At 44.9% G+C, this 46,914-nt stretch carries 36 protein-coding genes and 4 tRNA genes; 17 read left to right on the forward strand and 23 right to left on the reverse strand.

Going from position 1 to position 46,914, the window contains the following annotated elements:
- Positions 1-122: 122 nt before the first annotated feature.
- The 4 genes from ACTXGE_RS11755 to hflX form a co-directional block, all read right to left on the reverse strand.
- Positions 123-923 (reverse strand): lytic transglycosylase domain-containing protein, encoded by an 801-nt coding sequence (locus ACTXGE_RS11755; RefSeq protein ID WP_317200150.1) that lies wholly within the window; start codon positions 921-923, stop codon positions 123-125.
- Between the two features lie 164 nt (positions 924-1,087).
- Positions 1,088-1,777, reverse strand: a complete 690-nt coding sequence (locus tag ACTXGE_RS11760; protein WP_317200149.1) for an LrgB family protein — start codon at positions 1,775-1,777, stop codon at positions 1,088-1,090.
- Positions 1,778-1,843: 66 nt separating this feature from the next.
- Positions 1,844-2,275, reverse strand: coding sequence for a CidA/LrgA family protein (locus ACTXGE_RS11765; RefSeq protein ID WP_443543603.1), 432 nt, complete (start codon positions 2,273-2,275; stop codon positions 1,844-1,846).
- A gap of 303 nt (positions 2,276-2,578) precedes the next feature.
- Positions 2,579-4,054, reverse strand: a complete 1,476-nt coding sequence (gene hflX / locus ACTXGE_RS11770) for a ribosome rescue GTPase HflX (RefSeq protein ID WP_435950272.1) — start codon at positions 4,052-4,054, stop codon at positions 2,579-2,581.
- A gap of 263 nt (positions 4,055-4,317) precedes the next feature.
- On the opposite strand from hflX, the gene ACTXGE_RS11775 reads away from it, so the two are divergent.
- A complete protein-coding gene (locus tag ACTXGE_RS11775; protein ID WP_435950273.1) occupies positions 4,318-5,112 on the forward strand; it encodes a lysophospholipid acyltransferase family protein in 795 nt (264 codons plus the stop codon).
- Positions 5,113-5,201: 89 nt separating this feature from the next.
- Here ACTXGE_RS11775 and ACTXGE_RS11780 read toward each other — a convergent pair whose 3' ends face one another.
- Together ACTXGE_RS11780 and ACTXGE_RS11785 are read right to left on the reverse strand one after the other, a co-directional pair.
- Positions 5,202-6,242, reverse strand: coding sequence for an aldo/keto reductase (locus ACTXGE_RS11780; RefSeq protein ID WP_443543600.1), 1,041 nt, complete (start codon positions 6,240-6,242; stop codon positions 5,202-5,204).
- Positions 6,243-6,263: 21 nt separating this feature from the next.
- Complete coding sequence (locus tag ACTXGE_RS11785) at positions 6,264-6,761, reverse strand: FKBP-type peptidyl-prolyl cis-trans isomerase (RefSeq protein WP_317200144.1); 498 nt, start codon at positions 6,759-6,761, stop codon at positions 6,264-6,266.
- A gap of 166 nt (positions 6,762-6,927) precedes the next feature.
- On the opposite strand from ACTXGE_RS11785, the gene ACTXGE_RS11790 reads away from it, so the two are divergent.
- Positions 6,928-7,593 carry a DUF1294 domain-containing protein gene (locus tag ACTXGE_RS11790; RefSeq protein WP_443543597.1) on the forward strand — a complete coding sequence of 222 codons (666 nt, stop codon included), beginning with the start codon at positions 6,928-6,930 and terminating at the stop codon, positions 7,591-7,593.
- Positions 7,594-7,696: 103 nt separating this feature from the next.
- Here the strand turns inward: ACTXGE_RS11790 and ACTXGE_RS11795 are convergent, their stop codons facing one another.
- The 4 genes from ACTXGE_RS11795 to ACTXGE_RS11810 all read right to left on the reverse strand — a co-directional run bounded on the left by ACTXGE_RS11795 (position 7,697) and on the right by ACTXGE_RS11810 (position 12,677).
- Positions 7,697-8,287, reverse strand: a complete 591-nt coding sequence (locus ACTXGE_RS11795) for a hypothetical protein (protein WP_443543595.1) — start codon at positions 8,285-8,287, stop codon at positions 7,697-7,699.
- Between the two features lie 22 nt (positions 8,288-8,309).
- A complete protein-coding gene (gene lspA / locus ACTXGE_RS11800; protein ID WP_443543593.1) occupies positions 8,310-8,933 on the reverse strand; it encodes a signal peptidase II in 624 nt (207 codons plus the stop codon).
- Positions 8,926-11,778 (reverse strand): isoleucine--tRNA ligase, encoded by a 2,853-nt coding sequence (gene ileS, locus ACTXGE_RS11805; protein WP_443543592.1) that lies wholly within the window; start codon positions 11,776-11,778, stop codon positions 8,926-8,928. Before ileS ends, lspA begins: the two co-directional genes overlap by 8 nt.
- Before the next feature lie 164 nt (positions 11,779-11,942).
- Complete coding sequence (locus ACTXGE_RS11810) at positions 11,943-12,677, reverse strand: GntR family transcriptional regulator (RefSeq protein WP_443560315.1); 735 nt, start codon at positions 12,675-12,677, stop codon at positions 11,943-11,945.
- Positions 12,678-12,816: 139 nt separating this feature from the next.
- Here ACTXGE_RS11810 and ACTXGE_RS11815 point away from each other — a divergent pair, with 139 nt between their 5' ends.
- The 3 genes from ACTXGE_RS11815 to ald all read left to right on the forward strand — a co-directional run bounded on the left by ACTXGE_RS11815 (position 12,817) and on the right by ald (position 16,291).
- Entirely contained in the window at positions 12,817-13,515 is a 699-nt protein-coding gene (locus ACTXGE_RS11815; protein WP_443543588.1) for an aspartate/glutamate racemase family protein, read from the forward strand.
- A 32-nt stretch (positions 13,516-13,547) separates the two neighbouring features.
- On the forward strand, positions 13,548-14,906 hold the full coding sequence (locus ACTXGE_RS11820) for an NCS1 family transporter (RefSeq protein ID WP_443543586.1): 1,359 nt from the start codon (positions 13,548-13,550) through the stop codon (positions 14,904-14,906).
- 269 nt (positions 14,907-15,175) lie between these two features.
- Complete coding sequence (ald, locus tag ACTXGE_RS11825) at positions 15,176-16,291, forward strand: alanine dehydrogenase (RefSeq protein WP_435950283.1); 1,116 nt, start codon at positions 15,176-15,178, stop codon at positions 16,289-16,291.
- A 76-nt stretch (positions 16,292-16,367) separates the two neighbouring features.
- On the opposite strand, the gene ACTXGE_RS11830 is transcribed toward ald, so the two are convergent.
- Both ACTXGE_RS11830 and ACTXGE_RS11835 read right to left on the reverse strand, forming a co-directional pair.
- Positions 16,368-16,913 (reverse strand): protein disulfide oxidoreductase, encoded by a 546-nt coding sequence (locus tag ACTXGE_RS11830; RefSeq protein WP_443543584.1) that lies wholly within the window; start codon positions 16,911-16,913, stop codon positions 16,368-16,370.
- A gap of 253 nt (positions 16,914-17,166) precedes the next feature.
- The gene (locus ACTXGE_RS11835; RefSeq protein WP_443543582.1) at positions 17,167-18,804 is read right to left on the reverse strand and encodes a carbon-nitrogen hydrolase family protein; all 1,638 of its coding nucleotides are present in this window, start codon (positions 18,802-18,804) and stop codon (positions 17,167-17,169) included.
- Positions 18,805-19,265: 461 nt separating this feature from the next.
- Between ACTXGE_RS11835 and ACTXGE_RS11840 the strand changes: the two genes are divergently transcribed.
- On the forward strand, positions 19,266-19,901 hold the full coding sequence (locus tag ACTXGE_RS11840) for a BLUF domain-containing protein (RefSeq protein WP_443543580.1): 636 nt from the start codon (positions 19,266-19,268) through the stop codon (positions 19,899-19,901).
- Positions 19,902-19,987: 86 nt separating this feature from the next.
- On the opposite strand, the gene ACTXGE_RS11845 is transcribed toward ACTXGE_RS11840, so the two are convergent.
- A complete protein-coding gene (locus ACTXGE_RS11845; RefSeq protein WP_443543578.1) occupies positions 19,988-21,490 on the reverse strand; it encodes an FAD-binding oxidoreductase in 1,503 nt (500 codons plus the stop codon).
- 279 nt (positions 21,491-21,769) lie between these two features.
- On the opposite strand from ACTXGE_RS11845, the gene serA reads away from it, so the two are divergent.
- Positions 21,770-22,996, forward strand: a complete 1,227-nt coding sequence (serA, locus tag ACTXGE_RS11850; protein WP_443543576.1) for a phosphoglycerate dehydrogenase — start codon at positions 21,770-21,772, stop codon at positions 22,994-22,996.
- A gap of 97 nt (positions 22,997-23,093) precedes the next feature.
- Here serA and trhO read toward each other — a convergent pair whose 3' ends face one another.
- Complete coding sequence (gene trhO, locus ACTXGE_RS11855; protein WP_443543574.1) at positions 23,094-24,140, reverse strand: oxygen-dependent tRNA uridine(34) hydroxylase TrhO; 1,047 nt, start codon at positions 24,138-24,140, stop codon at positions 23,094-23,096.
- A gap of 253 nt (positions 24,141-24,393) precedes the next feature.
- Here trhO and ACTXGE_RS11860 point away from each other — a divergent pair, with 253 nt between their 5' ends.
- The gene (locus ACTXGE_RS11860; protein ID WP_443543572.1) at positions 24,394-27,582 is read left to right on the forward strand and encodes an Eco57I restriction-modification methylase domain-containing protein; all 3,189 of its coding nucleotides are present in this window, start codon (positions 24,394-24,396) and stop codon (positions 27,580-27,582) included.
- Between the two features lie 90 nt (positions 27,583-27,672).
- Positions 27,673-28,281: a peroxidase-related enzyme gene (locus tag ACTXGE_RS11865; protein WP_443543570.1), complete on the forward strand. Its 609-nt coding sequence runs from the start codon at positions 27,673-27,675 to the stop codon at positions 28,279-28,281.
- A gap of 88 nt (positions 28,282-28,369) precedes the next feature.
- Here the strand turns inward: ACTXGE_RS11865 and ACTXGE_RS11870 are convergent, their stop codons facing one another.
- The 3 genes from ACTXGE_RS11870 to metX all read right to left on the reverse strand — a co-directional run bounded on the left by ACTXGE_RS11870 (position 28,370) and on the right by metX (position 31,357).
- The gene (locus tag ACTXGE_RS11870; RefSeq protein ID WP_443543568.1) at positions 28,370-28,951 is read right to left on the reverse strand and encodes a tetratricopeptide repeat protein; all 582 of its coding nucleotides are present in this window, start codon (positions 28,949-28,951) and stop codon (positions 28,370-28,372) included.
- A gap of 499 nt (positions 28,952-29,450) precedes the next feature.
- Positions 29,451-30,071 (reverse strand): methionine biosynthesis protein MetW, encoded by a 621-nt coding sequence (gene metW / locus ACTXGE_RS11875; protein ID WP_443543566.1) that lies wholly within the window; start codon positions 30,069-30,071, stop codon positions 29,451-29,453.
- Positions 30,068-31,357, reverse strand: a complete 1,290-nt coding sequence (gene metX / locus ACTXGE_RS11880; RefSeq protein ID WP_443543606.1) for a homoserine O-acetyltransferase MetX — start codon at positions 31,355-31,357, stop codon at positions 30,068-30,070. The genes metW and metX overlap by 4 nt, the downstream gene beginning before the upstream one ends.
- A gap of 340 nt (positions 31,358-31,697) precedes the next feature.
- On the opposite strand from metX, the gene hemH reads away from it, so the two are divergent.
- Positions 31,698-32,717 (forward strand): ferrochelatase, encoded by a 1,020-nt coding sequence (gene hemH, locus ACTXGE_RS11885; RefSeq protein ID WP_317200126.1) that lies wholly within the window; start codon positions 31,698-31,700, stop codon positions 32,715-32,717.
- A gap of 85 nt (positions 32,718-32,802) precedes the next feature.
- Here hemH and ACTXGE_RS11890 read toward each other — a convergent pair whose 3' ends face one another.
- The 6 genes from ACTXGE_RS11890 to ACTXGE_RS11915 form a co-directional block, all read right to left on the reverse strand.
- Positions 32,803-33,141: a hypothetical protein gene (locus ACTXGE_RS11890; RefSeq protein ID WP_443543564.1), complete on the reverse strand. Its 339-nt coding sequence runs from the start codon at positions 33,139-33,141 to the stop codon at positions 32,803-32,805.
- Between the two features lie 220 nt (positions 33,142-33,361).
- Positions 33,362-34,150 carry an SDR family NAD(P)-dependent oxidoreductase gene (locus ACTXGE_RS11895; protein WP_443543562.1) on the reverse strand — a complete coding sequence of 263 codons (789 nt, stop codon included), beginning with the start codon at positions 34,148-34,150 and terminating at the stop codon, positions 33,362-33,364.
- Between the two features lie 176 nt (positions 34,151-34,326).
- The gene (locus tag ACTXGE_RS11900; protein WP_443543560.1) at positions 34,327-34,791 is read right to left on the reverse strand and encodes a hypothetical protein; all 465 of its coding nucleotides are present in this window, start codon (positions 34,789-34,791) and stop codon (positions 34,327-34,329) included.
- Positions 34,792-35,273: 482 nt separating this feature from the next.
- Positions 35,274-38,228: a DNA polymerase I gene (gene polA, locus ACTXGE_RS11905; RefSeq protein ID WP_443543558.1), complete on the reverse strand. Its 2,955-nt coding sequence runs from the start codon at positions 38,226-38,228 to the stop codon at positions 35,274-35,276.
- Between the two features lie 196 nt (positions 38,229-38,424).
- Complete coding sequence (locus tag ACTXGE_RS11910) at positions 38,425-38,838, reverse strand: Ohr family peroxiredoxin (protein ID WP_317200122.1); 414 nt, start codon at positions 38,836-38,838, stop codon at positions 38,425-38,427.
- A gap of 187 nt (positions 38,839-39,025) precedes the next feature.
- Positions 39,026-40,384, reverse strand: a complete 1,359-nt coding sequence (locus ACTXGE_RS11915) for an MBL fold metallo-hydrolase (RefSeq protein ID WP_443543556.1) — start codon at positions 40,382-40,384, stop codon at positions 39,026-39,028.
- Positions 40,385-40,670: 286 nt separating this feature from the next.
- Here ACTXGE_RS11915 and ACTXGE_RS11920 point away from each other — a divergent pair, with 286 nt between their 5' ends.
- The 7 genes from ACTXGE_RS11920 to ACTXGE_RS11950 all read left to right on the forward strand — a co-directional run bounded on the left by ACTXGE_RS11920 (position 40,671) and on the right by ACTXGE_RS11950 (position 46,496).
- The gene (locus ACTXGE_RS11920; protein ID WP_443543554.1) at positions 40,671-42,293 is read left to right on the forward strand and encodes a peptide chain release factor 3; all 1,623 of its coding nucleotides are present in this window, start codon (positions 40,671-40,673) and stop codon (positions 42,291-42,293) included.
- 171 nt (positions 42,294-42,464) lie between these two features.
- Entirely contained in the window at positions 42,465-43,922 is a 1,458-nt protein-coding gene (locus tag ACTXGE_RS11925; protein WP_443543552.1) for an FHA domain-containing protein, read from the forward strand.
- Between the two features lie 277 nt (positions 43,923-44,199).
- Positions 44,200-45,696: an anthranilate synthase component I gene (trpE, locus tag ACTXGE_RS11930; protein ID WP_443543551.1), complete on the forward strand. Its 1,497-nt coding sequence runs from the start codon at positions 44,200-44,202 to the stop codon at positions 45,694-45,696.
- Positions 45,697-45,869: 173 nt separating this feature from the next.
- Positions 45,870-45,945 (forward strand) — tRNA-Thr (locus ACTXGE_RS11935).
- Between the two features lie 88 nt (positions 45,946-46,033).
- A tRNA-Tyr gene (locus ACTXGE_RS11940) sits at positions 46,034-46,117 on the forward strand.
- Between the two features lie 104 nt (positions 46,118-46,221).
- Positions 46,222-46,295 (forward strand) — tRNA-Gly (locus ACTXGE_RS11945).
- A 126-nt stretch (positions 46,296-46,421) separates the two neighbouring features.
- Positions 46,422-46,496, forward strand: a tRNA-Thr gene (locus ACTXGE_RS11950).
- Positions 46,497-46,914: the final 418 nt, after the last annotated feature.

The raw sequence follows: 46,914 nt of genomic DNA on the forward strand, positions 1-46,914 counted from the left end.
CCAAGCTCATAAAAATATAAGAAGTGATATTCCAAAAAAAAGCCAGATACTTGCAGTATCTGACTCCTTATAAACCCCCAACCTATTTTAGGACGGGACATGCAGTATATAAAATAGTAAGTTTAACGTAGCGCGGCGTAAGCGGAATTGGCGTAGCTTGCACTATTACTGCTCGTACCAAAGCTGACATTTTGCATTGAGCTGTTATCGCTGATGCCATTAGCGTTGTTATAGTTATTTGTACTAGTCGATAGCCCAGAGTCGTTTTTGTACAGGCTATGATAACGGCTCATCACCTTTTTGACGTAGTTGCGGGTTTCCTTAAATGGTGGGATACCACCATACTTATCGACGTTACCTTCGCCTGCGTTGTAGCCTGCAATAGCAAATTCGATATTGTTATCAAATCGGCGCATCAGCCAAGCGATATATTTGGCCGAACCTTCAATATTATCCGCAGGATCCCAAGCATTACTCACCTTAAATCGTCTGGCAGTAGCAGGCATCAGCTGCATCAAGCCTTGTGCGCCGACAGGCGAGCGGGCATTAGGATTAAAAGCGGACTCGGTATGCATCATTGCTTTCATAAGCCCAGGATCAACGCCATGACGAGCAGCTGAAGCACGGATATAAGCGTCATAAGCATTACGGCTACCGCTATTGCTAGCAGGGCTAGTACCGTAGTTATTGGTACTGGCATTATTATCGTAATTGCTACTGTCTTTGTAATAAGTGACTTTTACTTTTTTGGTGAATTTTTCAAAATTACCGCTAGGGCTGACGTTGGTTAGAAGAACCTGACCGCCTTTGTCTTTATAGATATACATATTGCCAGCATGCGCGCTTGTAGAAATAGCGGATAGAGCAAAAGAGGTCAATAATATCGGTGACAGGCAACGACTTAGGGTTTGAATGTTTATCATAAAGGCATCACTTTTTATCGAAGACGATCAGATTACTTGGTGTATGAACGCGCTCAAGAATCAGCTGATTTAAAATAGATAGAATTTACTATAACACAACTATAACATAAATCCTCATTTGGACTTATGTCGAATATGTCATATCCATAAAATAAAGAATGAGCTTATGCTGACAGCGCACCGATAAATATGGGTACCCATACGGCAGTCAATAGCCCGTTAACCGCTAAGCCAAAGGCTGCATAACGTCCAGCAGTTGAGCTGATCTGCCACGCTTCAACTGTACCAAAAGCATGCGCCGCCAGTCCCAGTGCCAAACCCTTTGCACGGTCATCATCAATACTGCGAAACAAGGAACGTGCCAGAGCGCCGCCAAGCAAGCCTGAAACAATAATGATCAGGTTTGCCATCGCTAAAGGTGCGCCAATCAAGTCCGCTACGCTAAGACCGATAGGCGTGGTTACAGAGCGAGTGGCAAAGGCTAATATGGTCTCTTGGCTAAGCGAAAACAGATAGGCAAGTGACATGGGTAATAAAGCCCCGACAATACTAGCAATCAGCACAATAATAGAGAGGCGCTTGACCGGTAAACCCTTAAAGTTCATTGCTGCCAGCGGTACAGCAAGTAGTACTGTCACGTAACCCAACAGGTGATCAAAGACAGGTTTGGCCACGCCATAGTAGTTATCATAGTCCCATTGCAAAATGAATAAGAACACAATAACTAAGACTAGTGCGGTAATGACCATAGGCAGCCAAGTGAGCTTTTTGGCAAGGACGCGGGCGCTCACGTGCGCCACTAACGTCAATAGTATCGCCGCCCCAGTCGCTACGGCTATGCTGTCAAAATACATGGCTACCTCTAGCAAAATACATAAAAACCCCTAGCAAGATGCATAACTCTCTCATAAAACATACGGCTACTCTTGACGCTCAGTAGATTTGCTTGACGTATCAAGAGTATCGCTACTGTTTAGCCAGCGATTAGCCAAGATGCCAAGACCCCATAGCGGTATGAGAGTACTGATAATCATCGTGATCATGACGCCCCATAACTCATCACCAAGCTCAAATAACAAGATGCCAGCGCCGGCAGATACAGGTAAAAAGGCAAAACCGCTATCGACAAGCAAAGTATTGCTCGCTTGAGTGAGCCAGTGCGGTAGACCTTTTATCAAACGCCAAGTCATAAGTATCAAGAACATCGCAACCAAACCGACAATATTGGCAGCCTTTTCGATACCAGCCCAGCTGCAGATAACGACCGCAAGCTCACGAACCACAACGACCATAACGAGGGTTAAAATAATAGCCATCCATAAAGGTAGCTTTGAGTGCGAAGAGAGGGTCATAAGTGACTCATGATAAGTTAAAAATAAACATAACGTGCTAGAGGTTTGACTAATGGTAAGTACTAGTAAAACATGACACACCATTAAAAAACACTTGTCGATGATAGGAGCGCCAATTATATACACAGTCGCCACATTAATAAAGCTAGGTTCCCTAAGGCAGAATCAATAAGCGCCAAACTATCAAAAAACAAGCGATACCTATCTTATAAGATAAGTACCGCTTGTATTAGGTGAGGTTTTTTTAAATAGTAACTTAAATAGTACTAAAGACCGCGTTTAATAAATAGCTAGACTGATTAATCAGGCCTCTGGCGTTGTATCAGACAAGGCTAAATCAACTTCGGACTCATCGTCTAAATGATGGCTTAAAGTCTCAGCTGAGTCATCAGAATCTACCGATTTACTGTCAAGATCACCTGCATTTGTCGCAGTTTTTTCTTGGCTTGACTCTTCAAAAGGTTCAAGAACAGGCATCAAAAGCGTTGCTTGTGCTAAGGGCAGTACGTCTAAAGGAGACAGGTTAGCCTGACCGAGCAGTTGCTTGAGCCTATCGCTTGGCAGACGTATGGTCAGGCACTCATGACCCGTATCATCATAGCTTTCCTCGAGTATGACGCCAAGCTCGTACAAGGTGTTTTTGAATTGACCTGCATTATATGGCAGCGTCAAATCAAAGGTGGTAAGCGTGCCCGTCAATAGCTGCTGTACGGCAAGAGAGAGCTCCTCCATACCTAGGTTTTCTCGTGAGGAGACATAAACACGATTGGGTTTCCCCTCGCTTGCATACCCAATACGAGCAGGCTCATCAGTGAGATCAATCTTGTTATAGACATTGAGCACAGGTACGTCATTGTCAATCTCAGCCAGCACTGCTTTGACCGCTTGAATCTGCTCATGCATATCCTCACTTGAGGAATCGATAACATGAAGCAAAAGATCAGCCTCTAACGTCTCCTCAAGCGTAGCATGAAAAGACTCAACCAACTCATGGGGCAAGTGACGCACAAAGCCTACGGTATCGACCAGTACTACGCGTCCAACGCCTTGCCAGTCTAAGCGGCGCAGTGTCGGGTCAAGGGTCGCAAACAGTTTGTCCGCAGCATAGATGTTTTCATCCACCAAACGATTGAATAAAGTGGACTTGCCTGCGTTGGTATAACCGACGAGCGAGACAGTGGGTACATCAGATTTTTGCCGACGGGCACGGCCTTGCGCGCGCGTTTGCCGTACCTTTTCAAGCTTACTCTTAAGCTGATTAACTCGCGTCTGCAATAAGCGGCGATCGGTCTCAAGCTGGGTTTCACCAGGGCCACGCAGACCAATACCCCCTTTTTGACGCTCCAAATGCGTCCAACCGCGAACGAGGCGCGTAGATAGATGGTTAAGCTGCGCCAGCTCGACTTGCAACTTACCTTCATAAGTACGAGCGCGCTGAGCAAAGATATCTAAGATTAAACCGGTGCGGTCAAGGACGCGGCACTGGGCTATAGTCTCAAGGTTACGCTCTTGTGATGGCGACAAATTGTGGTTAAAAAGAACGATGTCAGCGTCATGCTCGCGTACCAGTTCGGCAATCTCTTCAGCCTTGCCGCTCCCTACAAAGTATTTGGCATCAGGCTTTAGGCGTGAACCTGTCACTAGTGCCAATCGATCCGCACCTGCTGAGTCCGCCAAGAGTTCAAACTCGCCAAGATCATCAGGATCTTGAATTTGGCGGATGTCTAGATGAACGATAATAGCGCGCTCGCCGCCGGTATGTCTGTCGAAATATTCCAAAAATAGTCACCTATTATTAATTTATTAAAGGGTTATAACCTTCTATATGCGGCCACCCCAACGATATTAAAGCGTGTCAGATAATTTTATGTTAACTTTGAACCTGATCCAAGAGGTCTGAGTGAACAAATCGTCACTGAATCAAGAGAAGTTTGTTATACTTATCTGCCTTTTATTACACTCTATTTTTATAATTTATCTTTTACATAACCGCGCGTAGCTTATATACAATAACGCACTATATACATCCATGAGGGACAAAGATGAGTCAATCTAAGTCAAAGTTTTCAGTCAAAAAACAGTTGGGCCGTGGCAAGCAAATCGCTGGCATGACCACAACTATGGTCGGCGGACTACGCGCCGCCCAGCGCATCGGCGCATTTCGGGAGCCACCAAGAGAAAAGCTACCACGCTATATTCAAGCCTTTTGTCGCAAGATGGCAGGCTCGTTCGGTGTCAAGGTCGTAGAGGTCGAGCCAGTACCGCAGCATCACGGTCTGTGGGTATCAAACCACGTGTCATGGATGGATATTCCAGTTGTAGGTACCGTGAGTCCCGCGTTCTTTTTGTCAAAGGCTGAGATTGGCGAGTGGCCTGTATTTGGTAAGCTGGCTCATGCTGCGGGCACGGTATTTATCCAGCGCGGGTCAGGAGATGCCGGATCAGTAGCCACGCAAATTGCAGACTTTTTAAAAGAAGGCTTTTCGGTTGTCTTTTTCCCAGAGGCCACCACGACAGATGGTAAAAAAATCAAGCGTATTCATGGTACGCTTTTGCAAGCAGCGATAGATGCAAAGGTACCCGTACAGCCTATGGTACTCGCTTATGTTAATAAGGACGGTACCTTAAGTGACGCACTGCCTTATTATGGCAAATTAACCATGAAAGAGAGCCTTAAAAAGGTACTCGATAGCAAAAATGTTACCGCTTATGTGCTACCGCTTGAGCCAATAGATCCTAATGGCTATAGCAAAAGTGAGATGACCAACAAATTGCAAAAAAGTATGCAAGAAGGCTTAGCTGAACTACATTCAAGAGTACTGAGTACTTCTGCATAAGCATAAGGTTTTGCTATCAGGATAAACACAGAAAAGTGCAACCTTTAATAGGCTGCGCTTTTTTTTGATATTTATACCTGAGGATAAAACTAAGGTGACGGATTAGGCTGCTCGGTATGTACGGCCTCTATAGCTTCTAGTACATCTGCGCTCAAAGTCAGATCAATGCTATCGATATTAGATTTAAGCTGCTCAAGGCTGGTCGCGCCGATAATGTTGCTAGTGACAAAAGCACGCGAATTAACAAAAGCCAGTGACATCTGCGCCATATCTAATCCTGCGTCATCAGCAATCTTGGCGTACTGTTCTGTCGCCGATAGTGCTTGCTCATTCACGTAACGACCAAAGCGCTCATATTTGGTCAGGCGAGCGCCCTCTGGACGTTTGCCATCTAAATATTTGCCCGACAACACACCAAAGCCTAGCGGCGAGTAAGCAAGTAGGCCGACGTTTTCGCGATGCGCGATCTCTGCCATACCGACCTCATACAAGCGATTGAGTAGGCTGTAAGGATTTTGCACCGTGATAGGTGCGATCAAACCATTCTTGTCCGCCTCCCACAGATAGCGCATGAGTCCCCAAGCGGTATCGTTGGATAAGCCATACGCACGAATGCGACCTTTTTTGATCTCATCGTTTAGCGCTTGAATGGTCTCTAAAAATGGCGTCAAATCGTTCAGTGATTGCGCTGCCATATCTTCGGTGTAGCCGCGCTGACCAAAAAAGTTCGTTTGACGCTCAGGCCAGTGCAACTGATAAACGTCGATGTAATCTGTTTGCAAGCGCTCAAGGTTGCCATCGATAGCTTGCCCGATATGCTCAGCGTTAAAACGGCTTTGACCGTCACGCAAAAAACTCATTGGCGACATTTTGCTGGCAAGGATAACCCTATCACGCTGCTTGTTCTTAGCAAACCAAGTGCCGATATGACGCTCGGTATCGCCCTGCTTATCTTTGTCAGGTGGGGAGGGGTACATCTCGGCGGTATCCCAAAAGTTGACGCCAGCAGTTAGCGCCATATCCATCTGCGCGTGCGCTTCACTCTCGTCGTTTTGCTGTCCCCAAGTCATCGTGCCTAGACAAATCTTGGATACCTGTTCGTGAATCTGTGGCAGGGTTTCATATTTCATCTTATTATCCTTTTTATTGTTTTAAATGAGCTGTATACCAGTCACGCCAGGCGGAGTGACTTTGAATATTTGGACTTTAAAAAGCACCGCTTGACCGGCGAGCGGATGGTTGAAGTCCACTTCGATCTCATCATCATCGATAGCACTTATGATACCTGCCAAAGTGTTTTTACCTTTATCCTCAAACTCAACCATCATGCCAATCTCAGGATTGTCCGCGATGAGCGCAAATTGAGTGCGACTAAACTGCTGGACGTTATCTGGGTTCCAGTCTCCAAAGGCTTGTTCAGGGTCAAGGTGTGCTGTGCGCGTATCGCCTGCCCGCAAGTTCATCAGCACCTGCTCAAAGCCGGGCAATAGACTCTCATCACCGATAGTCAGCGTGACAGGTGCGTCGCGACTAAAGGTTGAATCGATTATTTCTCCATTCTCAAGTGAGACTTCAAAATGTAGTTTGACGCTACTGCCGTAAGCGATGCGCGTATCTTCGTTAGGATTGATAAATTGAGAGTCGGTCATAGTCAAAGGTCACCTAGTGATTAAAAAAGCAATGCATCAAATAATAAGGCAAATGATAGCTGGTGTAAGCGTCAATAATGTAACGTAACTGCGGCACTATAAATATAAATAAAGTACCATAGATAAAATACTATAATTTTGAATCTACAAGTGAGCATATATAGCAATGGCACAAAATGAGCGAAGCATCCTAGTACAAGGCGTCGTACAAAAATGGCAAGATGACAAAGGCTTTGGTTTTATCAAAATGGGTGATGGCGAGTCGGTGTTTTTTCATATTAGTGAGTTCAAAGCAAAGCGCCGCCCAGAGATTGGCGAACACGTTGTCTTTACGCTTGGGCAAGATAATCAAGGTCGCCTGCAGGCCAAGCGAATACAAGAGCTGAGCTTTGTACAGCAAAAAATGGCGAATAAGAACAGTCAAATTCGCAAGCGCAACCAAAAACGCAGCGCACAAGCGGACTTTGAGGAGGGTCAAAAAAAGCGTTTATTTCTTGGTTTAGGGTTTTATGGGGTGCTAGCGCTACTGGCATTCACAAATGAGATAAACTGGCTTGTGGTTGGCTGGTATATAGCCTTAGGGCTTATCACTTATACGATGTATGCCAAAGATAAAAAAGCGGCGCAAAACAATGAGTGGCGCACCCCTGAGATGACTTTACATATTTTAAGCGCGCTTGGCGGCTGGGTTGGAGCGCTGGTTGCCCAGACTTATCTGCGCCACAAGTCCCAAAAGCCAGAGTTTCGTATGGCGTATTATTTGACGGTAGTGGTTAACTTGGCAGGTTTGTTATTTGTTATGGCGGGTGGGGGATTAGATAAGTTGTTGTAATTTTTAAATATAGAATTTTAACGACTAATCATAAATATTTATGATACTTTTTTAGAAACAAATATATTATGTTGATATCACTATTTTTAATTGATGACATGTCCTAGCTGATTGACTGCTTTATAGCAAAAGGTAGTTTTGAATAAGTAGTGATTATTGGATCGAGTCGAAGTAGGCTTGAGAGCGTAATATTTTTTTGTAACCCGACAGACTGATTCAATGTATCTGAAGATAAAACGTAAAATTCCCATTGACTCATATTAAGAGGATCAATAGTTTTTTGTTCTTTATGTTTTAATAAACAAAATACGTAAATATCAGCTTGCCGTATGCTTTTGGTTGAACGAGCATTGGTCTTATCGTCCCATTGTGTAGTAGGACGAATTCCAAATTGAATAGTAGATATTTTTTCTTGATTCCATGTTTGAATAAAAGCACTAGACTTTACTTCAATTTTAATACCTTCTTTAGTTTCGATATCGTAATCATCCCATTCTACTCTGTGAGCATTATTCTCACCAAGAGCAGAACCAACAATATATTCAGCTAAAATACCTCTTAAGGTATTACTTACAAGATCGGAGCTAGACCATTGCCAAAAAGACAATAAGTTTAAATTCAGAGAGTTTCCCTCGATATGAAAAGCTTCTTCACCTGATTTTCGTTCAACTTCTAACGCTGGATATTTTATCATAATCTAAATTTACTAGGATAATTTAACTACTACGCTTACCTTCAAAAAACAGCATGTCGATGACAATGATCGCCACGCCAACACTAATGCCAATATCTGCAATATTAAATATCGGGTAATGCCAGACATCGGCGTTATGCACGTGGATGAAGTCGATAACGTGACCATGGAGCAGGCGATCAATCAGATTACCAATAGCGCCACCAAGTACCAAGGCTAGACCGAGAGAGAGGAGCTTGGCGTTTCGCGGCGCTTTAATTAGATAGACGATCAAAAATATCGATATGATCAGTGCCAGCCCAGAAAAAAACCATTTTTGCCAGCCGCCTGCATCCGCCAAAAAGCTAAAGGCAGCGCCGTAATTATAGGCCAAAGTCCAATTCAAAAATGGCTCAATAACGGGTACTGGCTCGTGAAAGGTCAGATTGGTTTCAGCTAACCATTTGGTGAATTGATCTATAACCAAAACGATGAGTGAAAGCAGATACCACATAAAGGCACGACTGCCATTGGCAATAACTTTTGGCGTTTTATTTAATCGACCCATAGGCGTCACTGAACTGCCAGTTGTGATATGCACAGGTTTTGGCAATTCATCAACTGGGGTCGGTGTCTGCGGCTTAGAGGGGTCAGGCGGGTTAAGCATAGTGACGTACCTCACCGCTACCTACAACATTGGTCACGCAGCGCGCGCACAGCTCTGGATGCTTGGGGTCAGTGCCGATATCATCGCGGATATGCCAGCAGCGTACACATTTAGTGCCCGTCGCCGCGCTAATATTGACTTTTAGATCGGTTGCCGCTCCGCTATCATTTTCAGTACCAGGGGAGACTGTATCAGCAGCTGTTATATCTGTAGGCGCCTCACCTAGTGGTGCAAGCGTAGCTTTGCTTGTAATTAAGACAAAACGTAGCTCCTCGCCAAGTTTGGCTAAGCTATCGTGCATTGCGCCCTCGGCATAAAGGGTAGCGTCAGCGGATAAATTGGCATTGATGATTTTGTCACCGCGTGCGGTTTCGATGTTTTTATTGACTAAGTCTTTGGCACGCATAATGTTTTGCCAATCATCCGTACTAATCGCGCTCAGCTCAAGTTCTGGGAACTCGTACCACTCTTGAGTAAACACGTACGCATCGGCGTTTGCACTATCGTTAGCGTGTAATACTTCCCATGCTTCTTGCGCGGTGAATGACAAGATCGGTGCAATCCAGCGAATTAAAGCTTGGGCGATATGGTAAATCGCCGTTTGCGCCGAGCGGCGCGGCTGTCCATCTTTTTGCGTGGTGTACTGACGGTCTTTGATGATGTCTAAATAGAAGCTACCCAAGTCCTGTGAGCAGAACGCCGCGATATGCTGCGTGACTTGATGGAAGTCCATGGCATCATAAGCCCTGACGATTTGCGCTTGCACAGTCTGCGTACGCTCAAGGATGAACTTATCGAGACTGACCAGATCATTAATAGCGATGCTATTAGTCGCAGGATTAAAGTCGTCGGTATTGGCTAATAAGAAGCGCAAGGTGTTACGGATACGGCGATACATATCGATCGCGCCTTTAAAGACCGTTTTGCCTGCGCTCATCTCATAACGATAGTCGCTCGACGCAATCCATAACCGCAGCATGTCTGCGCCTGTTTTGTTAATCTCGTCTTGTGGGGTGATGATGTTACCCAGTGACTTACTCATTTTGCGGCCGTTTTCATCAACCACAAAACCATGAGTCAAGACTTGCTTAAACGGGGGACGCTCGTACATCGCCTCCGAGGTTAAAAGGGAAGTCTGGAACCAACCGCGATGCTGATCTGAGCCTTCTAGGTACATGTCAGCTGGGTTGGTCAGCTCCTCACGCTGCTCAAGGACAGCAAAATGCGTCGTCCCTGAATCAAACCAAACGTCTAGCGTATCGGTAGACTTGTCATAATCGCTTGCTTCATCGCCTAGATAGTCCTCACAGCTGGCATCAAACCAAGCTTCCACGCCGCCCGCTTCTATGTTCTTTGCAGCCACTTCCATCAGCTCAAGCGTGTTTGGATGCAGCTCGCCTGTTTCTTTATTGGTAAAAAAGGCAATCGGCACGCCCCAAGTACGCTGGCGTGAGATACACCAGTCGGGGCGACCCGTCATCATCGATTCAATACGGTTTTGACCCCATGCTGGCGTCCATTTAACCTGTGGAATATCTTTTAGGGCGCGCTCACGTAGGCCCTCGATTTCCATATTGATAAACCACTGCGGCGTCGCACGAAAGATGATCGGCGACTTATGACGCCAGCAATGCGGATAGCTGTGCTCAATTTTGGTATGGCTGACCAAATGATCATTGTCATGTAAGGCGGCGATAATCTTTGGATTGGCTTTATAGATATGCTCACCTGCGAACACAGCAGCGGTCTCTAAATAGACGCCAGTGCCGCTAACGGGGTTCTCTACTGGCAAGTTGTATTTAAGACCAACGATATAATCGTCAAGACCGTGACCGGGCGCGGTATGCACCAGACCCGTACCGCTATCAACCGTGACATGATCGCCTAAGATAAGCGGCACTTGGCGATCTTCAATTAATGGATGCTGAGCGCGCAAGCCTTCAAGCGCGCTACCTGATACGGTTGCCAACACACCTTTGTTGTCCAGTTTAAGCTCAACAAGTGCTGTCTCAACCAAATCAGCGGCTAATAGCAAGTTGCCTTTGTCGGTTGCGACCACACTATAGTCATGTTCAGGATGTACTGAGATGGCTTGGTTAGCAGGCAGCGTCCATGGTGTCGTCGTCCAGATCACAGCGGCGATAGTGCCGTCAATCTCGCTTAAAGCAGCTAGTTTTTGAGTATCCAAAACATCAAAGCTGACGTAGATCGCATCAGAGATTTTGTCTTGATATTCTACTTCCGCTTCTGCCAAAGCTGAGCTACAGTCCAAGCACCAGTTGACAGGCTTCATACCGCGAGTCACATGACCATTGTCATAGATTTTAGATAATGCGCGCACGATATTGGCTTCCTGCGAAAAGTTCATCGTGAGATAAGGATTGTCCCAATCACCAAAGATACCTAAACGCTTGAAGTCAGCTTTTTGCAATTCAATTTGCGTGCTCGCATACTCTCGGCACAGACCGCGAAACTCGGTGGCGGACACTTTTTGACCGACTTTACCGACTTTGGCCTCAACCTTTTGCTCAATGGGTAGACCATGACAGTCCCAGCCCGGTATATAGGGCGCATCAAAGCCTGATAAGGTTTTTGATTTGACGATCATGTCTTTGAGCACTTTGTTGACCGCGTGACCTAAGTGAATCTGACCGTTCGCATAGGGAGGGCCGTCATGCAAAATGTATTTGGTCGCGCCGACTCGCGCGGCACGAATTTTGCCGTAGACGTCGTCCGCTTCCCACGCCGCCAGCCAATCAGGCTCACGTTTGGCAAGGTTAGCACGCATCGCAAAGGGCGTGTCGGCAAGGTTTAGCGTATCTTTGTAGTCGATAGAGTCGGTCATAGTGGTCTTTGTCTTAATTAAATGTAGTGAGAAAACCCGCGTGCCAAAATATAGGATGACTGGTATATATGCAGGACGCATTGACAAAAATCAAAGCCACCTATTATAAGGCAATTAACGCACTAAAAACAGGGGACATGTTTTGGGCAAATAGACGCTTAGAGTTATTGATTGTTTTTAATAATCAGCTGCTCTGCCAAGGTAGAGAACGGCTGGGTGGCGTGAGCAAAATCAAGACTACTCTCTAAATGACTCAAATGCTCATCGAGTAGCATGACAAGTCTATTCTCATCTTTGGCCTCTATCGCTTGTACTATACCCAAATGCTCATCTTCAGCGCAGTTTGAGGAGCCTGCATTATTGTATAGTCCGATAATCAAAGTCGTGCGCAAGGTAAGTTCACTCAAAAACTTCTCGAGCACCTGATTGCCAGCGATTGTCGCTAAATGCATATGAAAGGCGCGGGATAATCGCAATTCAGCAGGGGTGTCTCCTACCGCGCGCGCAACCGCTTCATCCTCAATCATAGCGCGCATATTAGCACTGTCTTGATCGGTGGCGTTTTTGATGACGCTGAGCGCCAGCGTACGCTCAATGGTGCGCCGCGCGGCAAACACGTCACCGGCTTCCTTGGGCGTAGGCGTTGAGATAAATGCACCGCGATTGGGCTGTAATTGCACCACATGCATAGTTGCCAGTGTCGAGAGGGCGCGTCTTACGTTGGCTCTATTGCATTTGAACAGATCGCTCAATGCCTGCTCACCAAGTTTAGTGCCCGCAGGCAGGCGCTGCTCTGACACTGCAGCAGTGATAGCCTCAATGATTGCGTTCTCTGGCGTGTCTTCGTTTTTTACTAGTGTATTAATAAGATTCATAGTCGCGATTATAGTGCGCTGCATGCATGGCGACAACATTTTTTAATTTTTAGTTGTATTGTTAACAATTTCAGTTAACAATGAATATATACGCATATAGTTACTTTTGTTTGATATTCAAATCAGTCTCTGTATCAACTTTATATATGGATAACCAACCTTTATGAAAATCTTAGTCATGAACCCTAATTCGACGACCTCCATGACGGACAAAATCGTTGAGAGCGCTCGTCAAAAAGCAAGCGCTGGTACAACGATCATCGGCGCGTCTGGGGATGATGCGCCAGCCTCTATTCAAGGACACTATGACGAAGCGATGTCTGTGCCTGGACTGCTTAGACGTTTGGCCCAAGCAGAAGCAGACGGCGTCGATGGCGTCGTAGTCGCCTGTTTTGATGATCCAGGTATTGGCGCTTGCCGTGAGGTGTTCTCAGGCCCCGTTTTAGGCATTTGTGAGGCGGCAGTCAAGGCGGCAAGTATGGTCTCAACCTCATTTAGCGTGGTGACGACTCTGCCGCGCGCGATACCTGTGATCGAAGAGCTTATTCACGGCTATGGTCTGTCTCATCGCTGTCGGCGCGTGCGCTCAGCTGAGATACCTGTGCTGGCGCTTGAGGAGCCAGGCTCTGGCGCGCGCGAAAAAGTACGCGATGAGATTATGCGCGCCGTACGTGAGGACAACTGCGAAGCGATCGTTTTGGGCTGTGCGGGCATGGCAGATTTGACCGAGTGGCTGACGAAAGAGACGGGCGTTCCTGTTATCGACGGCGTCACTGTGGCTACGCGTATGGTCGAGGCACTCATTGGTAGCGGTATAAAAACCAGCAAGATTGGGGCTTATGCGGCGCCTATTAAGAGCTAAGTCAATTTACACACTTTAGGAAGGAGAGTGTCATGGAAGACGCAAAAAGAGCCGTAGCGGCGGCAGATATCAAAACGCTGGATCACAAGGGAGTCGGAGAGGAGAGCCTTGCGCCGCAAACCACGCGCATCATGGGATCTTGGTCTTATTTATTTGCATGGCTTGGCGGCTGCGTTTCTATCGGGACGTTCACCGTCGGCTCAGGTCTGGTCGGTACGCTAAACTTGCTGCAAGTGGTACTTGCCATTGCTATAGGTTGTACCGTCATCGGGGCGGCGCTGATGATTAATGGCCGCGCCGGTCACAAGTATGGTATTCCGTTTATGGTTCAGACGCGCTCCGCTTTTGGCTTCACTGGTAGCCGTATTCCTGCACTAGTGCGCTCAGTACCTGCGATCGTCTGGTTTGGCTTTCAGAGCTGGATTGGCGCTGGTGCGTTGAACTTGGTATCTGATGCACTATTTGGCTATAGCAATATCGTCGTTTTCTTCATCGGTTTTCAATTTTTACAGATTGGTCTATCTGTTTTGGGCTTTCATGGTATCAAGTGGCTTGAAAACATCGGCTCGGTGTTTATTATCGGCTCTCTCATTTATATATTTATTAGTGTCATTAATAAATATGGCGATACTATTTCAACTAATTTGATTAATGTTGAAGGTACTTGGGGTACGCCTTTTTGGGGTGCGACCATGCTGTTTTTAGGTGTCTATAGTACGATGATGCTCAACGTCTCTGATTATTCACGCGAATTAAAAGAGAACGTCGGATTGTTCCGTCAAGTAGTCATTTATTCAAACTCTATCTTGCCTGCTGCCTTGTTTATGGGCTTGATCGGTCTCATGGTGACTAGCGCAACGGGTGAAGTAGACCCTATTAAAGTGTTCTCAAGCGCAGTTGATAACAAGCCTTTACTGGTCATCACCATGCTGTTTATTGCCTTTGCTCAGGTCACAACCAACATTCTAAATAACGTCGTACCGCCTGCTTATGCCTTGATGGATATCTTTAAAGTCAAATACAAAACAGCGGCGGTCATCGTCGGGTTGCTCGCCTTTGGAACCTTTCCTTGGGAGCTGGTCAAAGATGAGTCTGCGGCAGGACTCAACCTCTTTATTCAAACGTACTCTGCATTCTTAGGGCCTATATTTGCGATATTGGTCGTTGATTATTACTTCCTGCGTAAGCAAAAGCTCGATATCGATAAGTTATATGATGAAAATGGTCCTTATAAAGGGGTGAATATGGCAGCAGTCATCGCTATGGCGATCGGTATTGTGGTTGCGCTGACGTTCACTAGCATCTCTTGGTATGCCAGCCTGATTCCTGCTGGCGCAATCTACTGGATATTGATGCTCAAAATGCCATCGGCGCAGCGCTTTATGTCGTAGATGGTTATCGCTTAGAGTCATTGATAAAAAAACCCGTAACGTAGCATATCCTACGCTACGGGCTTTTTATAACATTCCTAAGAGATCGCTTTACATTGTAAACAACGTATTTGGAGAGAAACGTATCTAAAGAGATGTGCTACGATTAGTGAGTTATCTGGCAGATTGCGTCATGATTGCTTGTATGTCGTAAATGTAAATCGTTAAACTAACATCACGCTTGGCTCAATTTTGATTCCGTCAAATTACTCTTATCAAGGAAGATAATTATGAAAATAGGCATTCCAAAAGAGATTAAAAATAATGAAAATCGCGTTGGATTGACACCCAGTGGAGTCAGTGCTTTGGTCGATGATGGTCACAAGGTTGTCGTTGAAACAGACGCTGGTATGGGTTCGCAGTTCACTGATAATGACTACAAAGACGCAGGCGCAACTATCGTTAACAGTGCAAGTGAGACTTGGGATGCCCAATTGGTCATCAAAGTCAAAGAGCCACAATCATCAGAGTATGAGTACTTTAAAGAAGGCTTGATTCTGTTTACCTATTTGCATCTCGCCGCTGAGCCTGATCTGGCGAAAGCATTGATAGAACATAAAGTAACGGGCATTGCTTATGAAACCGTACAGCTAAAGGATGACTCACTGCCACTGCTAACGCCAATGAGTGAGATTGCAGGGCGCATGAGTACACAGATCGGCGCGCAGTTTTTGCAGAGCTTTTATGGTGGTAAAGGTATATTACTCGGCGGCGTACCGGGCGTACAAAAGGGGCGGGTCACTATCATCGGTGGCGGCGTCTCAGGTACGGAGGCGGCAAAAATGGCAATCGGTTTAGGCGCAGATGTCACTATTTTGGATCTTGATCCCAAACGGCTCAAGCAATTATCTGAGCTCTTTGGTAATGAGGTGCAGACGCTAGTATCCAACAAAGTCAATATTGCTAGGTGCGTACAAAATAGCGATTTGGTCATCGGCGCGGTACTCATTCCAGGAGCGGCTGCACCCAAACTAGTCAGTGAAGAGATGATCGAGTCTATGAATGACGGGGGCGTCATCGTCGATATCGCCATCGATCAAGGCGGTATCTTTGAGACGACCGATCGCATCACAACCCATGACGATCCTACGTATACCAAGCACGGTATTGTTCATTATAGCGTCGCTAACATGCCAGGCGCGGTACCGCGTACTTCAACCTTAGCCTTATCGAACGTGACTTTACCCTACGTACGAGCACTCGCTAAAAAAGGCGTAAAGCAAGCGTGTATGGATAATGCTGCACTAGCAAAAGGCATTAACACCATGCAAGGTCATATGACCTACGAGGCGGTCGCTGAAGATTTAGAATATGAGTATAAGGATTTGGATGAGTTGATCGGTTAACTACTATCATAAAACAAAGCCTACTAAATTCTTTTTTGCAAAAAAGGTAGGCTTATTTAAATCATTGTCAGTCGACTCAAAAAACCGAACTCAGCCACAACCGTAATTTAAGCGACCAAAGCGGCTGAATGCCTGTGAGTCCTTGCGTCATTTTACCATCTTTTAAGACCACATACGACGGCGTCACTTGTCCTTGCCAGTCAGCAAAGATACGTCCTTCTTCATCGTTTATCGTCGTGAAATCAAAATTATTGTCAGTCATATAGTTTGATAATTCTTGATTATTGCCTGACTTAATGGCAACGGTCACGACAGGGTAGTTATTCTCCACCGCCAGCTTATTGATAGTTGGTGAAGTATAAGTGCATATCGGGCACCAAGTTCCCCAAAAATATACGAGCGTCGGCTTATCGGTACTCATTGCCGCAAGATCAAGGCGTTGTCCTTGATAGTCTGTCAGTTGCAATTGTGGATCGGCCGGCATGACAGGCTGTCGCCACCAGTTCACAGCAGTATAGATGAGCGCAAATATCGTCCCATAGATAAGTATGGTTTTAAGTATTGATAGCCCCCTTTGTTTCGGTGTCTTTCTAAGTTTTAATGTTTTTTGCGAACCTGTCATTTTAGTACCTGCTCTTCTACTTTTTGTGATCTTAGATATAAAAAACGGCTGAATGATCAGCCGTTTTGTTATTGTATAGTTGGTACTAAACGAGATAGATATACTAGATTGTAACGCGAGACTGGTACAAACTTTACTTGCGTGCTGTGTCTGCGCTGCTCGATGCTGCGCAAAATTTGTCCCAGCCTCGCTGCATCTCTTTTACATTGACTTGACTATACGTTTGTGAGCTTTTCACCTTTACCTTAAGCCCTTAGAACTTTTCGGCGCGTCCCTGCAGTGGATCGCCCAATAGTACGCTACCTGAGTTTTCACGGCGCTCGCTATCGCTTAGTTTGCTGGCAGGTATCTTTGCTTTACGCTTCCACTTTAGGCTAAACAGATCATCGCGGCGATCGAGCAAATTATGTACTGAACCCTCGTTACGCACATGGATGAGCTTATCTAAATTGAGATCAGAGAAGAACACCATCTCTGTATTAGCCGTGGTCTCTGCCATGATGGCATCATGCGGGAACGCAAAGTCTGATGGCGAAAAAATAGATGACTGTGCGTATTGAATATCGAGGCTCTCCACTTGCGGCAAGTTACCGACAGAACCACAAATCATCACGTAGCATTCGTTCTCAATGGCACGTGCTTGGGCACAGTGGCGCACGCGCAGATACCCGTTTTGAGTATCGGTCCAAAATGGCACAAACAAAATGTCCATGTCATCGAGTGCCATTAAGCGTGCTAATTCTGGAAACTCAACGTCATAACAGACCAAGATTCCAATACGGCCGGCATCCGTGTCGAACACTTTGACCTCGTCACCGCCTTCAATCACCCAGGCACTACGCTCATGCGGAGTAATATGAATCTTGCGTTGCTCCTCGACTGTACCATCGCGTCGGCATAGGTAGCTGACATTATACAAAGTATCGTTTTCATCAAGTAGCGGCATGGAGCCTGTGATGACATTGACGTTATAACTAACCGCTAGATGCGAGATCTCGTTTTTGAACCATTCGGTATAGCCTGCCAAAAAGCGAATGGCGATGTTTTGATCGGTGGACTCACACAATCCCATTAACGGCGCGTTAAAAAACTCTGGCAGACAGGCAAAATCTGAGTTGTAGTCCGCCATGATATCGACAAAGAACTCGACTTGTTGTAGCAGCTCCTCTGGCGACTCAACCTCACGCATCTGCCACTGAATCCCGCCAATACGTACCTCAGATTTACGGGTATTGGGCTTATAGTCTTTGGGCTCATAATAGATATTGGCCCACTCAAGCAAGGTTGCAAAGCCTTTAGACTGCTTGTCATCAGGTAGATATGCGGTCAAGATGCGCTTGACAATAAAGCCGTTTGAGAGCTGAAAAGATAGCGCTGAGTCATGAATCTCACGCGACTCGACCGCGTCAATGTACTCGCCAGGAGTGAGGTCTTTGTGATTGTAGTAATTAGGTATACGTCCGCCTGCCAAAATAGCGCGGAAGTTTAACTGTCGGCACAGCTCTTTTCGCGCATCATACAGGCGACGACCCAAGCGATAACCGCGATACTCAGGATCAATGAGCGCATCTAAGCCATAAATAGCGTCACCCTTAGGATCATCTCTGATAATCTCTTTGTGACCAATCAGATCATCATAAGTATGCGGATTAGAGAACTTGGCATAATCGACACGCATAGACAGTACAATACCGATCAGATCGTCGTGATCAAATAGCGCAATTTGTCCTTCAGGAAAGGCATCAATCAAAGCATGGATAGTGGCTTTTGACCAAGAACCGCCAAGGTTAGAATATACTTTATCCATAAGAGCTTTGAGCTGGGGATAGTCTTTTTTCTTAATCTCTGCAATCGTTAAATGAAAGTCTTCTGGTTTTTCTATATTACTCATAAAAATCCTATAATATTGTTTATTAACTACGTGGTGATAAGCGTGAAGGCTATTGCTTGATAATATGAGTGCATACAACTAGCGACATATGCTCATAATATGTTGTCCTGTCAGTTACAAAAAATGGTTATCTTGAATACAGTAACAATGTTACAATAATTAACAATAACAAGTACTTATTATGTTCTTGCACTCATTTTTATTCACAATTATTTAATTCGCTATCATATCATCTCAATACTCTATTTCCAGTTATCCTTAGTAGTCCTTGTAACCCTAATAGTCATTTAATATCTAATACTTAACATCTATGCGCTGCTACTATAAAATATAAATTAGTAGTCTCAATTAACCATGCTAGGGTATAAGTTACTATTTTTTGATAGTTATTTACCTTTTTCTTTAGTATTTTATGAATCTGCGAACCATATAACAATTATAAGCTCCTTAGGATGTTATCTATGCCAATACCTCTAAACCATATGGAAACTGTCAAAAAGCTGAGCGATACGCCTAAGGATGGTTTGATCCAATTGGTTTATGTCAGTAGCATGACGCTCAGATCACGTCTAAAGTCCTCTGTCTTTGACGAAGTTGAGGCGCATGCTCGCAGCTACAACCAGCAGCATGGCATAACGGGTACTTTGTGTTATGGCAACGGGCATTTTTTGCAGTGCTTGGAGGGCGAAAAAGATGAGATACTGACTCTGCAAGAGCGTATCTTTGCTGACGGACGTCATAAAGAGGTGCAGATACTGTCTCTAAAAAACATCAGTCAGCGCAGCTTTGAGGATTGGCGCATGCGCTTGCTATTTTTGGAGCGCTGGCTTTGGTCTCCTGCAACCAAAAAACAAGCCGATCAGCTCTCGCCTTTTTTACCTTTTGCGCCGCATGGCTGGACGCCCGATCGTACTGCGCAGTTTATTAATACTATCCAAACCTTTGATAATCCGCCGCATATAAAAGCAGCTGGTATTACCTACAATGCCATGGGTAATATGTTTAAGCACATTGCCGCGCCGCACCAAGCGTTTTTAATCGTTCAAGGATTTTTGGCAATATTGCTCGTTATAGGCCTCTACCTTTTAACCTATTAGTACGCTTTATATACAAATGACAAAACGAAAAAAGACGCTAAACGGTTAAGTCTAGCGTCTTTTTTATTTAGAACTAATCAAGACGCTTACATATCAAAAATCTTGCCGCGATTCATGATATTGTTGGGATCAAACACTTTTTTGACTTCTTTTAGGTACTCAATCTCAAGCGGACTGCGGCTATATTCCAAATATGGCTTTTTGGTCATGCCAACGCCATGTTCAGCGGATACCGAGCCGCCATATTTTTGCACGATTTCAAACACGTACTTATTAACGATTTGGCAAGCATCAAAGAACGCATCTTTGCTTAAGTGTTCAGGCTTTAAAATATTTAGATGCAAATTGCCATCACCGATATGACCAAACCAGCACACCTCAAAGTCAGGATAATTACGACTGACAACCTCGTCAATCTCAGCAATAAAATCAGGGACATGAGTGATTAACACGGACACATCGTTTTTGTACGGGGTAAAGACTGAGATAGTCTCAGAGATATACTCACGCAGTTTCCACAGCTCCGTCGCCTGAGCTATGCTTTGACTCATGACGCCATCAACGACCCAGCCCTCGCTCATACAGTGCTCAAATATCGCCATAGCCTTATCCATAATCGGCTCGTATGGCGCTTCAAATTCAAGTAGAGTATAAAATCGAGTACGCGATTCAAACGGCTCTTGCACTTGACCATGTGCCATGAGTTTATCGATTGCCACATCATCGAAGAATTCAAAGGCGGTCAAATCAATCTTTGCTTGAAAGGCTGATAGCACATTCATGACATCATCAAAGCTATCCATGCCTAGCACCATGACATTTAAGTCTTGCGGCGCACGATCCAGCTTAATTTGCGCATGAGTGACAAATCCAAGCGTACCTTCACTACCGATAAACAGCTGACGCAAATCATAACCTGTGGCATTTTTGACCATACCGCGGTTGAGGTGCAAGATATCGCCGCGACCAGTAACCACTGTCAACCCCATAATCCACTGGCGCGTCATACCATAACGTATGACTTTGATACCGCCTGCGTTGGTGCCGATATTGCCACCCATCTGGCTTGAGCCTGCTGATGCAAAATCGACAGGGTAGTACAGATCTTTGGACTTGGCAAATTGCTGAAGCTGCTCGGTGACTACGCCTGCTTCAATCTCAACCAAGCGATCAGCAGGATAAAATTTGCCGATACTATTCATCTTATCGAAGCTCACTACAATCTCGCCATTAGCTGCGACCGCGCCTGCTGATAGACCCGTACGTCCGCCGCTTGGGGTTAATACGACGTTATACTCATTCGCTAGCAGTACGATCGCTTGCACTTGCTCAGTGGTCTTAGGAAAGATAATAGCAGAGGCAGCAGGAGCAAAGTGCTTGGTCCAGTCTTTACCCCAATGTACAAGGCTCTCGCTATCGGTCTTGATTTGACTGCTATCAAAGTTATGCGTAGTGATTAGAGCGTCTAGTATAGCTTGTACTGCTGCGCTATTCGCTGCTGGCGCAAGGTTTGGCTCATTGACCACAGCTTGGTCAGCGGCGTGAGTGCGCGCGTGGGCGGGCAGGTTTTCGGTGATCGATTCAGTCATAATAGTCTCGACTAGGTGCAAGGGTCATGTGTTGGACAAGTAACATAGCTGGTGTTTGATAACTTATAAACGTGCCCTAATATTAGCACATTACCAGTACATATTTAGAATGCGTTTGACCCTTTATAGGTCACTATTAGTCACAATATCTATAGCTTAATTCATATTATGCTCTAACACCTAGCGACAATTTTGTGTAAGATAAGCGCATTGTTTTTTATTCTCGTCGACTGTTTAGATTATGACAAACAGTGACTCCAATTATAGGGCAGGTCTCATATGGCATTATCACTACAAAAAGATAAAATCCGTTTTTTACTATTAGAGGGCGTCCATGACAACGCGCTAAAAGTATTAGAGGGCGCAGGATACAGCAATATTGAGTATCTGAGTCACGCACTAGATACGGACGAGCTGATCGAAAAGATTAAAGATGCGCACTTTGTCGGTATTCGCTCGCGCACGCAATTGACGCGTGACGTACTTGAGCACGCCAAAAAGCTTATCGGTATTGGCTGCTTTTGTATTGGTACTAACCAAGTAGATCTAGAGGCTGCACGTGAGATGGGTATCCCCGTCTTTAACGCGCCGTACTCTAACACGCGCTCAGTGGCTGAATTGGTACTGGCGGAAGCCATCATGCTGTACCGCGGTATCCCAGAAAAGAACGCTACTGTGCATCGCGGCGGCTGGGGCAAATCTGCTAAAAACTCACATGAAGTGCGCGGCAAAACTATCGGTATCGTCGGTTATGGCTCTATCGGCTCGCAGCTATCAGTACTCGCTGAGAGCTTCGGTATGAAGGTCATCTATCATGACGTCGTCACCAAATTGCCGCTAGGCAACGCCCATCAAGTTGGCAGCTTAGACGAGCTACTATCCACCGCTGATATCGTCACCTTGCACGTGCCTGATGTACCAAGTACACGCTATATGATGAAAAAAGAGCAGTTTGATCAGATGAAAGAGGGCAGCTACTTTATTAATGCGGCACGGGGTACTTGTGTTGAGATTGATGATTTGGCAGCGGCACTTGAGTCGGGTCGGGTACTCGGCGCGGCGATCGATGTATTCCCAAAAGAGCCAAAATCTGCGGATGAAGAGTTTGAGTCACCACTGCGCAAATTTGATAACGTGATTTTGACGCCGCATATTGGTGGCTCAACACAAGAGGCACAAGAAAACATCGGCTTTGAAGTCGCTGAGAAGTTCGTTAAGTACTCAGATCAAGGTGATACAGCAACGGCGGTCAACTTCCCAGAGGTTTCAGTACCGTTCAAAGAGGGCTCACATCGCCTGCTGCATATCCACAAAAACGTTCCAGGCGTGCTGTCTCAAATCAACCGTCTGTTTGCAGAAGCGCACATCAATATCTTGGCGCAGAGCCTGATGACAGAAGGCGATGTTGGTTATTTGGTCATGGATGTTGATTACAATGATTCAACAGCCGCACTCGATCAGCTCAAAGACGTCGAAGAAACCATTCGCGTGCGTATTTTGTTTTAATCTAAAAGGTATAACAGTGCAATAAAAAAGAGAGACTAGTATAGTCTCTCTTTTTTATGGGTACTCTCTAAATCAAATAATATTTGTAGCGATACGCTTAGTTTGTCTGGTTAGTAGTATCTGCTTTGAGACGCGCCTCAACTTTAGCAGCTTTGCGCTTTTCGATAATGTCATTTACGTCGCTTCCGATATGCGTCTCACCGCGCTGCTTGGCAAGCTGCATCTGACGTTCACGCTCGCGAAAGCGCGCTTTTTGTGCGTCAGTCGCTTTGTCAATACAATGCGGGCAAGATTCACCTTTGACATAAGAGGCGCTATTCATATCATCTATAGTGATCGGCATACGACACGCAAAACACTGTTCATAGTCGCCTTTTTCTAGATCATGATTGACTGAGACGCGGTTGTCAAAGACAAAGCAGTCGCCTTGCCACATAGAGTCGCTGGCAGGTACTTCTTCTAAATACTTTAAAATACCGCCTTCTAAATGATAGACCTCCTCAAACCCTTGCTCGCGCAAATAAGCGGTTGATTTCTCACAGCGAATACCACCGGTACAGAACATCGCGACTTTTTTGTGTTTGCTAGGATCAAGCTCTTTTGCGACGTACTCTGGAAACTCACGAAAGGTATCAGTATTAGGGTTGATAGCGTTTTCAAAGGTGCCGATTTGTACTTCGTAATCGTTGCGCGTATCGATCAGAGTTACATCTGGATCTGAGATCAGCGCATTCCAATCGGTAGGCTTCACGTAGCGCCCGACCGACTGTAGCGGGTCGATGTCTTCGACGCCCATAGTGACGATTTCTTTTTTGAGCTTCACCTTGGTGCGATAAAACGGCTGCTCGTTGGTATAAGACTCTTTAAACGTAAAGCTGCCGATCGCGTCAATACTACGCAAATACTCTAAGACATTATCGATGCCCAGGCGTGTACCAGATATCGTACCGTTGATACCCTCAGCAGCGATAAGTAGTGTACCTTTGACATCGTTGTCCGTCATCTTATCAAGGATAGGCTGACGATAGGTTTCAAAGTCATTAAAGCGAGTAAATTTATACAAAGCGGCGACGACGATATTGTTAATTTCGCTATCGTAGGCGGGCGCTTGTTTTGAGGTTGTATTGTCTAAAGTTGTGCTCATACTGTCTCCTGCTGGCTAGGACGTAAACCTAGTGCAATTAGTGATTTAAAAATGAATAACATTTATTCAATTGTGGAATGTATAAATGCGCGCGTAGTGTAGCAAATTTGGGGTGGGTTTTGAATATGCATCAATAACAGACATTTATTATTCACCCATAGTCCTTTTGGTTAGCAAAGTTATTTATCCTAACCCTAGAGCTTGCTATAGTAAGCGTTTGTTAATACTTTATCTTTTATTCTAAGGCGCTTGTATGTCTCTATTTCAGTCTGTTGTTGTCTCCAGATATGTCAATCAATTAGATAAACAGCAGCTAGTGGCGGCGTGGCAGCGCTATACTCAATGCTTTTTAAACCCGCTAAAGCAAGACAATATAAGAGTGAGTAAAGAAGAGCAGTATCAAGAAGGGTTCTTGCGTGATTTATTCGTTGATGTCTTTGGCTATACGCTCAATCCCAATCCAAATTATAATCTCACTACTGAATTTAAAAACCAAACAGGCAGCAAAAAAGCAGATGGCGCGATACTCAAAGACGGCCATGCTATTGGCGTGATTGAACTAAAAGGTATGAACACCACAGATTTAAGTAAGATTGAGCAGCAAGCTTTTGGGTACAAAAACAATCAACCCAAATGTCGCTATGTTATCACCTCAAACTTTCAAAAACTGCGTTTGTACATTGATAATGCGGTTGAGTTCATCGAGTTTGATCTATTTGGCTTAACCCAAGATGATTTTGCGCAGCTGTATTTGCTACTCAATCATGATAGCGTCATGTGCGACTTACCTGCCACTATTAAATCAGCCTCACTATCGCAAGAAGAGGCGATTACTAAGCAGTTATACAAGGATTATTCTGTATTCAAACGTGAGCTATTCGCAGATTTAACCACCAACAACCTTGATATTGACGCTTTGGTATTGTTTCAAAAGTCGCAAAAGCTGCTCGATCGATTGCTGTTTATCTTCTTCGCAGAAGACAGTCATCTGCTACCCGCCAACTTTGCTAAAGGTATCATCAGTGAGTGGGAGCAGCTAAAAACGCTGAAGATGACTGTGCCCTTATACGATAGAATCAAAGCCTATTTTGGTTATTTAGATCAAGGTCATAAGGATGAGCATAGCGAGATATTCGCCTATAACGGTGGACTGTTCAGTACCGACAAGCTGCTAGATAGCGTCATTATCAGTGATAAGGTGCTAGGCTCACATATCAAAACGCTGTCAGAATATGACTTTGCTAGTGAAGTCGATGTCAATATTCTAGGTCATATCTTTGAGAACTCACTTACAGAACTCGATGAGGTAAAGGCGCAGCTAGCAGGCGAGGCGGTCGATAAATCGCAAACCAAGCGCAAAAAAGACGGGGTGTTTTATACGCCCAAATATATCACCAAATATATCGTCGAAAACACGGTCGGCAAATTGTGCAAAGACAAAAAAGACGAGCTGGCTATCGTTGATGAGGATTTTGTAAAGCCTAATAAACTCACGGCAAAAGCTAAGGGAATACTCAAGTTGCAATCTGCGGCGCTTGAGACTTATCGAGACTGGCTACTACAAATCACGATATGTGATCCCGCTTGTGGTAGTGGCGCATTCTTAAATGAAGCGCTGAATTTTTTGATTGCTGAACACAGCTATATCGATGAGTTACATGCCAAGCTCTATGGCGATAGCATTATTTATCCTGATATCGAAAACAGTATTTTGGAAAACAACTTGTTCGGGGTCGATATCAATGAAGAGAGCGTCGAGATTGCTAAGCTGTCACTGTGGTTACGGACAGCACAGCCTAGACGTAAATTGAATAATCTCAATGATAATATTCAATGTGGAAATTCATTGATTGATGATGTAGATGTCGCAGGAGACAAGGCATTTAACTGGCAAACGGCCTTCCCGCAGGTCTTCGCCAAAGGTGGCTTTGATGTGGTGATTGGTAATCCGCCTTATTTACGGATTCAAGGTCTTCAAAGTGCTTATCCTGAAATGGTTAAGTATTATGAAAAGCAGTTTGAGTCTGCGATAGGGAATTATGATATTTATGTCTTATTTATTGAACGCTCTTTAGATTTGATTAAAGAAACTGGACAAGTTTCATTAATATTACCGCATAAATTCCTAATTTCTGAGTTTGGAGAAGGCGTTCGTAGATTACTAGCAGAAGATAAACTTGTATCAAGCTTACTACATTTTGAGGAACATTTAGTTTTTGAGGTGACTACCTATACTTGTATTTTAACGCTTGATAAAAAGCCAAAGGACGACATACTGTTTAGCTTTATAAATCCACAAAGAATACAAGAGCTTTTTGATTGGACGAGCTTATCATACGACAATTTGAATCAAAATAAGTGGAACTTACTCTCTAATACTCAAGTTAATCTTTTTGATAAATTACATCAGCAACCCCTTACTGCCAAAGACGTATTTTCAAAAATCTTTGTTGGATTACAAACTAGCGCAGATAAGATTTTTCTGATTGATGGTCATATTGAAGGTGGTTTAGTTAAAGGCTATTCAAAATCTTTAGATTGTGAGGTTGAGATTGAAGTAGGTCTTATGAAACCTATGTTAAAAGGACAGGACGTTTCAAGGTATATGCAGTTGCCTAACCAATATTATGTTATTTTTCCTTATATTCTCAATGGAGATGGAACACATAGCATAATGACAGAGGATTTTATTAAATCAAACTATCCCCGAGGTTATGAGTATTTAAAAAATAATGAGAAAGAACTACGTAATAGAGAAAAAGGTAAAATGGATAAAGAAGGGTGGTTTTTGTATATTTATCCGAAAAGTATTACAGATTTTAATCAGCCTAAAATTATGACTGCCGAAATAGCTAACTACCCAAGCATGACTTTTGATCAGGCTGAGATGTACCACTCTACGACCATATACTCTTTTGTATTGAAAGAACCTTCTACATCTGCTTACAAGTTTTACCTCTCTGTTCTAAACTCAAAGCTTTTATGGTTTTATCTGTCCAATACGGGAACTGTTCTACGTGGTGGTTATTTTAGATTTAAAACAAAATATCTTTACCCCTTTCCATTACCAAAACTACCTAATATTGTAGACAGCTTTGTCCAAAAAGCCGATCTAATGTTATCGCTAAACGAGCAGTTGCAGGACTCAACTGGTAAGTTCATCCGAACCTTACAACGCAAGTTTGAAATAGATAAACTCAGTAAAAAGCTAGAAAACTGGCATGAGCTAACGTACGCAGAGTTAATCAAAGAGCTAGGTAAAAAGAAAGTCAAAATGAGCTTGAGCGATGAAGCGGAGTGGGAAGAGTATTTCTTAGCTGAGCAAACCAAAGCGCAGCAGCTTATAGCCCAGATTGAACGCACCGATAGTGAAATAGATCAAATGGTCTATAAACTATATGACTTAACCAATGATGAGATTGCTATTATCGAAGCCAGTTAATGCAACTATTTATAAAAGATGAGTTTTGGACTACTTATTACTCCTCTATACAGCTAGACTAAACAAACACACCGTCAAAGGAGATGACCTATGAGTGACACTGCAATGGAGTCTACATCGAGCACGCCGATTAGTCGCTACCCTGTACCAGATATAGACAGCTTGCCTGATGATATTCGAGAGCGCATACTGGCAGTACAAGAAAAAGCGGGATTTATCCCAAATGTGTTTTTGACCTTGGCATATCGTCCTGCGGAGTTTAGAGCGTTTTTTGCTTATCACGATGCGATTATGGAGCGAGAGGGCAGCACGCTGAGCCCCGCTGAAAAAGAGATGATCATCGTCGCTACCAGCGCCGCTAATGGATGCCAGTATTGCGTCATCGCTCATGGGGCACTGCTGCGCATATTTGCCAAAGCGCCGCTGTTAGCCGATCAAATCGCGATCAACTACTTGCATGCGCCGATCAGTGCTCGCCAAAAAGCGATGCTGGCATTTGCGATGAAGCTCTCTGGCACCCCAGAACTAATCAAAGACTCAGACTATGCAGATCTTAAAGAGCACGGCTATGATGATGAGGATATTCTAGATATTGCTGGCATCACAGCGTTCTTTGGCTTGTCCAATAGAATGGTTATCGCAATGAATATGCAGACTAATGCGGAGTTTTATACGATGGGGCGCGAACCAAGAAAGTAGCTGTTTATATATCCTCAAACACAAAAAATCCAGCATATACGCTGGATTTTGATGGTTTTAGACTAAATGGTTTTAAACTATAAAAGACTTATTTACTTTGAAACCAAGTATCCGCTTTAGAGCGGGCACTAGCGATATCTGAGCTAGATAGATTCAATGCCAACTGACCGATTTTTCCACGGGCTTTACTACGTACCTTTTCATCGAGCATGCCATCGCGAGCAGCGAGATCATACCACTTATAAGCGTCGACTAGATTTTTTTGCTTTTCATCGAGTAGCGCAAGCGTATAGCTGGCACGGTTATCTCCGCTCATCGCCGCTTTTTCTAACCATTTGCGAGCTTGCTGGATGTTTGGCTGGACGCCTTCGCCGCGCAAGTACATGATAGCGAGATTAAGCTGGGCAGGCGCGACGCCTTGCTCGGCTGCACGCGTATACCACTCGATAGCTTTTGAGGTGTTTTGAGCGACATCTTGACCTTTTTGCAAGCGTTTGGCTAGATAGAACTGCGCATGATCATTACCTTGTGCGGCGCGAGCAGATAGCTCACTGACAGGCATCAGCTCAAAGCGTGAGGTATCTAATGGAATATTAGCAATCAGTTCAGCATTGGCTAAACCTGCACAAGAAAAAAGGGCAGTAAACAAGGCAGCTTTTAATAGTTTCATAGCGGCTCCAAAATAGGGCGGTTAGTTAATGGGATACATTTAGCTTAGAATTTTAAATAGCATTAGTAGCTATATGACCTATAGTGACAGCAACTCATTGAACTATTAAGTGATTTTAGATCCATAAGTAATAGTAAAGCGGCGGATAAAGGTCGTAATTGACAATATTTGATTAGCTTACCATCCAAGGTTACAAAACTCAAATACTAATTACTTGTTTTAACACTGGTTTTTTATTTGTATTTGGTAACAAAGTTATACAGATTCGTATTTGGCACAACAAAGGTAATTAACATTACTGTTATAAGTATAAGTATAAGTATAAGTATAAGTATAAGTATAGCTTAACCTTGTTCAGAGTTTTCTAATTATCGTTGCAGTTAAAAGATACTTAGCCTGCTACTAGGAAAGATTTTGCGCAGTCTCTAAAGTGATAAAACTACGCAGTAAGTAAGGAGGATTATAACAGTAGCGCAATATTTTTAAATGGATATTCTCGTTAAGCGTTTGACGAGCGCTTAGTGACTCTATAGATGGCGACATCGGCGAGTAAGTTTGGCGCTTGTCTGATCAGCGTCGTCATCAGGGCGCTATGAGGCTTATCAGAATCACTAACAGCAAAACGATTGATAATATCAATATCATGCTCAGCACACAAAGCCTCAAAGTCCTTAAAGGTACACAAGTGGATATTGGGCGTGTTGTACCACTCATACGGTAGCGCTTCTGAAACTGGCATGAGTCCTTTGAGCCCAAGGTGAATGCGGTTTTGCCAATGCGCAAAGTTGGGAAAGGTAATGACGGCTTCTCTTGCCACGCGCAACATATCTAATAGTAATAGATCGGGCGATTTGACCGCTTGTAAGGCGCGCGCCATTACCACCGTATCAAAACTATTATCCGCAAAACGCGCTAAGCCATCGTTCAAGTCCTGCTCGACGATAGATAGGCCCTTAGCTATGGCATCGTTGATTTTGTCCTCATCAATCTCAAGCCCGTATCCTGTGACGCCAAGCTGTGTGTGCAAGTGCGCAAGTAGCTCGCCATTGCCGCAACCTAAATCCAGCACATGAGAGCCTGCGGCAATCCAGCGCTCGGCTAATTGATAGTCCATTCTCACAAGCGTGCTCCTGTACGGTTGGCAGTGATAAAGGGCGCAGTCAAAAATCCCTTTATCGCACCCATATAACGCGGAATATCGAACAAAAACGAATCATGACCGTGCGGGGCGTCGACATTGAGATAACTGACCGGTTTGCCTGTTGCCATCAGCGCATCAACGATCTCTTGTGAGCGCTCGGGTGCAAAGCGCCAGTCGGTTGTGAACGACACCACCAAGTACTGACACTCACTATGGGCAAAGGCAGCTTTTAGCGCGCTAAGCTCACGTTGATCGTTTTGGCTTTGACTGTTTTGTATCTCTGTATCTGTCTCTACGCTAGTCTCGCTATCCTCTATATGACCGCGAGTTGGGTCGAAATAATCTAAGGCTTTGGTCATTAGCAAATAAGTATTAGCATCGAAGTTCTCACTAAAGCGCTCACCTTGATAGCGCAGGTAGCTCTCCACTTGGAATTCAACATCATAGCCATACATAAATTTGCCAGACTTTAGGTCACGGCCGAATTTAGCTTTCATCGCATCATCAGTCAAATAAGTGATATGCCCAACCATGCGCGCGAGTATCAGGCCACGGCGCGGATAAGTGCCCGCTTGTAAGTAGCGCCCTTCTTTAAAGTCAGGATCTGATAGTATCGACTGACGCGCCACTTCGTTAAAGGCGATATTTTGTGCCGACAGCTTAGGAGTACTGGCGATGACCACGCAGCGCTTAAGACGATTTGGATAATCAAGCGACCATTGCAGCGCCTGCATACCGCCCATTGAGCCGCCAACGATAGCATGCCAAACCTCTATCCCTAATCGATCTGAGAGCAGCGCTTGCGTGCCGACCCAGTCTTTGATGGTGACTAGCGGAAAGTCGGGACCATAGGGCTGCGCCTCACCCTTGTCTATACTGTCAGGATTGATGGACGTCGGGCCTGTTGAGCCAAAGCAGCTGCCGATATTGTTGACACAAACGACAAAAAACTTAGCAGTATCAATTGCCTTACTAGGGCCGATCATATTGTGCCACCAGCCAGCTTTTTTATCTCCTTCGTGATAACCTGCGGCGTGATGACTGCCTGAGAGGGCATGACAAATAAGGATAGCGTTTGATTTATCTGCGTTTAGCGTACCATAAGTCTCAAATACTAAATCGAACGCTGGCAATGTACGATTGCACTCTAAAGTGAATGGCTCATCGAAATGATAGATTTGCGGCGTGACAATTCCGACTGAGCCGACTAAACTGGCTGAAGCACCTGAGGGCTGCAGTTTATGGTCGGAATGCTCGCGAGCCATAGCGTTATTGTTCGTATCAGGGCGTGCGCTCAAAACTACCTCACAAGATGACAGGCGATAAAAAGACAGTAAAAAGGCGATCACTATCGCTATAGCCATCTATTGTATGGCGATGCGCTTAGGAGTACAACCTTCACACGCTATAAAGCGGCTATACCTCCTATAAAAGACTACACTCATGCTACACTAACGGCAGCTTGTGACCGTATAATTTGACTGCTATTGTTAATTTATAACCTGTCCAAAGTCAAAGCGATTAAATAAAGCTTAACGATTAAAGCAGACCCAGTGACTGTTTTGACTCCAAGCTACCCAAATCTCTGTTATAAAGTGTGCTGCTATGAAACCCAAATTGCCCCCACGTATTGCTGTTTTACTGATTAACTTAGGCACGCCAGATGAGCCGACCGCGCCTGCCGTACGCCGCTATTTGCGTCAGTTTTTGTCCGATCCACGTGTGATTGAGATTCCGCGATTTTTGTGGGCGATTATTCTCAATTTATTTGTCTTGCCGCGGCGTCCCAAACGCGTCGCTGAAGCTTACGCGAGTATTTGGGATGGAGACTCACCGATGCGTAACATCTTAAATGGTCAGGTTGAAAAATTAGAACCTCGGCTAGCAGCTGCCAATGCACCCTTTCGCGTGTCCGTTCATGCAGCGATGAGCTACGGCAATCCTGGGTTGCCTGATGTTATGGATGAACTGCGAGGCGAGGGCGTTGATCACTTTGTATTGCTGCCTGTATTTCCGCAGTACTCAGCGACCTCAAGCGGCGCTGTCTATGACGCGATCAATAAATGGGCACTAAAACAGCGTAATTTGCCCAATTACACCATCGTCAAAGATTACTTCGCCCATCCGCTTTACATCAAAGCACTAGCCGATAGTATCCGCCGCTTTCAAGCCAAGCATGGCAAACCTGATAAGCTCATGTTTAGCTTTCATGGTATACCGCAGCCTTATGCTGACAAGGGTGATCCGTACCCCAAGCGCTGTAAATGTACTGCAGCGCAAGTGGCACATGCATTAGGTCTAGGCGAGGATGAGTGGATTATTAGCTTCCAATCGCGCTTTGGTAAGCAAGAATGGGTCAAGCCTTATACCGATGTTATCCTTGATGACTGGGCCAAATCTGGGGTCAAATCCGTGCAGATTATCAGTCCTGCATTTTCAGCAGATTGTCTTGAGACATTAGAGGAGTTAGCGATTGAGAACCGTGAAAACTTCATTGAGGCAGGCGGGCAGGAGTATCATTATATCCCTGCGCTCAATATGGATGACGCGCATATCGATCTATTAGAAGCTATGAGCGCGCCACTCGTTAAAGGCTGGGCAGGTACGCTTGAGGGCTGGGTGTAATTCGTTTTTGAGTATAAAAAATAGTAACACAAAAAAAGCCCTCTCAATGGTATCGAGCGGGCTTTTTTGACACTAAGTATTACGCCTAAAAATCATCGTCGTTGCTATTTTCGGCGGCATCTGAATCAGCAATATCGACGATATCAGGGTAATCGCTATCATCTAAATTGTCTTGCACTAAGACGTTATCGATATTGGCTTCATCAATATTTTGCCTATGCATAGGGGTTAAGCCTTGCGTAGCATCTGTACCAACTTTTGAATTATCAAACCCGGCACTATTATCAATGACATCATCATTATTTATCGTATGCAGCATGGGATTGTCTAAATCAACCAGCTGATCATCAGTCTCCATATCCATGCTCTTGTTACTATCGATACCGTCCATCTCTTCGGGTAATGGTGATTTTGAGTTGTCCATAAAAATCCTTATGTTATAAAAAATTATGACTGACAGTGTGCAACTTTGCGGATGGCTGCGCTAGTAGTAAGGTGTCATAGTGTGTTCAAAATATGTAAGGATGACCTATAAAAAATGACTACCTACAAAAGTAGTCATAAACTATAAACAGCCGTCATAAATAGCGCGTAGGCAAAAATAGTAAGTGGTCGCAAATGCATTTTGTTTTTTGTCTAAATCATTACTTAGCACTGACCTTACTACTGACAAAACGTATTAAGGAGTCTGGCGCAACTTGCGAGAGTTTTTGGATAACCTTGGCTGGCATACCAACAGAATAATGGACCTCTGATATTCTATCGTTAGTACGGCAGCTCAGGCTACATATGGTTTTGGCAACATCATCGACGCTCAGATTGATACCTAAGCGATCAATACTCGTCACTTCTAGATCTTTAGTCATATCGGATTTGACCCATAACGGCATAACGTCTATGACCTTGATACCCAGTTTGGCATATTCAATATTTAAGCCCTCAGTCAGACCGCGAACAAAGAACTTGCTGGCCGAATAGGTAGCGACTTCGGGTTGACCATAAATCGCAGATGCTGAGGATACATTGATGATTTTGCTATGTTCGCTATTGGCTAAATGCGGCGCAAGCTTATGACAGCCAATAAGCACGCCCTTACAATTGACATCTATGAGCGAGAGCTGATCTGCCAGATCTGTCGATGGCAGAGTGCCACTAACAAGTAAGCCTGCGTTATTGATGAGCACATCTATACTACCAAAATGAGTGATCATCTGATCAATAGCCATATCCCAAGCATCAGGCTGTACCACATCAAGCTCACCTGTAATGATGCGATTTTGTTTAATAGCTTTTTTAAAGGTTTTGTCTTCGATAGCGTTTTGTAGAGTGGCATTATTGGTCGCAAACAGCCCAACGCTGTGACCTTTGTCCGCTAGGCGCTTAGCTGTTGCCAAACCAATACCACGTGATGCACCTGTGATTAATATATTCATGTGTATCTCCTTTTTATCGTGAGGGTAACCATGTTTTAATCGAGAGTAGGGTGATAAGTTACAGTTATCTATTTAGTCACTCTACTACTTTTTACAGGGCCGCGCAGGGCTTTTACGAGTACTATATATTTACTTTTGTTTATATTATTGACTAACTGTGATGTTGACTAACCAAGTCATTCACTAACCAAGGTAGAGTCTGAACGACTTGCCAATTGCATCTCAAACTCACGCAGTGTAAACGTCCATAGATACCAGAGTGCTATAGCATATACCACGCCCTCAGTCAGCTCTTCCACCGCCACACCGATACTCTCTGAAAAGATAATCGTATTCTCGCCCATATATTGCAGTATCGCCAGCAGGGCAACAATGAGATACAAAGACACAGGCACGCGCTTTAGCATCGACCACAGGTAACGCCAAGAATATATAAACAGTCCTAAAGCTACGACATAGATGAGTAGCAATACCATATCCTCCCACCACTCATAGCTATGATTAAACAGCAGCAGGTTGCTCGGTATCACAAGTTCTGGTAGATGATTGAGCTCACGGCGTATCACCGTAAAAAACACCAAAACAGACGCCAGCCAAAAGTAGCGACCTTGTTTGATATCGCTTTTGATAGCGTATTGCACGCAGCGTAGTAGACAGGCTATTAATAGGATAGAGCCTGCAATTTCAATAATGCCATTTTCGGTAAAAATGGGACGTCTCCTAAACGATAAGGCAAAGACAATACAATACTTAGGTCTACCTTATCTCTACTATTACTTTAGAGGTTAAGTTTAAAAGACGCATTATATCGCCAAATATAATGTCATGCTATTGTAAATATTGACTAATTAATTCATTGATAAGGTTAAGGTTTTTTGAATATCAAATTTATATACTGTCAGATTAGTATATTAAAAAGGGCGCTGGTGACGCCTTGTGCTGGTATTTGCATGCTTGAGCAAAGCAGTCACGGCTCAACCGCATTTTATGGCGACAATCTAGTATTGGTGTTATCAAGTATGTCGTTTTAAATATTAAATCGGTGGGTTACGCTTTAGCTTCGCTCTCTTAAAGCTTGAAAAAGCTAACCCACCCCACGCCGAAATCCAATCTAAATCAGTACTTAATGCGTCTCATCCCAATTCTCGCCGCTGTCTGTCTCAACCAACAAGGGCACAGCAAAATCAACGTCCCAGCCCATGCTTTTTGCCGTCTCTCTAAGCACATTTTGCATAGCGTCGGTAATGAGCTGGCTTATCTCATCGACCTTGTCGCTATCGACTTCAAAGACCAGTTCATCATGCACTTGCAGGAGCATTTTGGCTTGCTCTTTTGGCAGTACTTTATCGACAGCGATCATCGCAAGCTTGATCAAATCGGCAGCAGAGCCTTGCAATGGCGCGTTAATCGCCGCACGTTCTGCGCCTTGTTTGACCATACGGTTACTATGATTGATATCTGGGGTGTAGAGTTTGCGCCCAAGTATGGTTTCGATATAACCACGCTGCATGGCACTGGCTCGCGTATCGACCATATACTGCTTGACGCTAGGATAGCGATCAAAGTACATATCGATGTACTCCTGTGCCTCATTGCGGCTCATCTGTAGCTGCTTAGCTAAGCCAAAGGCGCTCATACCATAGAGCAGACCAAAGTTGATGGCTTTGGCATTACGGCGTTCAGTGGCACTGACCTCGTCGACCGCTTTGCCTAAGACCTCAGCTGCAGTCGCCGTATGAATATCAAGACCTTCGTTAAAGGCGCGGGTTAAGTTGGCATCGCCTGAGAAATGCGCCATGAGACGCAGCTCAATTTGCGAATAATCCGCCGCTAAGATGACGCGGCCCTTTGGGGCGATAAAAGCTTGGCGGATCAGGCGACCGGTCGCGGTACGGATAGGGATATTCTGTAAGTTAGGATCCGTTGAAGACAAGCGCCCCGTACTAGTCAGCGCCTGATGATAGCTGGTATGGACACGGTCAGTCTCGCTATCGGCGACTGCATCGAGCGAGTCGGTATAGGTGCTTTTGAGCTTGGAGAGTCCGCGATACTCTAAGGTAATATCGACCAGTGGATGATCGACTTTAGATAGTACCGCCTCGCCCGTAGAGTACTGTCCTGATTTGGTCTTTTTGCCACCAGGGACGCCAAGCTTGTCAAAGAGCATCTCGCCAAGTTGTTTGGGCGAGCCTAAATTGAATTCCTCACCTGCGACCTCGTAAGCTTGTGCCTCAAGCGCGATGATCTCTTCATCAAAGCGTTTAGATAACTCATTTAAAAACGAGCGTTTGATCAAAATGCCTTGAGCTTCCATCTGGCACAGTATCTGTGCGACGGGGATTTCAAGTTGGGTGAGAAGGCGCGTATTGTTCTCATCATCGGCAAGGGTTTCACTAAACAATTCAAACAACTGATAAGTGATGTCTGCGTCTTCACAAGCATAGTCACTGGCAATATCGATAGCGACTTGATCAAAGCTGACTTGCTTAGCCCCTTTACCTGCAACGTCCTCATAGCTAATGGTTTGGGTATGCAAATAGTGACGCGCTAGGTCGTCCATGCCGTGGCGAGTCGCGGCGGCATTGATGACATAGCTTGCTAACATCGTATCCATCGCCCAGTTATTGGGGCTGCTATGAATAGCGCCGAGCAGGTTAATGTTATAGTGACTCAGAATATGGGCATCGTATTTTAAATGCTGCCCGATTTTACCGATGTCTGAGTTTTCTAGTAGCGGCTTTAATCTAGCTAGTACCGTATCGCGGTCGAGCTGTTTGCCAAGTAATTCATCACCCTCAAGCTTGTGCGTGAGCGGTACGTAATAGGCTTCATGAGCTTGCAAAGCAAAAGACAGACCGACGATTTCAGCTTGTCGCCAATGAATACTGGTCGTCTCGGTATCAACAACGAAGTAGGGTACGCGCTCTAACTGCGCGACCAAACTCTCAAACGCTGGCATGTCAAGTACGGTATGCCAAGCCTTGTCATGGCTTTTACTGTCTTTGATATTATCGATTTTGGTGGACTGAAGTGACTTGGCGACTTGGGCTTGTGATTCGGCGTTTGCTTGGCTATCTGCCACACTTTGAGTGCCGTTTGCTGGGTGATTGGGGTGATCAAGGGAGGCCAGCTCATTTTTAAATTCAAGCTCGCTATAGAGGGCGCGTAGCTCGTCAATATGAGCGCAGGGGTCAGTATTTATTTTTAGATCTGTCCAGTCTTGGCCGATATCTAAGTCCGTTACGATAGTGGCAAGCTCAGCATTCATCGGAATATCTGCTGCATGCTCGACTAGGTTTTTGCCTGCACGACCTTTTATATCGGCGACATTATCTAACATGGTAGCGATATCGCCGTACTGGTTGAGCAAATCTTTTGCCGTTTTTTTACCAATACCCGGCACGCCTTTAATACCGTCGGATGAGTCACCCATCAAGGTCAAAAAATCAATCATTTGGTGCGGCTCAATGCCAAACTTTTCAACGACGCCTGCGCTATCAGTAATTTTACCTGTAAAGCTGTCTTCTAATATGACGCAGTCGTTAATCAGCTGCATCATATCCTTGTCACCGGTCGAGATAACTACATGATGACCTTCAAATACTGCACGATAGGCGAGTGTACCTATGATGTCATCAGCCTCCGCGCCTTCGATACGCAGTAGCGGAATCCCTAAAGCGGCGACTAAGCGATGGATATAAGGTATCTGCTCTGCCAACTCAATATCCATCTTGGGACGATTGGCTTTGTATTCCTCGGACATCGCATGGCGAAAGGTTGGCGATTTGGTATCGAAGCAGACCGCCATATGGGTCGGATGGTAGCGGCGCATTAATTTAAGCAGGGCGTTTAGCGTGCCGCGTATGGCATTGGTCATCAGCCCTTGGGTGTTTTCCATCGTTTTGGGCAGCGCATGATAAGTGCGAAACAGATAGTAGGAGCCATCGACCAAGATAAAGGGCGGCTGGTCCTTGTCCACATGAGCGGTATCCATGGTCGCCACTTTGGGCATCGTCTCAAAATTAGGTCGCAAATCAGGATTAATCGGGGAGTGTGAGTTGTGATTATTGTCAGTCATAAAGGCCACTTATTATATATAAAATAAAAAAGATGACCTATTATAACGATAAAATCAGCGCGTGCCGAATGGCTTAAGCGTTAATAAGTGTATGTTTTTAATAGGGGCTAAACGTTTGCGCCAGACATAAAAAAAGAACCCAGTGCTGACTGGGTTCCCATCTTTAGTATACTATCTATATTAGGATATAAAAGCCTTATTTGACTTCTGATGTCACTTCGATATCGATATTGCCTTGGGTAGCTTTTGAATAAGGGCAAACGGTATGGGCTTTTTCAACCAGCTTTTGGAACTCATCGCTTGAGACTTCAGTACTGTCGCCAATCACATGAATCTTGACCGCTAATTTATAGTCATGATCGCCGCCTTGAATGAGATCAACCGTCGTTTCGGTCGTTGAGCCAAAGCTTGCGCTTTCCATCTTTTTGACCACGCCCAAAGCGCTATCAAAGCAAGCAGCATAGCCCATCGCGAGTAATTGCTCTGGATTATTGCCTTCCATATTGCCACCCGGAGGGGCCATTTTTACTTTTAGATCGCTATCACTAAGTGAGGCGTCACCAGTACGGCCGCCTGTGACTGTGGCTTTGGTAGAGTATAAAGTTTTCATAATTGTCCTTATTTATTATTGATAGGTGTTATCACAAAATAACCTATTCAGAGTAGCAAAATATTGAGGTTAGTTTATATAGCACAGGTAAAACTATACTTATAATTTGTAAGTGCGCCTTATCTTGAGCCCCTTGCTTAGTTCAAAGGTTTGGTTTAAAGGTTTGGTTCAAAAGATAAGGATTATTCTATTTCTGCGCCGCCTGCCATGCTTGCATACCACCAAGATAGATGTCAATGTGCGCAAAGCCTTGGCTTGCGAGCCATCCTGCCGCTACTGTCGCGCGCTGACCACTGGCGCACATTAGCGTGTAGTGCTGATCTTTATCGAGATCTTGCCACTGCTCATTGAGATGACCGACATAGATATGCGTTGATGACTCAATAGCGGCAGATGCGCGCTCATCCGCGTCACGAACATCAAGCAGCGTCCAGCCCGCTTTTTGATGGTCATTATCAAGACGCTCTTTGACTAAAGCGGTATTAATCATAGGCGTCTGCTCTATAGTCTCGCCTTGCTTGGCAGCTGCTACCACACCGACGTAACTACCAACGATATTATCAAGAGCAATGCGCACCAGATGCTCGGTTGCGGTAGCCAGTTGAGCTTCATCAGAGGCAATCAGCGCCACGCTTTGGCCTTCCCCAATGAACCAGCCTGCAAACGCTGAGATCATACCGACTGGTAGACTCATGGAACCTGGCAGGTGACCTGATGCATAAGACATCGGCTCACGAATATCAATTAGATGATCTACGTTTAGATCTTCTAGCTCATCGAGTGACAGTATGCGAGGACGCATCACGCGCGGCGCGGATTTACAACCCTCCATGTTTAAGCGCTCCATGAGTCTAAAATAGGGCGGCTGATAATGGTTTTCGGCCACTTTAGCATCGATGAACTTATCGCGACTCTCGATTTGTAAGCGCGGATTATTAAGGCGCTCATGACCGACAGAGGAGAACTCACGATCAGCCATACCTGAGCCGCAGACAGAGCCTGCGCCATGAGCAGGATAAATCATCGCCTGATCACCGAGGGCCAATATCTTTTGTAGTGAGTCGTAGAGTAGACCAGCCACTTCGCGGCGACGCTTGGGATAAAAGTCAGTACGACCAACGTCACCGACAAATAGGGCATCCCCTGTAAATACGCCAACGGCCTGGTCAGGGTACGCACTATCAAATAGGGCAAAAGCCAAATGGTCATCAGTGTGACCAGGCGTCTCAAGCACTCGAATCTCAAGCTGATTGATAGTGAAGCTATCACCCTCGCGAGCGGTGTCAGCATAGACGACTTCTCGCTCAGGATTTGGCCCGTGCCATACTTTAGCCCCTGTTAGCTCTGCTAATATTGGCGCGCCAGAGACCAGATCCTCATTGCGATGCGTCTCAAAGATATGGATGATCTCAAGTCCTGCGGCGCGTGCTTTTTCGACATAAATCTCGCAGTCGCGGCGCGGATCGATGACCGCAGCTTTGGTACCTGAGCCTATCAAATAGGATAAATGCGAGAGTCCAGGGGTTTTGATTTTTTCTAATAACATAAAGATATCCTTTTTATATCAATTGTTTTTTGAAGCAAGGGTGCAGGTAATACTGAGCAAGTTTATTTATAAGGAATGCCCTAACTCAAAGGTAACGCCCCAATAAAATAAGCGTAGCAAAGCCAATTATTTTTTATCGTATTATCTTATATATTATCAGTAGGTATATTGTTGCAGCGCCTCCTTACCTTTGTGCAAAAATAGCATCTCAATCATAAATCCGCTACAATACGCGCACCAAAATCCTTCCTATATATCAGCTGTATTCAACGATAAGTTACCTACTATGAGCGCAGATACCAAATCATCAGCGACCAAGCTGACGCCAACTAAATTGGCTCGCGAAGTTGCCAAACGCCGTACCTTTGCCATTATCTCGCATCCCGATGCGGGCAAGACTACTATGACCGAAAAGCTTCTATTATGGGGTCAAGCCATTCAGGTGGTGGGCGAGGTCAAAGGCCGCAAAACCGATCGCCATGCCACCTCAGATTGGATGAGCATGGAGCAAGAGCGCGGTATCTCTATCACCACCTCCGTTATGCAGTTCCCGTATCAAGACCATATCGTTAACTTGCTTGACACCCCAGGTCATGCTGATTTTAGTGAAGATACTTATCGCACCTTGACTGCCGTTGACAGCGCGCTAATGATGGTCGATGGTGCCAAAGGCGTCGAGGAGCGTACCATCAAGCTGATGGAGGTGTGCCGCATGCGCGATACGCCGATTATCTCCTTCGTCAATAAGCTCGATCGCCAAATCCGTGAGCCGCTTGATCTGCTTAGCGAGATTGAATCGGTTCTCAAGATTAAATGTATCCCTATCACTTGGCCTATCGGTATGGGTCAGGACTTTGTTGGGGTCTATCACTTGACCGAAAACAAAACCTACCTGTATGAAAAAGGTCACGGCGGCGATATGGCGGTCTCTGAGACTCGCGACGGTTATGACTATCCAGACATCCGCGAGCGCTTAGGTAAGCTGATGTTCGACGCCTTCGAAGAATCGCTTGAGCTGGTACAAATGGCGCTTGAGGATTTTGATGTTGATGAGTTTTTGACGGGTGAAATGACGCCTGTGTTATTTGGTACCGCTTTGGGTAATTTTGGCGTTAATATGGTGCTTGATACCCTAGTAAAATATTCGCCGCCGCCAAAAGCACACCCAACCGAGCAGCGTGAAGTCTTGGCTACCGAGACTGATTTTAGTGGGTTTGTGTTCAAGATTCAGGCCAATATGGATCCGCGTCACCGTGACCGTATTGCTTTTATGCGTGTATGCTCAGGCAAGTATGAGAAGGGCATGAAGATGAAGCATGTACGCCTAGGTAAAGACGTGCGTATCGCTGATGCCTTGACGTTTTTGGCAGGGGATCGCGAAGCATTAGAGGAGGCATATCCGGGTGACATCATTGGACTACACAACCACGGTACCATCTCTATCGGCGATAGTTTCACCGAAGGCGAGGAGCTTAACTTTACGGGGATTCCGCACTTTGCGCCAGAGCTATTTCGCCGCGTGGTACTGCGTGATCCGCTTAAATCCAAAGCCTTGCAAAAAGGCCTTCAGCAACTCTCCGAGGAGGGTGCTACGCAGGTCTTTATGCCGCAGATCAATAACGATTTGATCCTAGGTGCAGTCGGCGTGCTGCAGTTCGAGGTGGTCGCCCATCGCCTCAAAGAAGAGTACAAAGTTCAGTGCACCTTTGAGCCGGTCTCTATTGCGACAGTGCGCTGGATTCACTGTGATGATGAGGTGGCACTGACCAAATTTAAGAAAAAAGCTCACGATCAACTCTCGATCGATGGTGGCGGTTATTTGACTTATTTAGCGCCATCTCGGGTCAATCTGCAACTCATGCAAGAGCGTTATCCAGAGATTACCTTTAGCAGTACGCGCGAACACTAAGCTATTTATGATTATAAAAAGGACACGTATATCGTGTCTTTTTTATTGGGTAAACATGTTGAGCGGTTAGAGCTTTTTGCAAAACAAGCTCTAAAAACGTAAACAGTGTTTCAACACTAGAGGATAAAGGTTGCGGTAGAATAAAGGCAATCAATAAAAAGGAGTAGTAACATGACAAGCGATATGGACGACAGTAAAACAGCAAATGCAAGTGCAACCAATCCTACGTTATCAGATAATTTGGCAGCCAAAACTTGGCAATTAGATGCCTTGAGTGAAGCTTTGGGTGATCTTACGTTGCCGATTACTGATAGCTTGTCGGTCGGGCGCGGCAGTGATAATGATTTAGTGCTCGGTAGCAAAGAAGTCTCGCGCAATCACGCACTGCTTAGCGTGGCTGAGGATCAGCTGTATATCAAAGATTTAGATTCATCTAATGGCACCTTTATCAATGATGAGCGCATCGATGGCAATCAATCAAGAGCTTTAAAAAGTGCCGACATTGTTGGGTTTGCCAGCTTTAGCTTTCAAGTATTCGCGGTTGCTGATACAGCAAAACAGCTGCCTGTTACAGGCACAGATAGCATAGATAGCATGAATACTGCTGATATAAGTCCTGTTAATAACGACACTTTAGATAACCCCACTACTAATAATATCACTAACGACAATACTACGGCTGTCGATACGCATCATAACAATGCCGTTAGCTCTGATACGAGCTTTGATGCAAGCCCTGACGCAAATACTACTGCAGAAGCTATCAGCTTAGCGACTGGCGCTGCTGCGACAAAATCTACAATCTCTACAGGTTATAAAAGCAAAGCGTCTGATGGCACAATTAATATTAATGATGCCGCTGATATTAACAGTACAGCGAGTACTACTGATACCACTCTTTCGAGTAAGAAGCTTCCAAGCTCAAATGAGCCAGTAGTCAAACAAACCATGGTGACTGAAGTCCTAGCAGCGAGCGATAGTGCGCAGCCTATCTCTAATAGTGTAGCGCCTACAGATCATAAAGCTCAAACTGATGAGCCTATCGTCAAAGATACGATCGTGACTGAGGTGCTCGCTGCCGCAGACAGTACTGATATAAATAGCGCTGACGCGAATAGTACTAATATAACAAATATGAATAGTACTGATGCGCCGATAAGCCGCGATTCATCAGCGTTAGATGAGACATCAGCCCCGACACCTACAGCCAATGCCCCCACTCACGAGGAGACAGTGATGTCCACTGAGCCTGCAAAAGATACCGCCCACAATACAAATACCGACAGTACAACCACCGACGAGCACTCAACCAAGCGTGCTCCTTATCACGATGATACGGTAGCCCCTGAACACGATAAAACGACAACGACTGAGCTACAAGAAGAAGCCGATCCAGAAGTACTGCGCGCCAAGCAAGCAGCCACCGCTCAGTTCTCAGGAACAGCTAATCTAGGCGGGTCACGCGACTTGGGCACGACGGGTAATAATGCGATGGATCAGGCAATCGATAATCCAGCTAATGCCGCTAGCACTGACAAAAAACCAAGTGGCGGCTGGTTTATTTGGGTGTTTATTATTATCCTAATTATCGGTATTGCACTGTGGTTATTTAATATGGGCGGCGTGTAAGCTCGCCCCAAACGCCTAGTCTTTTTAAATGCTTATTTAAGGTTTTATAAGTAATTAGGTAAGCTATTAAGCTGCCAGACTTTACAACGATAAAATCGTTATAAAGTCTGGCAGCTTATTTTTATGCTTAAATTAATGGTTACTGTCATTTGCTTTTACTCCTTGTGCTTGCAAACATTTTGTCTTAAGCACTCATAATATCGGTCAGTTTTGTTATACTGATTCGCTATTATTAACGACTATCTTTTGCTACTACTGTGCTAAGAGACCCTTTGCTATGATGAATTTTGAAGAATATACCGCTTTTAAAGCACAAGGCTTTAGTCATGCGCCGCTGATAAAAAAGCGCTTGATGGACGCGCAGACGCCCGTTTCTGTATTCTCCAAAGTACGTGATCTAAGTGGTTCGGCCTATTTGTTTGAGTCGGTGGTAGGCGGGGAGCGCTGGGCGCGTTATTCGATGATTGGCTTAGGTAGTGACTTGCTGCTGCAATATGCCAACGGCGAGATGACGGTCAAGCGAGACAATGACATTAGCGTCAACGCAGTGGCTGATCCCTTTGACTACATTCGTAAGCTGATGGCGCAGTATAAGATGCCAACTGCTGATGATATACCTACGCTACCGAGCTTTAGCGGCGGTCTTATAGGCTATTTTGGTTATGACATGGTACGTGTCATTGAGCCGTCTGTCGGTCAGTCTGATGCACCAAACCCGATGACGCTGCCTGATATGTGGCTTATGCTGTCTATGAGTGTGATTGTCTTTGATAATCTTGAGAATACTCTATCTATTATTGTCTATGCCGATTGTACAAGTGATGAGGGTTATAGCGCTGCAATTCGCGAGCTTGAGAAGATAGAAGATAAATTGGCTGAGATGGCAGATTTGAGCACGCCGACCATGCCAACGCCCAAGTTTGAATCACAAACTGGAGAAGAGAAATATTGCACGGATGTCAATAAGATTAAAGATTACATCTTTGCAGGAGATGTCATGCAAGTGGTGCCCGCTCAGCGTTTGAGCGCAGATTACACTGGCGACTCCCTAGCGGTTTATCGCGCACTACGTTTTTTAAACCCGTCGCCTTATCTGTTTTTGGTACATGGTTATACTTTGGATGATCACAAACGCTTTGATATTATTGGAGCTTCCCCTGAGATTTTATCGCGTATTGAGAACGGGCAAGTGACCGTCCGTCCGCTAGCAGGCACCCGTAAGCGCGGCCGTGATGAAGCTGAGGACTTAGCACTAGAGCGTGAGCTGTTATCTGATCAAAAAGAGATTGCTGAGCACTTAATGCTAATAGATTTAGGGCGTAATGACATTGGCCGCGTTTGTGAGTATGGTAGTGTCAAAGTCACCGAAAAAATGTTTATTGAGCGCTACTCACAGGTCATGCATATTGCCTCTAACGTTGAAGGCACCGTACTACCAGATAAAGACGCGCTTGATGTCTTTTGTGCCACTTTCCCAGCAGGAACGCTCTCAGGCGCGCCAAAGATTCGCGCGATGCAGATTATCGACGAGGTTGAGCCGGTACGTCGCACCGTGTTCGGTGGCTCAGTTGGCTATCTGGGCTGGCATGGCAATATGGACACCGCTATCGCTATTCGCACTGCGGTTATGCGCCGCGGTAAGATACATATTCAAGCTGGGGCAGGTGTGGTTGCCGATTCAGTACCAGAGGCGGAGTGGGATGAAACCAACAAAAAAGCCTTAGCATTAGTTAAGGCTGTAAAAATGGCATGTGATGGTTTGCGTATTCAGTAAGGCCCCATTAAACTAGAACCTTTAATAAATGTTAAAAGCATATTTTAAGCCTTAAAAAATCACAATATAATCAACTGCGTAAGATTTTTTATAAAAAAAACCATCTAAAAGTGCAAATAGGGCTTGTATTCTAAGATATATTTGATAGAATACTCCCCACTTTGAAGGAACAAGCCGACTTAGCTCAGTTGGTAGAGCAACGCACTTGTAATGCGTAGGTCGCCAGTTCGATCCCGGCAGTCGGCACCATTTTTCAAAGTCATTTTTAAGCATTAGTCAATAATGCCGCTTTTTACAAATTTACTTTTTTAAGTTATTTTTGTTTAAAGCACTCTTAGGTGGGGTTGGGGAGCGGTCAAACCCAACAGACTGTAAATCTGTCGCGAAAGCTTCGAAGGTTCGAATCCTTCCCCCACCACCATATTTTCTAAGTTTTATCGTAGCAGCGCCAAGCATACTCTATAGCCAGACCTCTTTGAATACTGATATCAGTTAAGTAAAGAGTCACTTTGAATAAGAGCTATTGCGGGTGTGGTATAATGGTAACACCTTAGCCTTCCAAGCTAATGACGCGGGTTCGATTCCCGCCACCCGCTCCATATACGTGGCATTGACCGCAGCTTACCGTAAAATTTTCATCACGATAATCAGTTATTACCATTAACTGTTTCGTGATATTTTTTTAAGTACAGCTTGTAGATTTCTTTAGTAGTTATTTAAACTATGCTCATATAGCTCAGCGGTAGAGCACTCCCTTGGTAAGGGAGAGGTCTCGAGTTCAATTCTCGATATGAGCTCCACTTATATTCATTTTTTACGCCTGTTTTGCCCTATTGGTATATCCAGCTTGCATTATAAAAAATAATATGTGATAACTGTATAAAGTTTTGCATCGATATAACTATCATATAGCAAGCGATAATGACAGGGTAACACTGAGGTGTTGCCTTTTAGTGCTGTCAGTTTGCTTATGATTTAGCTTATGATACAGTAAGCTCACAAGCTAAAAGCTAATGTTATAATTAATTATTGTAGTTGCTGTATTTAAAGTAAAACAGATTAATAGTATCGTCTTAATTTGTATTCAGACTCTATGAGACAAATTATATTAAAGATAGATGCTCAACTCATTGTTTAACCAAAAAAGGAAAACCTCATGGCAAAGGCCAAGTTTGAACGCGTAAAGCCCCACGTTAACGTCGGCACCATCGGACACGT

This window comes from Psychrobacter sp. T6-4 (assembly GCF_052258425.1).
Classification (GTDB): Bacteria; Pseudomonadota; Gammaproteobacteria; order Pseudomonadales; family Moraxellaceae; genus Psychrobacter.

Bases quoted from the DNA above. Each gene is read 5' to 3' on its own strand.
- ACTXGE_RS11755 (WP_317200150.1), bottom strand. From the start codon at position 923: ATGATAAACATTCAAACCCTAAGTCGTTGCCTGTCACCGATATTATTG.
- ACTXGE_RS11760 (WP_317200149.1), bottom strand. From the start codon at position 1,777: ATGTATTTTGACAGCATAGCCGTAGCGACTGGGGCGGCGATACTATTG.
- ACTXGE_RS11765 (WP_443543603.1), bottom strand. From the start codon at position 2,275: ATGACCCTCTCTTCGCACTCAAAGCTACCTTTATGGATGGCTATTATT.
- ACTXGE_RS11775 (WP_435950273.1), top strand. From the start codon at position 4,318: ATGAGTCAATCTAAGTCAAAGTTTTCAGTCAAAAAACAGTTGGGCCGT.
- ACTXGE_RS11780 (WP_443543600.1), bottom strand. From the start codon at position 6,242: ATGAAATATGAAACCCTGCCACAGATTCACGAACAGGTATCCAAGATT.
- ACTXGE_RS11785 (WP_317200144.1), bottom strand. From the start codon at position 6,761: ATGACCGACTCTCAATTTATCAATCCTAACGAAGATACGCGCATCGCT.
- ACTXGE_RS11790 (WP_443543597.1), top strand. From the start codon at position 6,928: ATGGCACAAAATGAGCGAAGCATCCTAGTACAAGGCGTCGTACAAAAA.
- ACTXGE_RS11795 (WP_443543595.1), bottom strand. From the start codon at position 8,287: ATGATAAAATATCCAGCGTTAGAAGTTGAACGAAAATCAGGTGAAGAA.
- lspA (WP_443543593.1), bottom strand. From the start codon at position 8,933: ATGCTTAACCCGCCTGACCCCTCTAAGCCGCAGACACCGACCCCAGTT.
- ileS (WP_443543592.1), bottom strand. From the start codon at position 11,778: ATGACCGACTCTATCGACTACAAAGATACGCTAAACCTTGCCGACACG.
- ACTXGE_RS11810 (WP_443560315.1), bottom strand. From the start codon at position 12,677: ATGCAGCGCACTATAATCGCGACTATGAATCTTATTAATACACTAGTA.
- ACTXGE_RS11815 (WP_443543588.1), top strand. From the start codon at position 12,817: ATGAAAATCTTAGTCATGAACCCTAATTCGACGACCTCCATGACGGAC.
- ACTXGE_RS11820 (WP_443543586.1), top strand. From the start codon at position 13,548: ATGGAAGACGCAAAAAGAGCCGTAGCGGCGGCAGATATCAAAACGCTG.
- ald (WP_435950283.1), top strand. From the start codon at position 15,176: ATGAAAATAGGCATTCCAAAAGAGATTAAAAATAATGAAAATCGCGTT.
- ACTXGE_RS11830 (WP_443543584.1), bottom strand. From the start codon at position 16,913: ATGACAGGTTCGCAAAAAACATTAAAACTTAGAAAGACACCGAAACAA.
- ACTXGE_RS11835 (WP_443543582.1), bottom strand. From the start codon at position 18,804: ATGAGTAATATAGAAAAACCAGAAGACTTTCATTTAACGATTGCAGAG.
- ACTXGE_RS11840 (WP_443543580.1), top strand. From the start codon at position 19,266: ATGCCAATACCTCTAAACCATATGGAAACTGTCAAAAAGCTGAGCGAT.
- ACTXGE_RS11845 (WP_443543578.1), bottom strand. From the start codon at position 21,490: ATGACTGAATCGATCACCGAAAACCTGCCCGCCCACGCGCGCACTCAC.
- serA (WP_443543576.1), top strand. From the start codon at position 21,770: ATGGCATTATCACTACAAAAAGATAAAATCCGTTTTTTACTATTAGAG.
- trhO (WP_443543574.1), bottom strand. From the start codon at position 24,140: ATGAGCACAACTTTAGACAATACAACCTCAAAACAAGCGCCCGCCTAC.
- ACTXGE_RS11860 (WP_443543572.1), top strand. From the start codon at position 24,394: ATGTCTCTATTTCAGTCTGTTGTTGTCTCCAGATATGTCAATCAATTA.
- ACTXGE_RS11865 (WP_443543570.1), top strand. From the start codon at position 27,673: ATGAGTGACACTGCAATGGAGTCTACATCGAGCACGCCGATTAGTCGC.
- ACTXGE_RS11870 (WP_443543568.1), bottom strand. From the start codon at position 28,951: ATGAAACTATTAAAAGCTGCCTTGTTTACTGCCCTTTTTTCTTGTGCA.
- metX (WP_443543606.1), bottom strand. From the start codon at position 31,357: ATGGCTCGCGAGCATTCCGACCATAAACTGCAGCCCTCAGGTGCTTCA.
- hemH (WP_317200126.1), top strand. From the start codon at position 31,698: ATGAAACCCAAATTGCCCCCACGTATTGCTGTTTTACTGATTAACTTA.
- ACTXGE_RS11890 (WP_443543564.1), bottom strand. From the start codon at position 33,141: ATGGACAACTCAAAATCACCATTACCCGAAGAGATGGACGGTATCGAT.
- ACTXGE_RS11895 (WP_443543562.1), bottom strand. From the start codon at position 34,150: ATGAATATATTAATCACAGGTGCATCACGTGGTATTGGTTTGGCAACA.
- polA (WP_443543558.1), bottom strand. From the start codon at position 38,228: ATGACTGACAATAATCACAACTCACACTCCCCGATTAATCCTGATTTG.
- ACTXGE_RS11910 (WP_317200122.1), bottom strand. From the start codon at position 38,838: ATGAAAACTTTATACTCTACCAAAGCCACAGTCACAGGCGGCCGTACT.
- ACTXGE_RS11915 (WP_443543556.1), bottom strand. From the start codon at position 40,384: ATGTTATTAGAAAAAATCAAAACCCCTGGACTCTCGCATTTATCCTAT.
- ACTXGE_RS11920 (WP_443543554.1), top strand. From the start codon at position 40,671: ATGAGCGCAGATACCAAATCATCAGCGACCAAGCTGACGCCAACTAAA.
- ACTXGE_RS11925 (WP_443543552.1), top strand. From the start codon at position 42,465: ATGACAAGCGATATGGACGACAGTAAAACAGCAAATGCAAGTGCAACC.
- trpE (WP_443543551.1), top strand. From the start codon at position 44,200: ATGATGAATTTTGAAGAATATACCGCTTTTAAAGCACAAGGCTTTAGT.